Origin of the sequence: Bradyrhizobium sp. JYMT SZCCT0180, assembly GCF_018130165.1 — a bacterium.
In the GTDB taxonomy this organism is placed as follows: Bacteria; Pseudomonadota; Alphaproteobacteria; order Rhizobiales; family Xanthobacteraceae; genus Bradyrhizobium.
In genome coordinates, this window is record NZ_JAFCLZ010000012.1 from 57,672 (window position 1) to 115,342 (window position 57,671).

Consider the following 57,671-nt stretch of genomic DNA (forward strand, 5'->3'; position numbering starts at 1 on the left):
CCGGTCGGGTTCGCCATGCTGGGCGTAGTCACTGACGTAGCGGATCGCCGTGTTGACACCGCGATTGGCCTCGTCAAGCTTGTCACGTCCCGATTTGGAACTGACGGCGTTGATCAGGCGGAGGAATTGCGCGGCGTTGGCAGGGCATTTGCCGGCATCGCTGCCGCACTGGTCGAGAACAGCCTGCTCCTTCGTCATCGCGGCTTCGACGCCGCGCCATTTGCGCCACAGGAGGCCGTCCGGCGCGCGGAACGTAAACAGTCCGAACGGTTCGGTGCCGATCGTCGGCGTTTCCTTGACCTCCTGCACCGCATCGGTCGCGACACCCGAAGGGGTGAGCGCAGCGAGGCGAACCGCGTCGGGTCCACGGCCGCGCTGGCGGTCCAGCTTGGCCAGTACGGCGTTGATGCTGAAGAACGTTGCCGCAGGCCTGGACGCCCGATCGGCGCCCAGCGCGGACTCGGCGGCATTGGCGTCTGCGTTGATAGTATCTTCGGCTGCAAATGCGCCCGGTGCGGCGCAAAGGCTGAGCGAGAGAATGAGCCCCGTGGCGAGCGCAAGCGAGCGCTGCCGCAATTCTACGCGCGGCGTCATGACGTCCCCTTTGTCAGGAGCGTCAGCCAACGTCTCTGCGTCAGGTCAGCCGCCCCAATCTGTTATCGGGACGGAGAGTGCGGCCACCGCCGCTTATTCGGAGTTAAAGCGCGCCGCAGGCGAGGTGAATCCAGGAAAGGCGGTCAACCACCGGTTTTCCACATCGTTCAAACTTGAACGAATCGCGGTGACGATCCGTTAAGCAAGGCGCGAGGCGGGCTCAACGCTCGCGCAAGGCCTCGTCGCGCAAGGTGCGGGCGGGCTTGAGAAGATAGTCGAGGACGGATTTTTCTCCGGTCAGCACCTCGACGGTGGCGACCATGCCTGGAATGATCGGCAGGGAGTTCTTGGTGGTGCCGAGGTGGTTCTTGTCGGTTCGCACCATCACACGGTAAAAAGTTTCCTGACGCTCCGACTTGTCGGCCTTCTCGTCGACGATGGTGTCGGCGCTGATACGCTCGACCTTGCCCTTCAGCGAGCCGTAGACCGACGAATCGTAGGCGGAAAGCTTGACCACGGCGTCCTGGCTCGGACGGATGAACGCAATGTCCTGTGGCCGTATGCGGCCCTCGACCAACAGCGTGTCGTCGAGCGGGATGATGTCCATCAGATTGGCGCCCGGTTGAACCACCGCGCCGATCGTCGTCACGTTCAATTTGTTAACGATGCCGTGGACCGGGGCTCTCAGATCGGTCCGCCGCACGCGGTCCATGGCGGATTTGATATTCTCGTCGAGGACGGCCAGATCGCCCTTCGACTTGGCGAGGTCCTCATCCGCCTGCGATCGGAACGAGGCGAGGGTGTTGGCGATCTTGGATTGGGATTCGGCGAGCTGGCCCCGCATTTCGGTCGCCTGGCGGTCCAGCCTCAGCATTTCGATCTCCGGCACGACCTTCTGTTCGAACAGCTTGCGCGTCAGGGACAGTTCGCGGTCCAGCAGTTTCAGCGTGCCGGTCAGTCTGGTTACCTGCTGGTTAAGGACATCGATGTCCTGCGCAACCTTTTGTCCGCGCATCTTGAAGACGCTGGTTTCCGTCGCCACGGCTGCCGGTACCACCTGATCCAGTTGTTCCGGGAACGTAATCTCGCTCCGCCCGCGCGCCTCGGCCTCGAGGCGGGCGACCCGGGCTGCCATTGCGGCGCGGCGTTCCCTGATCTCGCCAAACTCGGACGCGAATTTGGTGTCATCGATCCGCATCAGCGATTGGCCCTGCTGCACGATCGCGCCTTCCTGAATGAGGATGTCGCCAACGATGCCGCCTTCAAGCGTCTGGACGACCTGGGTCTGCCGCGAGGGCACCACACGGCCGTTACCTCGCTTGACCTCGTCGAGCACGGCAAAATGGGCCCAGACCAGAAAGGTCAGGAGCAGGGCGAGGAACGCCAGCAGCAACATCCGCGACGTTTGCGGCGTGCGCATCGCTGCCGCCGCCCGGATATCATTGGCAAAGGTGAAGTCAGATGCCGGCATTGGGTTTTTGCACCAGGGTTGCGCGTTGCGCGGGAGTTGGCTGCGGCACGAGGTCAGCCGGGGTGACCGCGGGCTTGCCATGCAGCTGCGCCAAAACCTTGTCCCGCGGCCCGTCGGCGATCAGCCGGCCGTTGTCGAACAGCAGCAGCCGGTCCACCATGCCGAGCAGCGACAGACGATGGGTGGAGATGATGATGGTCATCTGCTCTCCCCGAATCGCCTTCAGCCGCTCCAGGAACTCGGCCTCGCTGCGGACGTCAAAATGTGCGGTCGGTTCGTCGAGGAACAGCACGCGCGGATTCCTGATGAGCACGCGTGCCAATCCGATCGCCTGCTTCTGGCCGCCCGACAGGCTGCGTCCGCCCTCGGAAATGGGCATGTCGTATCCCATCGGATGACCGGCGATAAAGCTCTCGACGCCGGAAAGCCGCGCCGCGGCCAGGACTTCTTCATCGGTTGCCTCGGGCTTGCCCAGCGCAATATTGTCACGCAGCTTTCCGAAAAACAGGTCGGTGTCCTGCATCGCAAAGCCGATTCCGGCGCGCAGATCCGACGGATCATATTGCCGCGAGTCGACACCGTCGACGAGCACGCGTCCTTCCTCGGCTTCGTAGAACCCGAGAAGCAGGCGGCCGACCGTTGTCTTGCCGGAACCGACCCGTCCGATGATTCCGACCCGCTCGCCGGCCTCGATCTGGAAGGAAACCTTGTCGAGCGCTTTACCCGGCGCATTCGGATAGGTGAAGCTGACGTTCTCGAAGCTGATGCGACCCTGATCGATCTTTCTGGCGACATAAGCGCGCTGCGGCGACCTTTCCCGCTCCAGCGACATGATGCGGTCGATCGACTTGAGGGCGGACAATGTTTGCGTGCCGCGCGTGATCACCGAAGCGATACCCGCGATCGGAGCCAGAACGCGGCCGGCCAGCATGTTGGCCGCGACCAGCGCGCCGACGCTGAGCTTGCCGTCGAGAATGAGAAAGACACCGATGATGACCAGCAGGAGACTGGTAAGCTGCTGGGCGGCGTTGGCGCTGGTCAGCGTCAGGGACGCCCAGAAATGCACGTCTTCGCCTGATCGGGCGGTCGCGGCCACCGATCGCTCCCACGCCGTCTGCATGCGGGCTTCGGCGCCGGTCGCACGGACGGTTTCCAGACCGGAAAGCGATTCCACCAGTACGCCGTGGCGCGCCGCCGATTCGGCCTGAAGCCGTTTCATCGCGCGGTCAAGCGGGCGCTGCATGGTCAGGCCCAGCCCGATCATGATCGGCAGCATCAACAACGGAACCCATGCCAGGGGGCCGGCGATCGTAAACAGCACGCCGATGAAGAGCACCGCGAACAGCAGATCCGTCGCCGACACGACGCTGCCGGAAGTGAAGAACTCGCGAACCGAGTCGAAATCGCGCAGCTGATTGGCAATGATGCCGACGGAGGTCGGCCGTTGCGCCATTTTCACGGACATCACGTGTTCGAAAATATTGGCGGCCAGCACGACGTCGGCGGTCTTGCCAGTGACGTCGATGATGCGGCTTCGCACTATGCGCAACACAAAGTCAAAGACAATGGCAAGCCCCATGCCGATTGAAAGCGCAATCAGCGAGGGGATCGCGCCGTTGGGAATGACGCGATCGTAAACGCTCATGGTGAACAACGGCGTCGCGAGCGCGAGCATGTTGATCAGGAAGGCGGCGAGCGCGATATGCCCGTAACTGCGCCAATGCACCTTGACGACCGACCAGAACCAATGACTTCGCGGCAGATCTCCGGCGGCAACCGCACGCGCATTTGCTTCGGCGGCAGCCCTGACCAGGAAAGTGTAACCGGTGTAGTCCGCCTTCACCGCCTTGATGTCCATCGTCACCGGCGAGTTGGGCTCGGCCGATGGATCCAGAACCTTGACGCGATGATTGGCCTTGTCGATCGCAAGAAGGATCAGCGCGGTCCCGGTTTTCATGATCAGGACCGCGGGAAGCACCATCGCGGGGATGTCGAGGATGTCACGCTTGGTGGCTTCGGTCTCCAGTCCGGCACGCCTCGCTGCACGGTCGTACAGCGCTACAGAAAGCCGGCCATCAATGATGGGCAAACCACCAAGCAAAGCCTCCCGGCTCACCGCACGGCCATGATAAGCCGCAAGATAGGTGAGAGACGAGGCGAGGGGATCACGCCACGGCGTGCTGGCTTCCTTTGGTTCAGCCAGCCGAAGCGGTTCGACACTCGAGGGCCGATCTTGAGTCTGCTTGGGGGTCCGGGAGAACAAAGCCAAAGCTTAATGCCTCTGATCGAAATACCAATATGACCCGCCAAATCACGCGGGGCTAATATGTCCCGATTATACAGCAAACGACGAACCGAACCATTCGCGATTCGGATTTCCTATCAAACAGTTAATGTGTTCCGGCCGCCTGTGGCGTCGGATACCGTAGTTTCCCGGACAATCCGCCGGTTACTTCCTCGCCGAAGCGAAGGCCGACAGGAGCCAATGCGGCTTGCCCTGGTCCGACGGTGCAAACGACATCGATTGTCCAACCGTAGGGTCGACGTGGGCAATCGTCTGGCTGGGCTCGTATCCCCGTTTCTGAGCGAACCACTCGGGAGCTCCGAGCATCCTTGCTGCAACCGCCCAGCGCGGCCAGCGACCGGAAAAACCTGGCTGCGGCTCGGCGGCGGCATACCCCAAGGGGGCCGCGGCGGCGGGGACGGAAACCTGCAGCGGCTCCGATCCGGTCTGCGGCAGCGTCACACGAGGCGTCGGTAGCTTGTAGGCAGGCAGACCGATCGGCAGCATGTCGAGCGGCGCCGCATCGACCGGCGGTGGGGCCTTGAGATACTCGAGCAGCGTTCCCATCGCGGCCAGCATTTGATAGTCGGCAAAAACAATCACGCCGCGCGCCGAGGTGAGAGACACCGCCGCGTTGAAATACTGGTTTTGCGCGTTCAGCAGATCGATCAGCGAGCGCTGGCCGAGTTCGTATTCCTTTTCGAACGCTGCGATGGTCTTGCGGTCCGCCTGCAGCTGACGCGTCAGCGCTGCGACACGGGTTGCCGTGATGGTTCGCGCAGCCCACGCCTTGTCGATCGATTCAAGGGCATCTCGCTGCAACCTTGCATGACGCATGGTTGCCTCGGTGTGCCGCTCGGCCATCTCGGACCGGCGCCAGACATCCTGACCGCCGCGGAAGATGTCCCAGGACATCACCACCTTGCCGCTATAGTCGTCGTGGGTGACGCCGAGATACGGGTAGGTGTTGTCGTTATGGGTGGCACGTCCTTCCAACGAGAGGTTGGGAACGAAAGCGCCATCCGTAACGCGGAAAGCGTGCTTCGCCGCATCGACGTCGGCTTGCGCCGCCTTGATTGTTGGATTGAACCTCACGGCAATCGCCAGCGCTTCATCCCTTGTCCCTGGCAAACCAGCGAGCGCACCCGGGAAACGCAAATTATAGGGCTCTAGTCCGACGACCTTGCGATACTTCGCCCGGGCTTCCTCCAGGCTCCTGCGAAGCTCGGCCAGCGCCGCGCGCGCGTTCTCGACGCGCTCCCGTGCCTGCTCCAGATCGCCTTCGCCGGCCCGTCCACCCGAGAAGCGGGAGTTCACGTTTGAGAATATCTTCTCGTGGTTGGCGACATTTTGCTGCCCGAGGTCGACGAGCCTCATATAGCGGACGACGTCGACATAGGCTTCCGCCGCGTCCAGCGCGATCAACTCGGTTCGTTCGCGGACCCGGAACGCCGCAGCGTTCACCCTGGCCGATTGGCGCCAGATGTCATGAATAGAGGCAAACCCGTCGAACAGGGTCTGGCGTACGACAACGGATCCCTGGGTGCCGTTCCGCCAGGAACCGCTTCCCTGTGCAGGTATCGGCAACGCTGACCCGCTCACAACGGCGGCGCTCTGGTCGAATTTCTCAGGGCCGTAGCGGGCTTCCACGCGAACCTGAGGTAGCAAAGTGCTTTGAGTCTGCCGCAGCTCCGACTCGGTCGCACGTCGATTGGCTGATGCCTCGCCAACGCCGGGATTCGTCAGCGTCGCCTGCTTCAGCGCATCATTGATGGAAAAAGGCTCGGCGGCGATTGCCGTGCCGGTGACCAACAACAGCCCTGCGGTCGCAAAAAAAGCGGATTTCATTGTCCCCAACCCTGAAATTCTGCCCAACAACTTTGCAGCCCAAATCTAAATTTGCTCAAAATAAGAGTTCCACGCTAACAAGCCGGGCTGGATTCCCCTATGACATTTCGGCCACAGCTGTGGCCAACCTTTACGACATTGTTAATTTTGTTCCATGGCGGTAATCCGGTACGGATTTCCGGACGAACGACTACAATCTTTGGTTGTGTAAGCCGCGTATTTGGCCTGGTTGACGGCACGAAACTCGCGCGTGTCGTTATCCCGCATTCGCCTTCAGCCCGGCTGCCTCGATACCCGCGACGGCGCAGACTTCATCATTGTCAGAGGTGTCGCCGCTGACACCGACCGCGCCAAGCAGTACACCGCCGTCCTGGATCAGCACCCCGCCGGGCACCGGTATAAGGCGGCCTTGTGCCATCGTATTCACCGCGCTGACGAAATAAGCCTGCTCCTGCGCCCGCTGGAACAGCGCGCGTGAGCCCATGCCCAGCGCCAGTGCGCCATAGGCCTTGCCGTGTGCGATTTCGGCCCGCATCAGGCTGGTGCCGTCCTGCGCCGCCGTGACTTTGACGCAACCGCGGGCATCGAGAATGGTGATGACAAGCGGCTTCAGTTTTTTCTCGACGCCTTTGGCAAGGGCGGCATCAAGAATCTTGCGGGCGACATCGAGGGTGAGTTCAGCCATGGGTCGGTTCCTTTGCATGGGAGGAGAGAGGTGAATTGGGCTTTGCACGGTCCAGGCTCATGGCCAGAACACGCGCGACGTGAAGTGCTGATCGCCCGCTGCCATCCTTGATCTGATGCCGGCACGAAGTGCCATCGGCGACGATGAGTGTGGTCTGGTCGGCGCCGCGGACGGCCGGCAGCAGTGAGAGTTCGGCCATTTCCATCGACGCGTGGTAGGTGTCGGCACCATAGCCGAAGGCGCCGGCCATGCCGCAGCAACTGGACTCGATGATCTCGACGTTCAGGTCGGGCACGAGGCGAAGCGCTTTTTCGACCGACTTGAACGCACCAAATGATTTCTGATGGCAGTGGCCGTGAACCAGCGCCTTGGCAGGCATCGAACCAAGCGGCAGCCGCAGACGGCCGGCCTCCGCCTCGCGAACCAGGAATTCCTCGAACAGCAGCGCATGCGCACCGATGCTCCTGGCGTCGTTATCGGAGCGCAAGGAAAGCAGCTCATCGCGCAGCGTCAGAAGACAACTCGGCTCCAGTCCGACGATCGGTACGGCGCGCGCGGCGAACGGCGCGTAGGTTGCGACCAGCCGGTCCAATTCGGCTCGCGCCTGATCGACCAGACCAGCAGAGAGGAACGTGCGCCCGCAGCACAGCGGCCGCGCGTGGTCTGCCGGTTTTGGAATGTGGACGCGGTATCCGCCTTCAACCAGCACGCGTAGCGCGGCGTCGAGGTTTTCCCGGTCATAGGCACGGTTGAAGGTATCGGCGAACAGCACGACTTCGCGGCCATTCTCCGGCCCGAACGCTTCGGCATCGGTTCGGAACACATCGCGCCGGAATGCGGGCAGGGCGCGTTGCGCGCTGATGCCGGCGAACTTTTCAAACAGCTTGCGCAGCAACGGACTGCCGTTGCGCAAGTTGGCGAGCGGGGCGACGCGGGACGCTAGGCCGGCATAGTGGGGCAGATATCCAACCAGTCGGTCGCGCAGCGATAGGCCGTGTGTTGCCGCGCGTGCCGCCAGCACCTCGATCTTCATCTTGGCCATGTCCACGCCCGTCGGGCATTCGTGGCGGCAGGCCTTGCAGGAGACGCAGAGTTTCAGCGTGTCCATCATCTCGTCGGAAGCCAGCGCGTTCGGTCCGAGTTGACCGGAGATGGCCAGTCGCAGCGTGTTGGCGCGGCCGCGGGTGACGTCCTTCTCGTTGCGGGTCGCACGGTAGGACGGACACATCACGCCGCCTTCGAGCTTCCGGCAGGCGCCGTTGTTGTTGCACATCTCGACGGCGCCCTGGAAGCCGCCGCCGGCGCCGGGATAGGCCGACCAATCGAGCGCCGTTTTCAGTTCGCCGATACGATAATCCGGCGGATAGCGAAACAGCGAGCGGTCGTCCATTTTGGGCGGATCGACGATCTTGCCGGGATTGAGGACGTTGTCCGGGTCGAAGCGCTGCTTGACCTCCCGGAAATCAGCAACGATGCGTGAACCGAACATCGCTTCATGGAATTCGGAGCGGACCAGGCCGTCACCGTGCTCGCCGGAATGCGAGCCCTTGTATTCGCGCACCATCTCGAAGGTCTCTTCGGCGATGGCGCGCATCGCCTTGACGTCCTTCTCCAGCTTCAGATTGAGCACGGGGCGCACGTGCAGGCAGCCTTCGGAGGCATGCGCATACATGGTGCCGCGGGTGCCGTGCTTCTCAAAAATGCCGTTGAGGCGTTCGGTATAGTCGGCAAGATGCGGCAGCGGCACCGCGCAGTCCTCGACAAAGGAGACCGGCTTGCCCTCCTGCTTCATCGACATCATGACGTTGAGGCCCGCGGCGCGGAAGTCGGCGATGCCGGTCTGCAGCGCAGGTTCTGTGATTTCAACCACGCCGCCCCATTTGCGTTGCGGTTGATCCCAGCCAAAGCCGAGATCCGCCATCAGCTCGCCGAGCTGCTTCAGGCGGCGCTGGTTTTCAGCCTGATCTTCCTCGGCGAATTCCACGATCAGCACCGCATCGGGGTCCCCGCGTACAGCAGTGCTGATGATGGGCTGGAACATCGCGATCTCGCGTCCCAGCGCGATCATGGTGCGATCAACCAGTTCGACCGCAATCGGGCGGAGTTTTACCAGATGCTGGGCCGCGTCCATCGCCTCATAGAAGCTGCCGAAATGACAGACGCCCAGCACCTTGTTGCGGATAACAGGCCATAGTTTGAGCTCGACCTGCGTGGTGAAGGCGAGCGTGCCTTCCGAGCCGACCAGCAGGTGTGCCATGTTGTTCGCCGCGTTGCGCGGTACCAGCGCATCGAGATTGTAGCCGCCGACGCGGCGCTGCACTTGCGGAAATCGTTCGGCGATCTCGGCTGCCTCGCGCTTGCCGAGATCGAGCATGTCGCGGAACAGCGCGAGCCCGCCAGCTGGTGAATTCACGCGCGCGAGATCGCGCGGCACCTCGCCAAAATGCAGCAGCGTGCCGTCAGCCAGGGCCGCATCCATCGACAACGTGTTATCGCGCATGGTGCCATAGCGCAGCGAGCGGCCGCCGCACGAGTTGTTGCCGGCCATGCCGCCGATAGTGGCGCGCGAGGCCGTCGACACGTCGACCGGAAACCAAAGCCCGTGCTTCTTGAGCTGGCGGTTGAGGTCGTCGAGCACAATGCCGGGTTCGACAACGCAGGTGCGGTTTTCGACATCGAGCGAGAGGACGCGATTCAGGTATTTGGAAAAATCGACGACGATTCCCTCATTGACGGTCTGGCCGCATTGCGAGGTGCCGCCGCCGCGCGGGGTGACGATTCGGCCAGCGTCCCCTGCGATGGCCAGCGTCCGCAACGCCTCATCCATGGTCCGGGGGACCACGACGCCAAGGGGCATCATCTGGTAGAACGAGGCGTCGGTCGCGTAGCGGCCACGGTTGAACGCATCGAAGAAGACGTCGCCGGTAATCTCGCGAGCAAGACGCACGGCGAGGGCGCTGTTTTCAGCCGAATTTTGTGACTTTTCGGCCCCTGTTGCCGCCATTGCCTTGGTCTCGTGAGTGATCCTCAGTGTCTTGCCTGCCGGGGTCCGCCTTGGCAAGGCAAAGCCCTGCTTCTTGTGCATTGACGGGCCCCGCCGGGCGGGGGACAAGCCCGCCGAATAGTGATATTCGAGCGGCTCGTGAAGCCAAGACTTGTGAAGCCAAAGACAAGACCGGGAAGGACGCCCTATGACTGTGCACTCTGGACGGCATTTTCTGCAGATTCCGGGACCGACCAACGTGCCGGACCGGGTGCTGCGCGCCATGGACATGCCAACCATGGATCATCGGGGTCCCGAATTTGCCGAGATCGGCCACGCGGTGCTGGCGGCCATGCAGCGGGTGTTCCGCACCAAGCAGCCCGTGATCATCTACCCGTCGTCGGGCACCGGCGCCTGGGAAGCGGCCCTCGTTAATACGTTGCAGCCCGGCGACAAGGTGCTGATGGCGGAGACGGGGCAGTTTGCCGTGCTGTGGCGCGGCATCGCCGAGAAATTCAAGCTTGACGTGGAGTTCATGCCCGGTGACTGGCGCCACGGCGCCGATCTCGAGCAAATCGAGGCGCGGTTGTCGGCCGACAAGGCGCACAAGATCAAGGCCGTGTGCGTCGTCCACAACGAGACATCGACCGCCTGCGTCACCTATCCGCTCGAAGTCCGCAAGATCCTCGATCGTGTCAAGCATCCGGCGCTGCTGATGGTCGACACCATCTCCGGTCTCGGCTCACTGGAATATGAGCACGACGCCTGGGGCATCGACGTGTCGGTCGCGGGATCGCAGAAGGGTCTAATGCTGCCGCCGGGTCTCGGTTTCAACGCGGTGTCGGAAAAGGCGCTCGCGGTCGCGAAGGCCAATCCGGCGATGCGTTCCTATTGGGACTGGCAGGAAGTCATCGCAATCAACAAGGCGGGTACCTGGCCCTATACGCCGGCAACCAATCTGCTGTTCGGGCTTCGCGAAGCGGTCAAGATGCTCGAAGAAGAGGGGCTGGAAAACGTCTTCGCCCGCCACAAGCGCCACAGCGCCGCAACGCGCGCGGCCATCAAGGCCTGGGGCCTGGAAACGCAGTGCCAGGAACAGGGCGCACACTCGCCGGCGCTGACCGGCGTGGTGATGCCGGAAGGTCATGACGCCGACAATTTCCGCAAAGTGGTGCTGGAAAACTTCGACATGTCGCTCGGCACCGGCCTCAACAAGATCAAGGGCAAGGTGTTCCGGATCGGCCATATCGGCCACTTCAACGATCTGATGCTGATGGGCACGCTGTCGGGCGTTGAAATGGGTCTCGATCTGGCCAAGGTGCCGCATCGTGGCGGCGGCGTGCTGGCGGCGATGGAAGTGCTCAAGGGACGCGATGCGGTTTCCATTCCAAAGGTCGCCGTCGCCTGAACCGGTCTCGCCCCAACAACGAAAAGAACAGAAAGAACTGCGATGAACGCACCGGTAGCTGCAACTGAAGACCTGCTCTATTCCGTCGAGGACGGTATCGCCCGGCTGACGTTCAACCGGCCGCAGGCGCGCAACGCCCTGACCTTTGCGATGTATGAGCAGATGGCGGCGATCTGCGAGAGCGTCAACCAGGACCGCTCGATCAAGGCCATGATCCTGACTGGCACGGGGGAAAAGGCGTTCGCATCGGGTACCGACATTTCGCAGTTCCGTGCCTTCAAGACCGCGGAGGACGCACTCGAATATGAGGAGCGGATCGATCGCGTGCTGGGCACATTGGAGAAGGTCCGGGTGCCGACGATTGCGGCCATTGCTGGTGCCTGCACCGGTGGCGGCGCCGGGATTGCCGCCTGCTGCGATATTCGGATCGGCACCGCAACCACACGCATCGGCTTTCCCATCGCGCGCACGCTGGGCAACTGCCTGTCGATGTCCAACATCAGCCGGGTTGTTGCGTTGGTCGGGCCGGCGCGGACCAAGGACCTGATTTTTACAGCGCGGCTGATCGAGGCGCCGGAGGCGCTGTCGCTCGGTCTGCTCAACGAGGTGGTGCCTGACGTTCCGACGCTGCAGCGCCGCGCCGATGAAACCGCCAAGCTCGTTGCGGGTCATGCGCCGATCACGATGGAAACCGCCAAGGAAGCGGTGCTCCGTATTCGCCGCACGCTGTCGCGCGAGGAGGGCCGAGATCTGATCCTGCGCGCCTACATGAGCGAGGATTTTCGCGAAGGAATGGATGCCTTCCTCAACAAGCGAACGCCGAACTGGAAGGGCAAATAGGTTCGGGTTTGATTGATTAGGATCGGGGCTCCGTATCGCCGCGGGCGTGGTTCGCTTGGCTCATGCGAAAGTCATAGGCAGTGTGGGGTGGTTCGACTTGAACTGGCGCAGTTAAACCCGCACAATGCTGCCGTGTGTGTTAGTGTTTCTATAATTAAAACAAAGATATAGGGAAGAAAAACGTGGGACAGATTCTGAAAGCCACGGCTGCCTTGGCGGCCATGATCGTCAGCGTACCGGCGTTCGCTGCCTGGGAGCCGACCAAACCGGTTGAAATCGTGGTCGCAGCAGGTGCCGGCGGCGCCTCCGACCAGATGGCTCGCATGATGCAGGCGGCAATCCAGAAGAATAGTTTGATGAAGCAGCCGATCGTGGTCTCGCTCAAGGGCGGAGCGTCCGGTGCCGAAGCGCTGATGTACATGAAATCCAGCGACGGCGACCCCAACAAGGTGCTCATCGCCTATTCGCTGATCTACATGCTGCCATTGTCGGCGAAGATTCCCTTCAATTGGCGCGATCTCACGCCGGTGTCGGTGGTCGCGCTCGATCAGTTCGTGCTGTGGGACAATGCCGCCGGACCGAAAACCGTGAAGGAATTCGTTGCCGCCGCCAAGGCTGCGAGTTCGCCGTTCAAGATGGGCGGCACCGGCTCCAAGCGCGAGGATCACGTGCTCACCGTGTTCATGGAGCAGAGGACCGGCGCGAAGTTCTCCTATCTGCCCTACAAATCCGGTGGCGAAGCCGCGACGCAACTGGTCGGCAACCATACCGAGTCCAACGTCAACAACCCCTCCGAAAATCTCGAAGTCTGGCGCGCCGGCCAGGTCCGCGCGCTGTGCGTGTTCGACAAGGAGCGGATCGCCTACAAGACCAAGGTCACCGAGACGCAATCCTGGAACGACATCCCGACCTGCAAGGAAGAAGGGCTCGACGTGCAGTATCTGATGCTGCGTGCGATGTTCCTTCCGGGCAAGGTCACGCCGGATCAACAGGCGTTCTATGTCGACCTGTTCCAGAAGGTGACGCAGACCGCCGAGTACAAGGAATACATGGAAAAGCAGGCGCTGAAGCCGATCTTCCTGACCGGCAAGGACATGGTGAAGTTCCTCGAGGAGGATGACAAGCTCAACACCTCGCTGATGAACGAAGCCGGTTTCGTGGCGAAGTAAACCAGCCGTAACGCGCGTTATTTCCCGGCAGGACCGTATCCAGCGATCCTGCCGAGAACGTTCTTGATCTCTGCTTTGGGCAGCAACCGCGGTGTGCCGATCTGAAGGCAGCCGTGATATTGCCGCGCCAGCGCTTCGACCTCCACCGCAAGCCACATTGCCTTTGACAGCGAAGGTCCGACGGCGATCATGCCGTGATGCTCCAGCAGGCAGGCCAGGCGGTCCTCGAGCGCTCGCACGGCGTGTTCCGACAGCTCCTGTGTGCCGAACGTCGCATAGGGCGCGCAGCGGATGGTGTCGCCGCCGGCGACTGCGATCATGTAATGGATCGGCGGGATTTCCAGACCCATGATCGCGAGGATCGTCGAATAGGGTGGATGCGCGTGCACCACCGCGTTGACCTCGGGCCGTGCCTTCAGAATGTCGAGGTGAAACCGCCACTCGCTCGACGGTCGCTGCGCCGCGTCGAACGAACCGTCCAGACCCATGAACACGATCTGCTCCGGCTGCATCGTTTCATAGGGCACGCTGGTCGGTGTGATCAGCAGGCCGGCGTCATGCCGCAGGCTGATATTCCCGGACGTGCCCTGATTAATGCCCAGCGCATTCATGCTGCGGCAGGCGTCGATGATTGACTGGCGCTTTTTCCGCTCGCTGGTGGCCGACATCCACTTTCTCCTGATCGCTGCGGCGTGGCGCCGTCAAATCACAAGCCCTGTCAGAGGGCCTTTGCCGTAGGCGAACAATGGTTGATTATTGCGTCGCAGTATAGTCGAACATCCAAGCGTGCTGGGAACAAGCCGGAGTGGTCGCTCCGGAAAACATCTGGGAGCAATCATGACAAATGCCGTGCTTGGCATTATCGGCGGATCCGGCATTTACGATCTGCCGGGGTTGGAAAATGTCCGCGACGAGGCAATCGAAAGCCCCTGGGGTGAGGCATCTGCGCCCGTCAGGCATGGTGTCATCGCCGGGCTGCCGATCGTATTTCTGCCCCGTCATGGCAAAGGGCACGTTCTGTCGCCTTCGGACATCAACTACCGCGCCAATATCGACGTCCTGAAACGGGCAGGGGTTACCGACCTGATTTCGCTCTCGGCCTGTGGTTCGTTCCGGGAGGATCTGCCACCCGGCACATTCGTGCTCGTCGATCAGTTCGTGGACCGCACCCACAAGCGCGAAAGTTCATTCTTCGGCAGAGGCTGCGTTGCCCATGTCTCGATGGCGCATCCGGTGTCACCGCGCCTATTGGTGCATTTGGCGGAGGCGGCCAAGGCCGAGGACATCGCGGCCGTGCAAGGCGGCACCTATGTCTGTATGGAGGGCCCTCAGTTCTCCAGCCTTGCCGAGAGCCTGACCTACAAGACGCAGGGCTATTCGGTGATCGGGATGACCAACATGCCGGAAGCCAAGCTCGCCCGTGAGGCCGAGATCTGTTACGCCAGCGTGGCGATGGTTACCGATTTCGATTGCTGGCATCCCCAGCACGACGCCGTGACGGTTCAGGATATCATTCGCGTGCTGAACTCGAATGCCGAAAAAGCCAAGGGCCTGGTTGCGCGCCTTGCCAGGGACTTTCCGCGCGAGCATGAGCCGTGTCCGATCGGTTCGGACCGGGCCCTCGATACCGCCCTGATCACGGCGCCGGAAGCGCGAGATCCCGAATTGCTCAGCAAGCTCGACGCGGTGGCCGGCAGGGTGCTGCGCTCATGAAAGTCGATGGCCAGCATTTTCGCAGCATCTGGCTCGAGCCCGATGGATGGTCGGTTAAGGCGATCGACCAGCGGCGACTGCCTCATGAATTCGTCATCGCGCGGATGACGAGTGCGGCGGACGCCGGCGAAGCCATCCGTTCCATGCTGGTGCGCGGCGCGCCGCTGATCGGCGCAACCGCCGCTTATGGCATGGCGCTGGCTATGCGCGCCGATGCCTCCGATGCCGCGCTTGACCTTGCCTACAAGATGCTGATCGCGACCCGGCCGACGGCGATCAACCTGAAATGGGCGCTCGATGAAATGCACGGGATGCTGCGGCCCTTGCCGCCGTCAGGACGTGTTGCGGCGGCCTACAAGCGTGCCAATGAAATCGCGGAGGAGGACGTCGCGATCAATCAGGGCATAGGACAGCATGGTCTGGCGCTGATCGAAGCGATTGCCGCGACCAAGCCGGGAGAGACGATCAACATTCTGACGCACTGCAACGCTGGATGGCTGGCGACGGTCGATTTCGGTACCGCGACCGCGCCGATCTACCTCGCGCATGATCGTGGCCTGAAAGTCCATGTTTGGGTCGACGAAACCCGGCCCCGCAATCAAGGCGCTTCCCTCACGGCGTGGGAACTTGGGCACCATGGTGTCCCGCATACGGTGATTGCCGACAACACCGGTGGCCACCTGATGCAACACCGGATGGTCGATCTGGCCATCGTCGGAACCGACCGGGTGGCCGCCAATGGCGATGTCTGCAACAAGATCGGAACCTACTTGAAGGCGCTCGCCGCGCACGACAACGGCGTGCCGTTTTATGTTGCGCTGCCGTCGCCGACCATCGACTTTAGTATCGACGACGGAATAAAGCAGATTCCGATCGAACAGCGCGCTTCCGACGAGGTCGCGACCATGACCGGCCGCACCACCGATGGGCGGATCGAAACGGTGCGGGTGGTGCCTGCGGGATCGCCGGTCGCCAATTATGCCTTCGACGTCACGCCGGCACGGCTGGTAACTGGATTGATCACCGAGCGTGGTGTGCTGAGAGCTGAACGTGCTGCACTTGCGAGCACGTTTCCTGACCGGTTCCGATAGCGTTGCCGGTTCGCGTTGAGGAAACGCATCAAGCCAGAGCATTCGCTGAAGTTACATTGACGCGGGCAACGCCAGCACTGTATCCCGTATGCCACGTCAGTTAGCCGGGATAGATCTCATCCATGTCCAATACCGACATCGAAATCGTCGTTGACGATCCGACCGCGCCGGAGGTCAATTCACCCGTCGTGACGAGCGTCCGCATCGTCGACGTCGTGGTGTCATTGCTCCTTCTGGCGCTGGCGCTGACGCTCGGATGGGACAATTGGCGCACCGGCGCCGCCTGGGACTCCACCGGCCCGCAGGCCGGTTATTTTCCGTTCTATCTGTCGGTGATCCTCGGTGGCGCCAGCCTCTATGGTCTCGTCACCGCTTTCCTGTCGCGCAAGGAAGCCGCCGAGACTTTCGTCACGCGGGCCCAGCTTCGCCGCGTCTTGGCCGTGTTCGTGCCGACGCTGCTGTTCTGTCTGGCCATGCAATTTCTCGGACTCTATGTCGCGAGCTTCCTGCTGATCTCGACCTTCATGCGCGTGGTCGGCAAGATCGCCTTGTGGAAATCGCTGCTGACCGCCTTCGTGTTCACCGCTGTGATGTTCGTGACCTTCGACATCGCGTTTGACGTCATCATGCCAAAGGGCCCGCTCGAAGCGGCGCTCGGCCGCTAGTAGATCGCAGGTAGTTCGATGGAAGCCTTCGGTCTACTCATGCACGGCTTTGCCGTCCTGCTGACATGGAAGACGCTCGTCCTGATGATGGTCGGGCTGGTGCTCGGCGTTTTCGTCGGCGTGCTGCCGGGACTTGGCGGGCCGAACGGCGTGGCGATCCTGCTGCCGTTGACCTTCACGATGGATCCGACCTCGGCCATCGTCATGCTGTCCTGCATTTATTGGGGTGCGCTGTTCGGCGGCGCCATCACGTCCATCCTGTTCAACATTCCCGGCGAGGCGTGGTCGGTCGCGACCACCTTCGACGGTTATCCAATGGCGCAGCAGGGCAGGGCTGCGGAAGCGCTCACTGCGGCGTTTACATCCTCCTTCATCGGTTCGCTGGTGGCGGTGCTGTTGATCACGTTTCTGGCGCCGATGATCTCGTCCTTTGCGCTGAAGTTCGGCCCGCCTGAATTCTTTGCGGTCTATCTTCTCACCTTCTGCTCCTTTGTGGGGCTTGGCCGCGAGGCCAAGCACAAGACGGTCATTTCGATGTCGCTCGGTCTGCTGCTCGCCGGCGTTGGAATGGACACGGTGTCCGGCCAGTTGCGGATGACCTTTGGTTCGACCGACCTCTTGCGCGGCATTAATTTTCTGGTCGCGGTGATCGGCCTGTTCGGCATCAGCGAGATCCTGCTGACGATGGAAGAGCGCCTCGCGTTGCGCGGACACGCCGCCGGGATCAGTCTGCGCGTCGTGTTGTCGGTCTGGAGAGACCTGCCGAAATATTGGGTGACGCTGTTTCGTTCGTCGTTCATCGGCTGCTGGCTCGGCATTACGCCGGGTGGCGCGATTGCGGCCTCGTTCATGGGCTACAATCTCGCCAAGCGTTTTTCCAAGGACCCGGACGGTTTCGGCAAGGGCCGCATCGAAGGAGTGTTCGCGCCGGAAACGGCGGCGCATGCCTCGGGCACCGCAGCGCTGCTGCCGATGCTGGCGCTCGGAATTCCCGGCTCCGGCACTGCGGCAATCCTGCTCGGCGGCTTGATGGTGTGGGGCCTCAACCCCGGGCCTTTATTGTTCGTCGAACACAAGGACTTCGTCTGGGGCCTGATTGCATCGATGTATCTCGGCAACGTGGTCGGTCTTGTGCTGGTGCTGACGACAGTGCCGATCTTTGCCTCGATCCTGCGGGTGCCGTTCGCAGCGGTCGCGCCGATGATCGTGGTGTCCTGCGCGATCGGTGCCTATGCCATTCAGAATGCAATGTTCGACATCTGGCTGATGCTTGGCTTCGGCGTCGTCGGCTACGTGTTCAAGAAGATCGGAATTCCGCTCGCACCGTTCACGTTGGCGCTGGTGCTCGGCAACCGCGCCGAGGATGCGTTCCGCCTGTCGATGATCGGATCCGGCGGCGACATGAAAGTGTTCTGGTCGAACGGCCTGGTTGGCTCGATTACAACACTGGCAATCGTTCTCCTGTTCTGGCCCATCCTCGACAAGGCATTTGGGAGCGTCAGCCGGCTGATGAAAACGGCAAAAAGCCCCGCTTAGTCATGCGTTTGGGGCGGATTTGGCATTTGTTCACCGTGGCTGCGCCAACTCCTCAATGGAACTCGATTATGTCCTCTTGTTGCTGAAGGGTAACAGGCTACGGGCGCATCTCGCTGTATGGTGGTTCCAAGTTCAATTTCAGATTTTGGGAATCCCGATGAATCGCATTCTGATTGCAGGCGCCGCGATTGTTTCGCTGCTCACGACAAGCGCTTTCGCTGCCGACCTGGCCCCGCGGCCGTATACCAAGGCTCCCGTGATCGTCGATCCCGGCTACAACTGGACTGGGTTCTATGTCGGTCTCAACGGCGGCTATAGCTGGGGCAGGGCGCGTAACACGTTCGAACCGGGTGCACCGCTTGGGATCACCACGTTTGGGCAGAATGTCGATGGCGGTCTCGGCGGCGCGCAGATCGGTTATAATTGGCAGCTGGATCGCACCTGGGTGGTCGGACTTGAAGCTGACATCCAGGGCACGGGGGAACGCGGAGGATCGCGTGATCAACTCGGAGCGATCAGAGTCGGCAACATAGGTGCGACCTTGTTCGCCGACACCACCACGAGCTTGCCCTGGTTTGCAACCTTCAGGGCCCGTGGCGGCGTCCTCGTTGACCCGAGTCTGTTGCTGTACGCGACAGGCGGTCTGGCGGTTGGTGAGGTCAAGGTGGCGACGACGCCTACCGGGATCTTCCAGCTGTTCGACGGCAACAGCAACGTCACCATCGGCGCACCGTTCACGGTCATTGGGACCACGGTGTCCGGGAGTGAGACGCGTGTGGGTTGGACAGTTGGAGCCGGCCTTGAGAAGAAATTCGCCAGGAACTGGTCGGCGAAGCTCGAATATCTCTATATGGACTTCGGCTCGAAGACCTACTTCGGCGGAACGGCCAATCAGACCACCGTCAGGTTCCATGACCATGTTGCCCGCGCCGGCATCAACTACCAGTTCACCGCGGGTCCGGTCGTCGCCAAGTACTGAGCGACAGAACGACAGGAATAAAAAAAAGCCCCGGTTTTCCGGGGCTTTTTCGTGTCGTGAGTTCCAGCCCTTCTGATGCCGCTCAGACCACCTTGCGTTGCCTGAGATCGGCGATCTCTTCCTTGCCGAAACCGAATTCGGCAAGCACCTCTTCGGTCTGTTCACCGAACTCCGGCGGACGTGCCGCCATGCTGCTTGGCGTCCGCGACAAAGTTATCGGCTGGCCGACCAGTTGGATGTGCCTGTTTTCGTCGTTGGGCACGTGCTGCGCGATGCCGAGATGCTTGACCTGGTCGTCATCGAACATCTGATCAATCGAGTAGATTGGGCCACAGGGCACGCCGGCGGCGTTGAGCTCGCTGACCCAGGTCTCGGTGGATTTCTTCTCGGTGAGCTTCCCAATGGCGGCGTTGAGCGCGTCGCGGTTCTTCGAGCGGGCGGGAGAGGTGGCGTAATCGGGATTGGTGAGGAGTTCAGGCGCGCCGATCGCTTGCGCGCAGCGCTCCCAGATCCGCCCGCCGGTGGTGGCAATATTGATATAGCCGTCGGACGTCTTGAAGACGCCGGTCGGAATGCTCGTCGGATGGTTGTTGCCGGCCTGTTTGGCCACGTCCTTTTCCATCAGCCAGCGTGCGGCCTGGAAATCCAGCATGAAGATCTGGGCCTGCAGCAGCGAGGTCTGCACCCACTGGCCTTCGCCGGAAACATCGCGTTCGAGCAGCGCGGTGAGGATGCCAAGCGCACAGAATAGCCCGGCCGTGAGGTCGGCCACGGGAATGCCGACCCGCATCGGACCCTCGCCGGGGGCGCCGGTAACCGACATCAGCCCGCCCATGCCCTGGGCGATCTGATCGAAGCCCGGCCGCTTGTGATAGGGGCCATCCTGCCCGAACCCGGAGATGCTGCCATAGACGATCCGAGGGTTGATCTTGCGCAGGCTATCGTAATCGATGCCGAGCTTGGCTTTGACATCGGGCCGGAAGTTCTCGACCACGACGTCCGCCTGCTCGGCAAGGCGCTTGAACACCTCGAGGCCCTTCGGATCCTTCAGGTTGAGCGTCATCGCCCGTTTGTTGCGGTGCAAATTCTGGAAGTCCGAGCCCTGGCGCGGGCCACCGGGCTGTTCGCCGGCCGCGTCCTCCAGCAGCGCGTCGATCTTGATGACATTGGCGCCCCAGTCGGCGAGCTGCCGCACGCAGGTCGGCCCCGAACGGACGCGGGTCAGGTCGAGGACGGTGAAACGGGAAAGGGCCTGCGAAGCGCGCGGGGAGGGCATCAAGGAGTCTCCAGCCTAGAATTGGTCGAGGTCAAATTATCGGCGAAATGCATGGGCTTGTCATGCGATCATCGCGGATAGCGTCCGCGCCGGGATGCATAGCATGTCGCTGCTAGTACACGCGGACCTCGAGCCCGACGCAGCGCATTCACGCCAGTCTTCGGCGCGCCATCAGCGCGTTCACGCGCGTCTTCGACGCGCTATGGGGCGGCGTGCTGCACGGTGCAGACACAAAATCGCGAAAACAACCCCATGCAAAGTAAGCCGGGCCCGACTCGCCGCACTCGTGCTGCATTGCGCCCGCGGTACGAGAAGGAGAAATGACCTTTCTGAAGCAAACGATCCGAATCCGGCGGAAGGATTGTTGCAGCCAGTAGAGAGATCGTAAACGCCCTTCGCGTTAGCTGCGTTCGTCGACAATCACCTTTCCATCATTCGGCAATGACTTGGGCTCGACCCAATCCACGCTACCTCCGAGTTTTGTTATGTTTCGGAGTGTTGCGACAACCGCTTCCATGAGGCCGGCATTCGGACTGGCTGTCTCTGCCTTGAGGGTCATTAGGTCGCTTTCGCCCGACCGCGTCACGACGAGGCGCAGCCGCCCGAGTTCGGGGTGGCGTTTGCCGATCTCCGCGATTTGTTCCGGCCGCACGAACATGCCCTTGACCTTGGTGGTCTGGTCGGCCCGCCCCATCCAGCCCTTGATGCGCATGTTGGTGCGCCCGCAGGTGCTAGCGCCGGGTAGCACTGCCGTAAGATCGCCCAGCGCGAGCCGGATCCAGGGGTGGTGCGGATCGAGCGAGGTGACGACGATCTCGCCGACGTCACCGGGGGCGACGGGATCGCCGGTGCCGGGCCGCACGATTTCGAAGATCAGGTCCTCGTTCACGACCATGCCGTCATGGGCCGCGGTCTCGAAGGCGATCAGGCCGAGGTCGGCGGTGCCGAACGCCTGGTAGGCATCGACGCCGCGCGCCTTGACCTCGTCCTGCAGCGATTTCGGAAAGGCCGCGCCGGACACCAGAGCGCGCTTGATCGAAGAGATGTCGCGCCCGGCGCTTGCGGCGGCATCGAGCAGGATCTTGAGGAAGTCCGGTGTGCCGCTGTAGCCGAGCGGCCGATAGGCCTCGATCAGCTCGAACTGCGCTTCGGTGTTGCCCGGGCCGGCCGGGATGACGGCACAGCCCAGCGCCCGCGCCGAGGCGTCAAAAATGAAACCGCCGGGCGTCAGATGGTAGCTGAAGGTGTTGAGCACGACGTCGCCGGGCCGGAAGCCGGCCGCAAACAGCGCCCGCGCGCCGCGCCAGGGGTCGGCATGAACAGCCTCAGGCTCGAAGATCGGCCCCGGGGAGGTGAACAACCGTCCGAACGACCCCGGGAGGCCCGCCACGAGCCCGCCGAAGGGCGGCGCGGCCTTGTGCAGGGCAGGGAGTTCGGACTTGCGCAGCACCGGCAGGCGCGCCAATGCGGTCCGGTCGGTCACGGAAGCCGGATCGATGCCCTTCAGGCGTTCGGCATAGGCAGGCGCCGCCATTGCCCGGCGCAGCACGTCCGGCAGCCGCGAGAACAACTCCGCCTCGCGCTGGATCGGCTCACGCGTTTCAAGGGCGTCGTAATGGTCGGTCATGAGTCAGTCTTTCTTTCGTCATTCCGAGGCGCGGGGAATCCATAACTACGATCGGGAGTATGGATTCCCCGATGCGCAAGTGCGCATCTGAGGCCTGCGCCCAGAGGCGCATCCCGAAATGACGGCTGTTACAGCCACCGCTTCCGTCTCTTGAAGCTCTTCAGGTTCTTGAAGCTCTTGCGCTGGTCGCCGGCGCCGCCGAGGTAAAACTCCTTCACGTCCTCATTGTCGCGCAATTCGTCGGCGGAGCCGTCGAGCACCACCTTACCCTGTTCCATGATGTAGCCATGGCTCGCGACCGAGAGCGCCGCCCGTGCGTTTTGCTCCACCAGCAGGATGGTGACGCCGAGGTCGCGGTTGATCTCCTTGATGATCCCGAACACTTCCTTGACCAGCAGCGGCGACAGCCCCATCGACGGCTCGTCCATCAGGATCATCTTCGGGCGCGCCATCAGCGCGCGGCCGATCGCCAGCATCTGCTGTTCGCCGCCGGAGAGGTATCCGGCGAGCCCCGTGCGCTCCTTGAGGCGCGGGAAATAACGAAAGACCATGTCGATGTCGGCGCCGACCTCGTTGTCGGTGCGGGTAAAGGCGCCGAGCTTGAGGTTTTCCACGGACGTCATGTCTGAAATGATGCGGCGGCCCTCCATCACCTGGAAGATGCCGCGGCGGACGATCTTGTCAGGATCGATGCCGTTGATGCGCTCGCCGTCGAACACGATCTCGCCGCGGGTGACCTCGCCGTCCTCGGTCTTGAGCAGGCCGGAGATCGCTTTGAGCGTCGTCGACTTGCCTGCGCCATTGGCGCCGAGCAGCGCCACGATCGCGCCTTTTGGTACCTCGAGGCTCAATCCGCGCAGCACCAGGATGACGTTGTCGTACACCACCTCGATGTTGCGGACATCGAGCAGCGGCGCGGTGGTTGGCGCCGCCGCCGGTGCGCGCTCAATTTGAGTTGCTTCTGTCATATTGACCTCTCGCTGTCGTCACCCTCGAAGGCGGGTGACCCAGTATTCCAAAGGCGTCTGCGATCGACCGAGACGCTGCGGCGTACTGGATCCCCCGCCTTCGCGGGGGATGACAGTTGAGTGTTGAGGCGCCTGCTGTCGCGCCTAACCTTACCAGCCCAGCCATTCGGCCTTGCGCGGCAGGTCGATGACCTTCACCTTGTCGAGCTTGATCGCGCCGTTCTTGACGAGATCGTTCAGCGGCGCGTCGGTCGCACCGGCAACCTTCATCCGGTAGAGATCGACCTTGAGCGTGCCGCGGTGGTCCTTGTCGGTCCAGGTTGACGGATTGCAGACGCCGTCCATGCCGGCCGGCACCCAATCCTTCTTCTGGTAGAAGCCCTTCTTGACGTTCTCGCCGGTGGCGCCGCCGTTCTTGGCGGCCCATTCGACGGCTTCCTTCATGTAGAGCGCGGTGCAGACGCCGGCGATGTAGTGGACCGGACGGTAGGCGGTTCCGCCCGCGTCGGACATCTTGGAGATGTCCATCACGGTCTTCATGCCGGGAGCGTTGCCGCCCCAGGCCACGGCGGTGCGCAGCGGAAACACCACGCCGTCGGCGGCGGCGCCGGCGGCCTTGGCGGCATTCTCGTCCATGCCCCAGACGTTGCCGAGGAACTGAACGTCGACGCCGGCAGCCTTGCAGGCGTTCAGGACCGAGATGTTCGAGCCTGCGGTGTTGCCGAGATAAGCGTAGTTGGCGCCGGAGCTCTTCAGGGTCAGGCACTGCGCGCTGTAGTCGCCCGGCGTCAGCGCGAACACGATCGGCGGCAGCAGCTCGAAGCCGAGTTCAGCCGCGATGGCTTCACCTGCGGCCTTGGGCGCGTTCGGATAGGGGTGGTTGGCGCCCATATGGACATATTTCGGCTTGCCCGGTTTGCCCTTGGCCTTCCAGTCCTCGGCAGCCCAGGTCAGCATGCCGCGAACGGCGTCCGAATAGCTCGGGCCATAGAAGAAATTGTAGGGGGCGGGCTTGGCCTTGCCGCCGGCGCCGGTCGGGTCCGAGAGCGCTGCGGCGTAGGACGCCGAGATGTCGGGGATCTTGTCCTCGGCGAGGAAGCCGGTGAGGGCTTCGGTGTCGGCGGTGCCCCATCCGAGAATGGCTGCAACCTTGTCGGCGCCCGACCATTTCTTGTACTGGGCGATCGCGCGCGGCACCTGATAGCCGTAGTCGACGGTATCGACCTTGACCTGGGTGCCGTTGATGCCGCCGTTCTTGTTGATCCAGGCATAGGTGTCGGCGACGCCCTGTCCAAACGGCGTTCCGACGTCGGACGTGGCGCCCGAATAATCGGCAAGATGACCCAGCGAGATCGGGGCTTGCGCGCTGGCTGAAGTGGCGCCGAGCAGGAGCGCAAGCGAGGCAGTGCTCAATAAAATCTTCATCGTCATTATATTTCCTCCGGTCTTTTGTTGAGGTCTTTTGTCGTCGGTCCCGTTCCTTCCTCAATGCGAGAACGGGTAGAGTTTCCAGTAAGCCTTGATGCGCCGCCAGCGGTGCGCGAGTCCGTCCGGTTCAAAGACCAGAAAGATAATGATGATGATGCCGATGGCCATCTCGCGCAGGAAAGCGATGTTGTTCTTCAATCCGAGGAACTGGTCGATCGGGCTGTCGCGCAGCGCGACGCTGAGCCATTCCATCGACTCCGGCAGCAGCACCATGAAGGCCGTGCCCATCAGCGTGCCCATGACCGAGCCGATGCCGCCGATGATGATCATCGCAAGAAAAATGATCGAGCGGTCGATGCCGAAACCTTCGTTGGAGACCACCTGGTTGTAATGCGCGTAAAGCGCGCCGCCGACGCCGGCAAAGAAGGCGGCGAGGCCGAACGACAGCGTGCGGTATTTGGTGAGGTTGATGCCCATGATCTCGGCGGACAAATAGTGGTCTCGCACCGCGACCAGCGCGCGGCCGTCGCGCGAACGGATCAAATTGGTCACCAGCAGATAGCAGACGACGACGTAAGCGAGCACGACGTAGAAATATTTCTTATCGCCGCGCAGCGAGTAGCCGAAGATCGAGAACGGCTCGGCGCTCGCAGGCACGCTGCCGCCGGTGAACCATTCAGCGCGTGCGAAGAAATCCAGCAGGATGTATTGCGCGGCCAGCGTTGCGATCGCGAGATAGAGTCCCTTCAGGCGCGCGGCAGGTAGCCCGAAGATCAGGCCGACCCCTGCCGTGACCACGCCCGCAAGCGGAATACAGAAGAACACGGGGATGCCGAACCGGTTCGACAGATAGGCTGACGTGAAAGCGCCGAACCCGAAGAAGGCGGCGTGGCCGATCGAGATCTGTCCGGTGAAGCCGACCACGATGTTGAGGCCGAGGGCTGCGATGCCGAAGATGCCGATCTGGATCAGCAGGCTGAGGGTGTATTCGTTGAGGACATGCGGCGCAAAGCAGATCAGGACGATGCCAACGATCATCGCGTTGCGGCTGGTCCTGGTCGGAAACACGGTGGTGTCGGCCGCATAGGTGGTGCGGAAATCGCCGGCGGGGATCAGGGTCTGGGTTGCCATGATGTATTATACCCGCTCGATGTCTTTGGTGCCGAACAGGCCATACGGCTTGATCATCAGGATGATGATCAGTGCATAGAACGGCGCGATTTCGTACAGATTGCCCCAGTGCAGATACTCGCTGTCGAGGAAGTGCGCGAAGTTCTCCAATAGGCCGATGATGATGCCGCCGAGCACGGCGCCGCCGACGCTGTCGAGGCCGCCGAGGATCGCGGCCGGAAACACCTTGACGCCATAGGCCGAAAGTCCTGCCGAGACGCCGTTGACGACCGCCACCACGACGCCGGCCACGGCCGAGACCGTTGCCGAGATCGCCCAGGCCATCGCGAACACGCTCTTGACCGAGATGCCCAGCGACTGCGCCACCTGCTGGTTGAACGCGGTGGCGCGCATCGCAAGGCCGTATTTGGACAGGCGGAAGAACCACGCCATGCCCACCATCATCGCCAGCGAAACCGCAAGGCTCATCAAATAGACGGTCTGCACCTGCAGTCCGAGGATGTTGACGTTCTGGGTGGTGAAAACGCGGGGGAACGGCTGCAGATTGACGCCGAACATCCATTTCATCAGCGCGGAGAACACGGTGGAGAGCGCAATCGTCACCATGATCACCGAGATGATGGGTTCACCGACCATCGGGCGCAGGATCACCACCTGGATGGCGATGCCGAACAGGAACATGAACACCAGCGTGATCGGCATGCCCAGATAGAACGGCACCTGGTACTTCGTCAGCAGCCACCAGCACACCCAGGCGCCGATCAGCAGCAGTTCGCCTTGCGCGAAATTCACCACCTGGGTGGCCTTGTAGATCAGCACGAACGACATCGCGACCACGCCATAGAGCGTGCCGACCACGAGGCCGTTGACGAGGAGCTGGATCAGTAGCTGGGTGTTCATGCGAATTGACTCGTCAGAGGCGCGCGCTTCTTCCCCTCTCCCCTTGTGGGAGAGGCATAGGTGGCCTTCGGCCGCCGTCCTAAAATAGAACGCCGATGCTTCGCATCGGCTACGGCGAAGCGAAGACGGGTGAGGGGTGGTCTCCGCATACACATGTGCGGAGAGAGACCCCTCACCGAAGTGAGTTCGTTGCGACCAGCGGTGATGTCCTCTCCCACAAGGGGAGAGGGCGCATCAATGGGCACCTCGATGTATTTGCGCTGGGTGTTCATTCCGCGGCCTCCGCGAGCGGCGCGTTGGCGCCGAGATCGACCACCCGCAGCGTGGTGCGGATGCGCTGGGTGGTGCCGTCCTGGAAGCGGATCACGGTGTCGACGGGAATGTCGCGCTTGCCGCCATAGATCGCGTCGATGATCCCGGCATACTTCTCGTTGATGACGCTGCGGCGAACTTTTCGGGTGCGGGTGAGTTCGCCGTCGTCGGCGTCGAGTTCCTTGTAGAGCAGCAGGAAGCGCGAGATGCGCTGCGCCGGCGGCAGCGTGGCGTTGACGGATTCGACTTCCTTGCGCACCAGTTCATACACTTCGGGGCGCGAGGAGAGGTCGGTGTAGGTTGTGAACGAGATGCGGTTCTTCTCCGCCCATTTCGAGATGATCGAGTAGCGGATGCAGATCATCGCGGCCAGCGCGTCGCGGCCGGCGCCGAGCACGACGGTCTCGGCGATGTAGGGCGAGAACTTCAGCTTGTTCTCCAGATATTGCGGCGAGAAGCGTTCGCCGCGCGAAGTCTCGGCGAGATCCTTGATGCGGTCGATGACCACGAGCTGCCGGTTGTCGTTGAAATAGCCGGCATCGCCGGAATGCATCCAGCCATCCTTCATGTCGGCGGCGGAGGCTTCCGGATTCTTGTAATAGCCGAGGTACATGTTGGGGTGACGCACCACGATTTCGCCGACGCCGTTGACGTCGGGGTTATCGACGCGAATCTCGATGTCGGATGCCATTGGCACGCCCGTCGTATCCGGATCGACCTTGCCGGCCGGATGCAGCGTGTAGGCTCCAAGTAATTCGGTCTGGCCGTAGAGCGTGCGCAGCGGCACGCCCATGGCCTGGAAGAATTTGAACGTATCCGGCCCCAGCGCCGCGCCGCCCGTGGCGGCCGAGCGCAGCCGCGTGAAACCGAGGCGGTCGCGCAAGGCGCGGAACAGCAGCTGGTCGGCGAGCAGGGACTGCTTGCCTTCGGCCAGCGCCGCCAGGCCCGCCTTCATGCCGAGGTCATAGAGCTTTTGCTTGAGCGGCGAGGAGTCCATCACGCCGGCGCGGACATCGGCGGCGATCGATTCCCAGACCCGCGGCGCGAACAGCACGAAGGTCGGCGCGATCTCGCGGAAATCGTGCATCATGGTCTCAGGCTCTTCGACGAAGTTGACCTTCATCCGGCAGAGCAGTCCTTTGCCGAGGGCGTAGACCTGTTCCATGATCCAGGGCAGCGGCAGCACCGAGACGTATTCGTCGTCCGGTCCCTTCGGATCGAAGCTGAGATACGTCGCGCAATGCCGTAACACCCGCCCGGCCGCCAGCATTGCGAGCTTGGGATTGGCCGTGGTGCCCGACGTGGTGCAGAGGATGGCGACATCCTCGCCCTTTGTTGCGTCGACCAGGCGGTCATAGAGGCCGCTGTCGCGCGCGGCGCGGTCGCGCCCCATCGCCACCAACTTGTCGGCTTCCATCAGGCGCGGGTCGTCGTACTTCCGCATCCCGCGCGGATCGGAATAAATGATGTGCTTGAGGTTGGGCACGCGCTCAGCAAGCGCGAGCAGCTTGTCGACCTGTTCTTCGTCCTCGGCGAACACCAGCTTGGCTTCGCCATAGCTCAAGAGGTAGGCGGCTTCCTCATCCAGCACGTCGCGATAGAGGCCAAGGCTCATGCCGCCGATGGCGTGCGTTGCGATCTCGGCCGCCATCCAGTCCGGCCGGTTGTCGCCGATGATACCGATGACGTCGCCGCGCCCGAGCCCAAGTTCGGTCATGCCCAGCGCGAAATCATGCACCCGGGTCTGGTAGTCATTCCAGGTGAAGACGCGCCACAACCCGAGATCCTTTTCGCGCAGCGCGATCTCGCCTCCGTGCTCCTTGGCGTTGAGGCGGAGCAGCTTCGGATAGGTGTCGGCCTTTGCGGCGCGTCCGGCGTAATCCATCATGCCGCGCTCTCCGCCGGGCTGTCGTCCGGATCGACCAGGGCTTCGTCCTCTTCACCGAGATAAGCGCGTTTGACATGGGGATCGGCCAGCACCGCGGCCGGGTCGCCTTCGGCGATCTTGCGGCCGAAATCCAGCACCATGACGCGGTGGGAGATATCCATCACCACGCCCATGTCATGTTCGATCATCATCACGGTCATGCCGAACTCTTCGTTGAGATCGACGATGTAGCGCGCCATGTCTTCCTTCTCTTCGAAGTTCATGCCGGCCATGGGTTCATCGAGCAGGATCAGCTGCGGCTCCAGCGCCATGGCGCGCGCCAGCTCGACGCGCTTGCGCAAGCCGTAGGGCAGGGTGCCGGCGGTGGCCTTGCGCACCGACTGCAGGTCGAGGAAGTCGATGATCTCCTCAACCTTGCGGCGGTGCTCGAGTTCCTCGCGCCGCGCGCCGGTCAGCCAGTACAGCGATCCCGTGATGAAGTTGTTCTTCAGCAAATGGTGCCGCCCGACCATGATGTTGTCGAGCACGCTCATATGGTGGAACAGCGCCAGGTTCTGGAAGGTACGGCCGATGCCGAGCCGGGGCCGCGCGTTGGGATTTAGACCCGTGATGTCCTGGCCGCGATAGAAAAGCTGGCCTTCGGTCGGCTTGTAGCGGCCCGAAATGCAATTGACGATCGAGGTTTTGCCGGCGCCGTTCGGGCCGATGATCGAAAACAATTCGCCATCGTTCACGCCGAAGCTGACTTCGGTCAGCGCACGGACGCCACCAAAGCGCAACGACACCCCGCGCACTTCCAACGTGTAAGCCACTCATTCCCTCCAGATACGGCGCTTAGGCAGCGCTCTTTATCTCGTCGTTCAATCGCTCTCGCGATCCTACATCGGCGGCTATTACGAGACCATCCGACTAATGCCGAGCGCCGCGAGGCGTTCGACCCGCCCGTTGGCAGGAATACATGCGCGGTAACGCCGCACCCGCAATTCCCGACCGCTCCCGCGCGTCGTCCGATCGCCCGGTTGGGCCATCAGCCGGCTGATGCGAGGTGGCTCTCAATAGTGGAAAGCGTTGCGTTGAAATGTCATGTGCCTGACAATTGGTCAGCAATTTTCGATCGTGTCGTCATGCGGCAGGTTTCCGCTCCTATGGAGCCTGGTAGGGACTTGGGGTTGTTGTTGCGGCGCAATATGATGAAGGCAAAGGTCGCAGGCGATGAGTCGATGAGATCATGATTGCCCCGGATTCCCTGAAACGCATTGCGTCCTGGTCACGCGAGCTGAACGAACGCGAGATCGACATCGCGCGCGCCGGCATCGTCGAAAAATCCTACCGCGCCAATGAATTCATCTTCATGCGCGGCGACCCATTCGAATACTGGACCGGCGTGGTCACGGGTCTGGCCCGGATGGGGATCGTATCCCGCGGCGGCAAGGCCGCCAGCTTTGCCGGCCTGACGGCAGGCGCCTGGTTTGGCGAAGGCTCCGTGCTCAAGAACGAGCCACGTCGCTACGACGTGGTCGCGTTGCGCGACACGCGTCTGGCGATGATGAACCGCACGACCTTTATCTGGCTGTTCGAGAACAGCGTCGGATTCAATCGCTTCCTGGTTCGGCAACTCAACGAGCGTCTGGGCCAGTTCATCGGGCTGCTCGAATACGGCCGCACGCTGGACGCGACCGCGCGGCTGGCGCGTTCGATCGCCTCCTTGTTCAATCCGATTCTGTATCCCGACCTCACGCCGCATCTGGAGATCACGCAGGAGGAAATCGGGGCGCTGTCAGGCATCTCCCGGCAAAATGCCAACCAGTGCCTGAAGCGGCTCGAGAAGGAAGGTCTGCTCCGGCTGGAATATGGTGGTGTGACCATCATCGATCTCGATCGGTTACGCCGCTATGGCGAGTGACGCTGGAAATCCGCGCGCCGCGGGTCGTGTTTTTGACTGGAATAGCTTTACCGGCGGGCTGGCCCGCGCTGGGCACCTAAAGGTCTGATTCCAAACGGTTTTGGGATTAGACTCCGCTGGGGCCGGATGCTATGGCCGGCGCCGCGTGGTTGAAGCCCCTTGCGCGTCCGGTTCGGCTGGGCGAATGGGGCTGCGAGGGGCTTTGCCGGCCCCGCGGACGTACCCGGAAGGGTTGGGGTGTCCGCGGCCGGGGAACTTACTGGCGTTCGTGCTGCCTTGAGGCGGCGCCGGGGTGTTGGAGAGAATATGGCGGCTCAAGATTCGAAGCAGCGCGTCGCGCTGATTACGGGCGTCACCGGGCAGGACGGCGCCTATCTGGCCGAGTATCTACTTGGTCTCGGTTACACCGTGCACGGCATCAAGCGGCGGTCGTCCTCGTTCAATACGGCGCGGGTCGACCATCTCTATCAGGACCCGCATGCCGGCAACGTGCCGTTCCTGATGCATTACGGCGACATGACCGACTCCACCAACCTGATCCGGCTGATGCAGGAGGTCCGGCCGACCGAGATCTACAATCTCGCCGCCCAAAGCCACGTCGCCGTCAGCTTCGAGAGCCCGGAGTATACCGCCAATGCCGACGGCATCGGGGTGCTGCGGCTGCTGGAGGCGATCCGGATTCTCGGCATGGAAAAAGAGACGCGGTTCTACCAGGCCTCGACCTCGGAACTCTATGGCCTGGTTCAGGAAGTGCCGCAGAAGGAAACCACGCCGTTTTATCCGCGCTCGCCCTACGCCGTGGCCAAGCTCTATGGCTACTGGATCACGGTGAACTACCGCGAGGCCTATGGCATGTTCGCCTCCAACGGCATCCTGTTCAATCATGAAAGCCCGATCCGCGGCGAGACCTTTGTGACCCGCAAGATCACGCGCAGCGTGGCCCGGATCGAGACCGGTCTCGAGGAAACGGTGTATCTCGGCAATCTCGAGGCCAAGCGCGACTGGGGTCATGCGCGCGATTACGTCGAAGGCATGCACAAGATCTTGCAGATCGATGAACCCGACGATTTCGTGCTTGCGACCGGAGAGACCCGCTCGGTGCGCGAATTCGTCGAACTGGCGTTCGCGGAAGTGGGCCGCACCATTGAATGGCGCGGCGCGGGGGTCGATGAGCAAGGCATCGACAAGAAGTCCGGCAAGGTCGTCGTGCGCATCGATCCCATGTATTTCCGGCCGACCGAAGTCGATCTCCTGATCGGCGATGCCAGTAAGGCGCGGGAGAAGCTCGGCTGGAAGCCGAAAACGCCGTTCGCCCAGTTGGTCAAGGAAATGGTCGCAGGCGATCTTGCGGCCGCACGACGAGAGGTTGCCAATGGCCAGGGTTCCGTTTGAGCTAAAGGGCAAGACGGTTTTCGTCGCCGGGCATCGCGGAATGGTCGGTGCGGCGCTGGTGCGCCGGCTCGCACAGGAGGACGTCGAACTGCTGACGATCGCGCGCGCCGAAGTCGATCTGCGCGACCAGGCCGCGGTCAACAAATGGTTCGCCGCCAAGCGTCCGCAAGCGGTGTTTCTGGCGGCGGCAAAGGTTGGCGGCATCGTCGCCAACAACACGCTGCGGGCCGAATTCCTCTACGACAATCTGGTGATCGCGACCAACGTCATTCACGCGGCCCATGTCAACGCCACCGAGAAGCTGATGTTTCTCGGCTCCTCCTGCATCTATCCAAAGCTGGCGCCGCAGCCGCTGCACGAAGATTCCATGCTGACGGGACTGCTGGAGCCAACCAACGAGCCCTACGCAATTGCCAAGATCGCGGGCATCAAGATGGTTGAAGCCTATCGCAGCCAGTATGGCTCCGACTTCATCAACGTGATGCCGACCAACCTTTACGGCCGCGGCGACAATTATCATCCCGAATATAGCCATGTCGTGGCTGCACTGATCCGCAGATTCCACGAAGCGAAGGTTTCGGGGGCGAAAAACATCGTGGTCTGGGGCACCGGCACGCCGCGGCGGGAATTCCTCTATGTCGACGATCTTGCCGACGCCTGCGTCCATTTGATGAAAACCTATTCCAGCGGCGAGCTCGTCAACATCGGCCTCGGCGACGACATCACCATCGCCGAATTCGCCCGGCTCGTTGCCGCGACCGTCGGCTATGCCGGCGAGATCAGCTATGACACCTCGCGGCCCGACGGCACGCCGCGCAAATTGCTCGATAGCGGCCGGCTCGCCAAGCTCGGCTGGCGCGCCAGCACCTCGCTCGAGGACGGCCTCAAGCTCGCTTATCAGGCTTACCTGAACGAATCCAAGCAAGCGGCCGAGTGATCGCTGCCGAGGGGTTGTTTAGGACGCCTTCGCAGCCCTCGCACGCGGCGGGTTTTTTCCCAGCGCCGCCGCCATCGCCGATATCAGCGGCCTCATGAAGTAGGCGTCCTCGGCCGGCGATATCTCGGCGCGCAGCCCGTGGGATTTCAGTTCGTCGGAAACCACGGGGCCCACCGAAGCAATCGGCGTCTGCGCCAACCCTTCTCGCAACCGTGCCTCGCATCCACGTGCTCGCGCGACTTCGACGAGGCGGCGAACCTGGCCCAGATTGGTCAGCGCGATCGCATCGATGCGACCCTGTGCCATCTCGTCGATGGCGGTGACGATGTTGGCGTCGGCGGCCTGCGCGTCATAGACATAGGGCAGTACGATATCGACCTCGGCGCCCTGCGCCCTGATCGCACCGACCAGGACGCTGTGATCCTTGTCCGGGTAGAGCTGCAGCCCAAGACGGTGGCCGCGCAGGTCGATGCGCGACAGCATCTCGGCGATGCCTTCGGAGGTCGGCTTTTCCGTCGTCACCTGCGGCTCCAGCCCGATTTCGCGCAGCGCCCGGCCCGGTTTGGGGCCGCGCGCGAATTTGCGGGTCTTGCCAAGTGCGGCCACGAATTCCGGTTCGAGGCCGATGCGGCGCACGACCTTCATCAGGCGGCGGAGACCTTCGCCGGTCATCAGCACCAGATCGTCGCAAGGCGCGGCAACGAACCGCCTGATCCAGGCTTCGATCGGCGCCGGATCGGGCGCGTCGTGAATGGTGAACATCGGACATTGCAGCACGTCCGCGCCTTGCTCGGAGAGCAGGCGGGAAAACTGCGCTTCCTCGCGCGTTTCCAGGATCAGGATACGGTAGCCGTTCAGTCTGTCAGCCATGGCCTCGCTCCAACGCCGATCGTTGTGCTTTGTTCATCATGACCCCGGTTTCCGGATTGGCGCAAGCCGATTGGTGGTGATAGAGCAGGGCGCTAACAAGCGTTCCCCGCCACTGCCTGAATTGTAATCAAGTCCGCGCCATGCCCGACCATCAGTTCGTCCTGACCCTGTCCTGCCCCGACCGCCCCGGCATCGTCTCCGCGGTGTCGACCTTTCTCGCCCATAACGGGCAGAACATTCTGGACGCCCAGCAGTTCGACGATATCGAAACCAAAAAATTCTTCATGCGGGTGGTGTTCACCGCCGCGGACCTCGCGGTCGAACTGGCGGCGTTGCAGACCGGCTTTACCGCGATCGCCGACCGCTTTGGCATGGACTGGCAGATGCGCGATCGCGCAAACCGCCGCCGGGTGATGTTGCTGGCTTCCAAATCGGATCATTGCCTGGTCGATATCCTCTATCGGTGGCGCACCGGCGAACTGGAGATGATCCCGACGGCGATCGTCTCCAATCATCCGCGTGAGACCTATGACAATCTCGATTTCGGCAAGATCCCGTTCCACTATCTGCCGGTCACCAAGGAGACCAAGCGCGAACAGGAACAGGCGGTCCTGAAGCTGGTGCAGGACAGCGGCACCGACCTCGTGGTGCTGGCGCGCTACATGCAGATTCTCTCGGATGAGATGTCAGAGGCGCTTTCGGGCCGCTGCATCAATATCCATCACTCGTTCCTGCCGGGCTTCAAGGGCGCTCGGCCCTATCACCAGGCGCATGAGCGCGGCGTCAAACTGATCGGCGCGACCGCACATTATGTGACGCGCGACCTCGATGAAGGCCCGATCATCGACCAGGATGTCGAACGCATCAGCCATCGCGATACGCCGGAAGATCTCTCGCGCAAGGGCCGCGATATCGAGCGTCGCGTGCTGGCCCGCGCGATACGCCATCACCTCGAAGATCGTGTGATCCTCAACGGCCGGAAGACGGTGGTATTTGGCGACTGATGGGACGTCGACCTAATCGAAGACCGGAAAGAAATTTCTCGGCTTCCATCCGAAGTCGCGTACCGCAGGCGTTGAATCGAAGGCCATATCCTTCATCATCCGGATGCCCATTGCGGCGTTGGCGCCTGGGAACAAGGGCTTGGCGACGACAAATCCAGCCCGCCACAACAGAGGTGGTATCGAGAGTGTCCGTCGCGGCAACTTCATCCCGTCAAAAATTCGGCCGATCATCTCGCGGTAGGTGAGGGTCTCGCCGCCGGGCAACGAATATATCTTGTTTGCAGCGGCTTGGCTCAATGCCGCGGAGACCGCGCCGATGGCCAAGTCCTCCGCGTGCACGGGCTGGCGTAAACCCTGCGCGCCCCCGACGAGGGGCATAAAGCCAAATCTCCGGATGAGCCGCGACAACGGCGTAATATTGTGATCCCGTCCTTCGGCATAGATGAGTGTCGGCCGCAATATCGTCCATTCGATGCCGGCCTGCGAGCAGATGCGTTCGATGTTGCGCTCCGCTTCAGCCAGCCGGGTCAAGGTTGCTCGTTCGGAAGCAATCTCGCTGTCAATCTTGGTAATGACGCTTGTCGAGGTGAAGACAACAATTCGCTTCAGGGAAGGATTCAACAGATAGGGAAGAGCGCTGGACAACATCGCAGCACTTGCCGTGCAGAACAGGGTCGCAAATTCCGGGAATTTGAAAGCTTCGGGCTTTTCGAGGTCACCTAAAAACCAATCGATTCCCGTCCCATCCCGCGGGGCCCTTGACAAGGCAAGGGGGCGTTGACCGCTGCGGATCAGGCGTTCAACGATGTAGCCGCCGACAAGGCCGGTGGCTCCTATAACCAGACTCTTCGTCGCAGTCTTGTTGTGTTCAGCTCGTTCATCCAATCCTAGCAAATCGATACCGCTCCCAGAATTCAAGCACCCGCGACCGGTCGATGGTCGAGAGTTATCTCCGTTGTTCCACTCTTCAGCCGGTATAGACCGGTCACTTTTCGCGGCATAGGGCGGAAGGAGCGATCCAGGCTTGAAATAGCGTCAGCGATAGGGGTGTTGTCGATGATGCAACTTAAGGATGTTGAAAGAGCCTTCGTGCAGAGGTGCGGTGTGGTATAATGAGACCGCTGACCACTGCGCGTCGATAGGTGTCCAAAGGCGCCCTGCGTCGCAGTTCCCTTCACCATTGATGTCGATGCGGTCGCGTCTGGCCTGACCCGCATTACTGGTAACCAGGAGCCTCAAAGCAATGCAAGCTGTTGAAAAACATAGCTGCTTCGGCTATCCGAAGAAAACGGTTCGGCGGGGTGGGCAAGTTGATTTTGCGATGCCGGTGTCGCACGGGATCGAATAGCCCCGAATTGAATTTGAGAGCTCTTCGTGGCGAACCGCAAATTGGGTGATCAGTGATCAAATTTGGCTTGCTGGGGTGCGGACGTATCGCAAAGCGTCACGCCGATCTTCTTGGCGGCGGCCATATCGCTGGGGCCAAATTGGTTGCAGTCTGCGACGTCGTGCGCGAGCGGGCCGACACGATTGCCTCGCGGTTTGGCGTGCCGGCCTTCTACAGCATCGATGAATTTCTGAACCACAAGGATATGCAGGCGGTTTCGGTGTTGACGCCCAGCGGGATGCATCCCGCTCACGCCATTGCCGCTGCCAAGGCCGGCAAGCATGTCATCGTCGAAAAGCCGATGGCGCTCCGGCTCGACGACGCCGATGCCATGATGAACGCCTGCGATGCTGCTGCCGTCAAGCTTTTCGTCGTGAAGCAGAACCGGTTCAATGTCCCCGTGATAAAGGCACGCGAAGCGCTCGAGGCCGGTCGCTTCGGACGGTTGATCCTGGGAACCGTCAGGGTGCGCTGGTGTCGTGATCAGGCCTATTACGATCAGGATAAATGGCGTGGAACCTGGGCATATGATGGAGGCGTGCTGGCCAACCAGGCAAGTCACCACGTTGATATGCTCGAGTGGTTCTTCGGCGACGTGGTCAGCGTACACGCCAGGGCGGCAACCGCGCTGGTGAACATCGAAGCCGAAGACACTGCCGTGGCGACGCTAAAATTCAAGAACGGTGCGCTCGGAATCATCGAGGCGACAACGGCAGTCAGGCCAACGGATCTCGAAGGCTCGCTGTCGATACTCGGTGAAGGGGGAGCCGTTGAGATTGCAGGATTTGCCGTCAACAAGATCCGGCACTGGCAGTTCTCAAAGGAGCTTGATTCAGACCGAGAGGTTATCGAAAGGTTCTCGGTTAATCCGCCAAACGTCTATGGTTTTGGCCACCAGGCTTATTACGAACATGTCGTCAAATGCCTCAACGATCAGAGTCCCGCGCTTGTCGATGGCCTTCAGGGTCGAAAGAGCCTTGAATTGATATCTGCGTTGTATGAGTCCATTGAGACCGGCAAAGAAGTCTCTCTAAAGTTTGCCCCGCAATTATGCCGCCTCGGCGAACTGCCATGAACGAGCCCGAAATCCGACAGGTGGGCGTGCGTGACGTGGTATTCGGTGCTCGCGTCAGCATCGTCGAGCCCTGCAATCTTTACGGTTGCGAAATTGGCGACGATTGCTTTATCGGCCCCTTCACCGAAATCCAGAAATCAGTACGGATTGGATCGCGAACGCGCGTTCAGTCCCATGCGTTTGTTTGCGAGCTTGTCACGATCGGCGACGATTGCTTCATCGGTCATGGGGTGATGTTCATCAACGACACGTTTTCGACGGGTGGCCCGGCGCGAGGCCGCAAGGAGTTGTGGCGCCGCACGAAAATCGGAAATCGCGTATCGATCGGATCGGGGGCGTCCATTCTTCCGGTTGAAATCTGCGACGATGTCGTGATCGGGGCCGGCGCGGTCGTTACCAAGGACATTACGTTGCCCGGATCCTACGCCGGAAATCCGGCACGTCTAATTCGGCGCCATTGACGGCGACTGTTTCGAAATGAGGCTCCATCCCATGGCCGTGCCCTACGCCGACCTCCATCTGCAATATGAGAGTATCAAGTCGGAAATCGATGCCGCGATCGCGGGCGTCATTCGTGACAGCTCCTTCATACGTGGTCCGTACGTCGATAATTTCGAAACTGCGTTTGCGGCCGCCGTCGGCGCCCCCCATTGCGTGTCTTGCGCCAACGGCACGGACGCTCTTTACGTCGCGATGCGGGCTTTGGGAGTTTCGCCCGGCGACGAGGTGATTACGACCGCGTGGTCCTGGATCAGCACATCGGCCATGATTACGCATGCCGGTGCGAACGTCGTTTTTTGTGACACGGACGCCAGCACCTACACGATCGATCCGGCCGCGATCGAAAATGCCATTACGCCGCGGACGGTTGGAATCATTCCGGTCCATCTTTACGGTCAGCCGGCCGACATGGACGCGATCATGCAGATCGCGCGTCGACACAAACTGTGGGTGATCGAAGACTGCGCTCAGGCTCATCTGGCCGAATACCGAGGCCAACAAGTCGGCACGTTCGGGGACGCTGCGACCTATTCGTTCTATCCCGGGAAAAATCTCGGAGCGATGGGAGACGCTGGCGCAATTGTTACCGGTCGCCCGGATCTTGCCGAACGAATGGCAGTGCTGGCGCGACACGGTGGCCTTGTCAAACATCAGCATCGTGTCGAGGGGATCAACAGTCGCCTCGACGGCTTGCAGGCCGCTATCCTTTCGGCAAAGTTGCCGCATCTCACTCGGTGGACGCAGGCTCGGCAGGCGGCGGCAAAGGTTTATGATGCCGGCCTCAATCAGATCGAAGACGTTGTTGTTCCCCAGGTGGCTCCGGACCGCACCCATGTGTATCATCTTTATACCATCCAGCATCCGGAGCGCGACAAGCTCGCCGCCCACCTGAGCGCAAACAACGTGCAGACCGCCGTCAACTACCCGGTGGCGCTTCCGTTTCTGGAGGCCTATGGACGATTGGAGCATCGTCCAGAGCAGTTTCCGAATGCGCATCGGGCTCAAAGCCGGATCTTGTCATTGCCGATGTTTGCGGAAATCACGGCGCCGCAACAGAAGACCGTGGTCGATCTCATTCGCGCCTTTGGTTAGTCGTGCTGCGCAGTGCAGGCGATATCGATTATGAAATGGTTGCGAATTTCTCATGAAGAGCGGTTCCCGACTGCTGGCAAATTCGACCTGGAACGCCCTGGCATTCCTCGTCAGCGTCGGGTTGAACTTGCTGATCTTGCCGTTTGTCGTCCGTAAATTGGGCGTTGCATCCTTCGGGATGGCGGGGCTTGTAATCGCCACCATTGCACCTGCGCTCATTTTCAGTGGCTCTCTCGCCATGATGTCGACGCGCGAATTTGCCCGAACGCTCGCAGCCGCAGCGCGCCATGAGACCCGACAGTTTTTTGCAACAGCGCTGTTTCTCAGCCTGGCGGTAGGAATTCCACTTGCAGGCCTTTTTTGGCTCGTTGGGCCGGCCTTTGCTCAGCGCGTTTTTCATCTGGGCGGTGACCTGGCGGCCGATCTTTTCGCCGCGTTCGCTTTCGGTGCGCTGGGATGGCTGTTCCAGTGCATCGCCGGCGTATGTCTGGCGCTGTTCACGGCCCATCAAGATTACGCACGGCTGGCCCTGGTGAACGTCGCAGGCAGCGTGGCGTCGACACTTTCGATGCTTCTGTTGATCCCGCAGTGGCCGCAGCCGTCGACTTTCATGGCCTGTCAAATGATCGGTTTTGCAGTCAATCTGTTGCTGTCGATACTGCTGGCGCGGCTGCTATGTGCCGATGTGGTGGCGTTTCCGGCGCTGCATTCCAGATCGCTGGCAACTCTCCTGCACATCGGCAAATGGCAGGCGCTGGCGCAGAGCGGTGGATTGGTCGCCGGACAGGCGGAGCGCTATTTGCTCGGCATGTTTCTTCAGCCGCAGAACGTCGGATACTATTCGATTGCGCAGCGCCTGGAGGAGGCCATTTACATTGGCGTCCTCAAGATCGGCGAGATTCTGTTTCCTTTTTTCAGTGCAATGCAGGGCGAAAGCGACGAGCGCGTCGGCGACCTGTTTTTTCGCGCGTCATGGATTCTGAACGTACTGGCCGTAACCGTGCTCGGAGCTCTCATTCCTGTCGCTGGTAATGTGCTGTACTTATGGACCGGCCCGGAAGTTGCTGCCGAAGGCCAGCGTGTGCTGATCGTGCTGGCGTTGGCAGGCATCCTTGGCAGCGGTACCAACGTTTTCACGTTCTATCTCCTGGCGAAGGGCAGGACACGCGCAAACGCCGCGATCGCGCTGATCACCGCGCTACTCACCCTCGGAACCAGTGCGATGGCGCTTCCCTATTTTGGATGGCCGGCGGCGGGGTGGAGTTCGTGTGCCGGTGCGCTGGCCCAGATGGTTGTCATGACGCTACTGCTGCGGCGGAGTTTCGCCTTGTCAGACGTCGGGTTGCGGGTCTGGCATTTTGTCCTGATGCCCATTGTAGTAGGGGTCGTCGGTGCAATTCTGTTGCGAGTCTGGATTACGAACTATGGGATAGATCAAGGTGCCGCTTTGTGGGAGGTTGCCGGCTATTACGTTCTTTCGGCCGCGGCGATCCTGATGGCTGTCATTGCCGTTTCCAGCATCGGCCCCTACGGAGCAGTTTGCCGGCGGGATCTGTATCGCATCGTAACGCGGTTTCTTCCTGCGCGGAGCATCTGATTCATGTGCGGTATTGCTGGCATCGTCGATCTGCGCGGCGAAGCTGTCGCTCCATCTGCTATCGAGAAAATTACCGGCCTGATCTCTCACCGCGGTCCCGATGGTGCTGGATTTTGGTTCAGCGATGACAAGCGGATCGCGTTCGGACATCGGCGTTTGGCGATTATCGACCCCGGCGCCCGTGGCGATCAGCCGATGCATTCGGGGGATGGCCGTTTTGTCATCGTCTATAATGGCGAGGTCTACAACTTCCTGGAATTGCGGGCAGAGTTGCAAGCCGCGGGCGTCCCGTTCCGCACCGAGTCCGATACGGAAGTTATCCTCGCCGCCTGGCAGGCGTGGGGATCGGACATGCTCCTGCGCTTCAACGGAATGTGGGCCCTGGCGATCGCGGACAAGGTCTCTGGCGACGTTTTCCTGGCCCGCGACCGGTTCGGCATCAAACCATTGCTTTATTCGGTTTCGGATGGCCGCCTGGTGTTTGCGTCGGAAATGCGTGCCATTGTTCGATCCGGATTGGTGCCTACCGACATTGATGCAGATGCTGCGCGCCGGATCATGGTCGATGCCTTTGGCATAGAAGGAAGCGAACGGACCCTGCACCGGGAAATCAAGCGGTTACAGGGAGGACACCATCTTTGGATAAGGGGCGGCCGCACCAGCGTTACGCGTTGGTGGCGTACGCTGGATCATCTGCCTCAGTTACCCTCCAATGATGCCGAGCGGGTCGAACGTTTCGGCCAGATTTTTCGAGATGCCGTGGCTTTGCGGATGCGCAGTGACGTGCCGATTGGCACCTGCCTGTCCGGTGGATTCGATTCCTCTGCCATCATTTGTACGATGTCCGAGGCCGAGAAGAAGGGGATGGGGCCGCGTGGCAATCATGCCTGGCGGCACGCATTTGTCGCGTCGTTTCCGGGATCTCCCAACGACGAACGGCCACAGGCCGAGGAGGCCGCGGCCTGGGCCGGTGTTGAGCCCACGATACTGCAAATCGGTGATGACGACGCCTTGCGGGATTTCGATCGCGTGCTCGAAGACATGGACGAGGTCTATATTGGCCTGCCCACGGCCGTCTGGTTGATCTATCGGGAATTGCGTCGCCAGAAAGTGCTTGTTTCGCTCGATGGCCATGGTGCTGATGAATTGATGGGGGGGTATCTGCAGGCGGGCGGTGCGGGGGCGTTTTGGATGCGTAACGTTCTTTCTGGCATCACGGAGCGCTGGCGGTTTTGGGCAAACGCGGTGGATTTCGCGCGCGCGGCACTCCTCAAGCGACGAGGCCATTTTTTTCTGCGGGGCGGGCTTTCCTCGCTTCCACGGGGCTTCGCTGTGGTTGGCGATGAGGACCGTTTGCCAACCGAGTGGGGTTCCTTCAATCGCAGGCTCTATCGGATGCTCCATGGAACCGTTCTGCCGACAATCCTGCGCAACTTCGATCGCCTGTCGATGGCGCACGGGATAGAAGTGCGGATGCCTTTTCTGGATTGGCGGCTGGTGACCTATGCGGTTGCTCTTCCGGAAGAGGCCAAGTACGCCGACGGATACTCGAAGTTGATTGCGCGTCGAGCCATGGCCGGCTGCATGCCGGAATCCATCCGGACCGCAAAGCGCAAAATCGGCTTCAATTCGCCGATGCCGGAATGGTTGAACGGACCGCTTTCTTCCTGGACCGCATCCTTGCTGGCAAAGAAGGTTGAGGCCTTCACGGAACTGGTCGATGAGCCGGCGTTCGAGAAGGCAGTCTTGAAACTGAATCGTGACAGGTCGTGGGATTGGGAGTCGGCGGGACGGATTTGGCCCTATCTCCATATGAAGTGGGTCCTGGCTCGCCTGCCGTGATGGCGTCTTGAAAGAGACGATTATTGCAAACCCCTTCGCTCCCGCCCGGTTCTTCTCGGGTGGTGAAATTCCATCGACTCCCCGGCGTTCGATGCAGCGCCGACGGTGGCGGAGGTGATCATGCTCGTGGCAAGCTATGTGTTGACAGCCTTGTCGATCTGCTGCGCCGCAGTTTATCTGTGCGGCAGGCTGCGGCTCTTTCTGACCGCGACCACGATGTTGCTGGCCTCATTGCTTCTTATTTATGGACCGGCATATCTCAGCTTCGTGCTGTCATCGGGCGAAAAGGCGATGCTGATTGCTCGATTGTCCGGCTCGGAGGGGCGCATGTCGGTCATGTACAGCATGATTCAGTCAGCCTCATCCGATTTCGGCGCAATCATTGTTGCGATGAATATCTCGATTGCGTTGATGTTCATTGGCGTCGTCGCCAGCGTCGAGATTGTTGACCGCTTGATTCCGGGGCGGGCTGCGTCATTAAAAATCGCATTAGCCGACTGGAATTCACAAGCCCTGAGAGACAGCGTCGGCGGGACCCGCGTGTTGCTGGTGATCGTGGTCTGTTTGACTTTGTTCCTGGCATGGATCTCTTTTAGCGAGGATCACCTTGGAACCATTGGATCGTTTTTGTCCATTACCGGAGACGAGGCAGCAAGGGCTGCATTCCGCCTGAACAACGGGGGGAGCCCAAACTATCTTTATCGGATGGCGTTAGGTGCAGTGGCACCGATGCTGGTCGTATGGGGACTGCTGTCGGGTTGGGTCAACCGCTCGTGGGGTCTGCTATCGGTGGCGGGCTTGCTTCTTGTTGCGGTCTTGATCGGAAAATCCGAGATCTTGAGCAGGGCGCCTCCTGCATTTTTCCTTGTTCAGCTGATCGTGGCCGGCCTGCTTGTGTTTCGCAACAAGCTGACCTGGCGGAGCGCCCTTGTCGTCCTGTCTGCAGTCATTCTGATCCTGTACGTCGTCGTCAGGCTCACGATATCCGTCTACGACAGTTTCGGACCTTGGGGATTTCTTTATTACCGGATATTTGAAGTGCCAAGCGAGTCGGCTCTCGAAACGTTTGGCGCTTTTCCGGCCAAGTACCCTCACACCTGGGGTGCGAATATCAGGCCGCTGGCAGCGATGATGGGACTCGATTACGTCCCAGCGTTCACGATCATTTCGCAGCTTTGGCACAATACCAAAGACGCCACCAGCAACGCGCTCTTCATTGCCGACGCCTGGGTCGATTTTTCATATGGCGGTGTGATCGTCTTCAGTGCGTTGGCGGGCGCTGCCTGTCGGCTGATTGACTTGATCTACCTGGTAAATGGCAAAACCACGATCGGCATCGCGATGATGGCCGCGGCCTTTGGTGGCGTTCTGACGCTGCTCGTGAGCGCACTTAACACCGCATTTCTATCGGGAGGATTGTTGCTTGCGCCGCTCGTCGCGGGGGCCATTGTCGGAATAATCAAAGTTATGAACAGGAACTCGGGGCTGCATGCAAAGCCGGCCGGAGTTGGCACTTAAGTCTACTTGGCCAACACCATCAGCGACCAGCCTCCCAGAATACGGGCGGCCAGATCCGGCGAGACTTTTGATAACAGCGCGCGCGGAAGCTTCATCAGGTTGGTGCGTAACCTGCTGCTGTCGAGTTCAACCGCTCGCGCGGTGAAATCGGTGTCGATTATTTCGTAGCCGCAGTACCGGATCGTCTCGATCGCAGTTTCCTTGGTGAAATAGTGCAGGTGCCCCACGCGTCGCCGCGCGTCCAGCAGCGTATCTCTCCGCGCTACCGCGAAGACCGATAGATCGAGCGGGATATGAAAAATCTTGTAGTCAGCGTAGCTGCGGAGCGATTTGATGAACCCGATATAGTCGTCGACATGCTCGAATACATCAATGCACAGCAGGGCGTCGAAGTGGACGTTCTCGTCCAGCATGTTGGTGTTGACATAATGCAAGCCAGGACGTTCGCGCTTTCGCGCCAGCTCGAAGGCTTGCCCGGACATCTCATAGCCGACGAACGTGCTTTCAGGCAGAAGAGTCTTGAGCTGCACCAGTATCTCGCCCGCGCCGCAGCCGATTTCTGCGATCCGGGAGGGATTGAGATCGTTTCTGCGCAGGGTGCTGCATATCTTGGCGGCCTTCCAGGCTGAATCCTCGGCATGCCAAGTAGGATTGTTCGCGAGATACTCCGCGTTGGAATAGATCGACTCTGTTTCGATCTGGTGGCCCACGGTATTCTTGCTGCTCATGCGCTATTCCGGTCTCGTATACCCGCCGCCTGAAGCGAAAACTGGCCTATTTCGCAGCAGCACCTGGGGGTGTCAACTGTGGGCGAACCAATGGTCGGTTGGCATGTCTGAGCTACAGGCGCGTTGAGTGTTGTTATTCGTGTGCAGTTTGCTATCTCATGGCATCCTTTGGCGGACCCTTGATGCGGTTATTTCAGAATAGCGCTCTTTACCCATCTTACCTGCAGCATTTTGATGGTCTTGCGGTCGGGGCCGTTAGCTTCGATGATCGACTGCGCGTGTTCCTGGACGACAGGTTCGGTGCGTTGCATTTCCTCCAGCCGGTCCTTGACCGGTCGCCCGATGCATTTTTTACCAATGCCAACGACACGACGCTGCAGACGTACTGGGCGCGCGAGCACGGAATGGCGTCGGCGAGCGCGCCGGAGGACATTCTTCTGGCGCAGATCGAACATCATCGCGCGGACGTGTTCTACAATCTGGATCCGATCCGCTACAGCAGCAGCTTTGTTCGCAAGCTGCCCGGATGCGTGAGGAAAGCCGTATGCTGGCGTGCTGCGCCATCGGGTGGCGTCGATCTGTCGGGCTACGATGCTGTCGTCAGTAATTTCCCCTCTATCCTTGATGACTGGCGACGGAAAGGCTGCAGTGTTGCGCCGTTCTTTCCGGCGATTGATCCGCTGATGGATCAGTATGGTCGCGGCGATCGGCCTATCGACGTGTTGTTCGTTGGCGGTTACTCGCGACACCATTCGCGTCGTGCGGGCATTTTGGAGCGGGTCGCTGCACTCGCCGCGCGGCGAAACGTGGTGTTCTGCCTTGACGCATCGCGTCTGACGCGGCTCGCCGAAACCCCTCTCGGGCTTTTGCCGCCCCTGAAGAAGCATCGCCGACCTCGTGCCATATCGAAAATTTCGAGACCGCCGGTCTTCGGACGGCAGCTCTATGATCTCATCGGGCGATCCAAGATCGTGCTCAACGGGGCGATCGACATGGCGGGAGAGGATCGCGGCAATATGAGATGCTTCGAGGCCATGGGGTGCGGTGCCTTGCTGGTGTCAGATGACGGCCGTTACCCAGAAGCGATGGAACCTGGCGTCACAATCGTGACCTATGGCTCGCCCGAGGAAGCGCTTACCCTCATCGAGGAGCGGCTGGCGGACGGGGATGAATCGTCGAGGATTGCCTCGCTCGGTCGCGAAAGGGTCACTGCCGCCTACAGTAAGCCGTTGCAATGGAAGAGCTTTGTTGATCTCGTCGGGCAGTTATGATCGTGCTAATTACTCCCGCCCAATAACGCAGTTGAACTACATGAACCTTCACCGTCTGGCCCAGCAGATCCTGGGACGTGCAACCTGCAGGGTCGGTGCCAGGTCGCGCCTCAGCCAAGCGGCGCGCATCAAGAATGCCGCCGGCGACTCCGATCGTATCCTGATTGGCTGCGATACGTTTGTGCGCGGCGAGCTGATGACGTTCGGGCACGGGGGAAGAATCGTGCTGGGCGACTGGTGCTATGTGGGAGACGGAACCCGCATTTGGTCCGCGGCATCGATCGAAATCGGACATCGCGTCTTGATTTCCCATTCCGTCAATATATTCGATAACCTCACGCATCCGCTGCAAGCCTCGCAACGACACCAGCAGGCCAGGGAAATATTCGAACGTGGTCATCCGCGTAAGCTGGAGTTGGGCGAGCAGCCTGTCACGATTCACGACGACGCCTGGATAGGCGCGGGAGCCTTTGTTCTGCGCGGCGTCACCGTCGGGCAGGGTGCGATCGTCGCGGCCGGGGCCGTCGTCACCAGGGATGTGCCGGCGTTCTCGATCGCCGCGGGAAATCCCGCGGTTGTTGTCAGGGAGCTATCGCCCGATGAGCGCTGATCCCAAGCTGTCGTCCTGGGAAGAGGCGGTCGTCTGGTTTCGAAATCAACCCGAGCAGCAGCAAGTTGCGCGCGACGCATACTACGATGACCCATTGGTGGATGCCGCGGCGCGTTACCATGCATCGGAGGAGTGGCGCGCCGTCTCCAGAATATTGCATGGTCGTCGTGGCCGAGCGCTCGATATCGGAGCTGGCCGTGGTATCGCCAGTTATGCACTGGCCCGTGATGGTTTCGCAGTTACGGCGCTTGAGCCTGACCCAAGCAAGATTGTTGGCGCAGCAGCGATACGCATGCTCGCGCACGATGCCGGAATTGCCGTTGACATTGTCGAGGAAGTTTCCGAGCGGCTGCCGTTTGCTGATGCGAGCTTCGATGTCGTGTTTGCGCGAGCGGTGCTGCATCACACGACAAATCTGGAAGCTGCATGCCGTGAAATCTATCGCGTACTGAAGCCAGGTGGCATCGCGGTTGCCGCCCGCGAACACGTCATCAGTCGTGATTCCGACCTTCAGAAGTTTTTGGACCAGCATCCGCTGCATCGGCTCTATGGCGGTGAGAACGCCTTTCGTCTTGATCGGTACGTTGGTGCGTTGCGTGCTGCCGGCTTTGAGCCGCTCGAGATACTTCCGCCCCTTACAAGCCCGATCAACCTGTTTCCTTACACCATTGAGAGCTTGCGATCGGCTGTCGTCTCACGGCTTTCGGCCAAGCTTCCCGTCCCGGGCTGGCGAACGCTCCTGAGTCATGACCGCATGTTCAGGTTCATGCTGTTGATCGCCGAACAATTCGACAACCGGCCCGGTCGACTTTATTCGTTTGTGGGATACAAGCCGGAGCGGTGAAGCCAATGTCGGCCGTCTCTCATTAAGAACTATTGCGACGTCTTGTTGGAAACGACGTCCTCGTAGATGGCCACGGCCTGTTCTGCGGATCTCTCCCAATTAAAGAGCTGAGTGACACGTGCGCGCCCGGCATCGCCCAGCGCCTTGCGAAGCGGTAGGTCGGCGCACAGCCGGTCCAGCGCCGAAGCGAGTGCTGTGGGATCGCCGGGCTTCATCAAGATTCCTGTGTCGGCGGAAACTTCGAATGGAATTCCGCCGATCAAGGTCGAAACCACCGGCAGGCCGCTGGCCATGGCTTCCAGAATGACAAGTGGCAGCGTATCGGCGCGCGAGGGAAAGACGAACAGGTGGACGCTCTGATAGAGGGCGCGCAATTCTTCGCGGGTGATGAAATCGGTGAACAGAATCGTTTCACTGCCTGCAGGCATGCCGTTGTCAGCAAGGAGCTGTGCATGCTCCTTCTGCGAACGGATAGCACCGGCGACAACAGCCACAGCCTTTTCGCGCATCAGGGGCAGGGCTCTGAGCAGTACGTCCAGGCCCTTGTTTGCCGTGTGGTTACCCACATACAGCATGAGCGGACGATCGGTCGGAAGAGCGAAGCGTGCGACCAGTCGTTGCCGCTCTGCTTCTGAAACAGGAATCGTGAAGTAGGGGTCCACGCCATTGGATACGACGCGAAGATTGCGAGGATCCACCCCCATGCCGGATAGAACAGGTTCCTCCTGAGGCGAGAGCATCAGGACTCTCGCCGCGTTCTGCGCCACGTGAACGACCGGTCGACGCACCAGCAATTCCAGCAATGGCTTCTGCCAGGCAGGGGCACCGAAGCCTTGTGAGAATTCGTTGAATTCGATGAAGCCGTGCGTTGAAATCACGTAGGGGATTTTCAGGTCTTTACAGGCCTGCGCCGCAGCCTTGAGCGCACCCGGTGGATGCGGATTGTGAAAATGAACGACATCGAACCGTCCCTCGCGAAGCCATGGCTTGATATTCGCCCGCCATGCGAGAGTGACGACTTGCCGCGGCAGGAGGCGCCTCAGGGGCAGAAGGGGATTTGCTGCCTTTTGACGAATGATGCGCAGACCGTTCTCGACGGTTTCGCCGTTGTCCTCCGCCATCAGCAAGAGCGCGCTGTCGATCTGCTTTGCGATTCTCTCGGTTAATTGGATCGCGGCCGATACCCCTCCGCTTGCCTTGAACGTTGGTGGCGTGATGACGACCGCGCCAACGCGCAGCTTGGTGGCCGTCACGTTAGTCCATCCTCCATCCGATTTGTCCATGCGCGATGCATGCTTTCGGCAATTGAAATAGAGGGCGTCCAGCCGGTAATCTGTTGCAGTTTCTGGGTTGACGCCTTCAGCATCGGACGATCAACAGCGCGCACACGAAGCGGGTCCTGCTGAATATCGACTGTCACGCCGGCCGCGGTCCCGATCGTCGCGACGACGTCACCCACGGAATGCGTGTTGCCAGTGCCGAGATTCGAAATCAGCGGGCCGCCCTCGAAAGCATCGTGCTTGGCGAGCGCGCGGAATCCATAAGCAACGTCGCTGACGTCGATGTAGTCCCGGTGCGGAAACAGGTTTCCCAGCGCGAGTTGGCGGTTACCGGAAGCCAGCTGGCTGATGATCGCGGGCACCAGATGCGGGTTGGTCTCGCCGGGCCCGACGACGTTGAAAAGCCTGACGATGACGCCGCGGACCTTGTTCTGATTGTGGTAGTGCCTGACGAAGTGCTCGCCATGCAGTTTGGTGTAGCCGTAAACGTCGACCGGGCCCAGCTCCTCGTCGCGTTCCAGGTGCGCGTCGGGCAATGGTCGGTAGACCGCAGCCGACGAGGCGAATACGAATTTCGTCCCGGCCGGGGCTCCGTTCAGCAGATTGATCGTTCCCGCCACGTTGATCGCGGCCGCATTTCCGGGTTCGGCCTCGCACGCTGGGATGAAGTGAACGGCAGCCAAATGATAAATGATCGACGGCCGTATCCTGTTGAGCAATTCGGAAACCGTATCCGCGTCGCGGATGTCCTTCCGGTGCAGCACAAAAGCTTGCCGGTCCATCTGCGCCAGGCGATGTTCACCGCTCGCCATATTGTCCAATACGTGGACTTCGCAATCTCTCTCGGCGACAAGCTGGCGCACCAACTCCCGGCCCACGTATCCGTTCCCGCCCGTTACCAAAACCGGATCTTTAGTCATAACGAGCGTGCCTTGGAGTGAAAAGTTCGAATGGCTGATTGAAGCGCACTCCCGGGATAAGGAATAAACCTCTACCAGAGTCAACAGCTAAAAGTCGTGCCTTCGGGGGCGTTGCCGGGCCAGGATTTGTCCCGACAGCTGCGAGTGATCTCATCGCTCATCGGCCACAGCAGCGTCCCTGTTCAGAAGCCGACGCATCAGTTGCCGGTATGAATTCAACGCGGTTGGTCGTGCATAGCTGCGGGCAATCTCGGTCGCCCGCCGACCCTTCTCTTGGGTATTGCCCGCGGCCGAAGCTGCAAACTCGACGGTGCGAGCAATTGCAGCCGGATCTTCGGGTTGTACCACCCAGCCCAGGTCATGTTCCTGCACCAGAAGAGCAGCCTCCGCATCCGGCTCTGAGCAGATTATCACCGGTCGTCCCACTGCGAGCAGATTGTAGATCCGGCTTGGTACAGACACGCCGGTATTGTTTTTACGATACGGGATTATCCAGATATCGGCGGCCGACAGGAATTCTTCCAGCTCCGCTTCGGGCACGCGCTCAATCAAACTGACGTTGCGCAGGGGCGTCGCCGCCTGCCTTTTCTTCAATGTGGTCCAGCCGACGCCCTCGCCCGAAAACAGGAAGTGAATGTCCGTATTGTGTTCCAGTATTCGAGCAGCTTCGAATACGGAGTTGGGGTCGTGCGTGAATCCCGCGTTTCCAGACATGGCCACCAGAAATTTGCTTCCGCAGCGGACGCGAAAGGAATTCTCGGTGACGACCCGATGTTGAATAGGAAGCGTTGGCCAATTTGGGATAAAGACGATCTTGCTTGGCTGCATGCGTGGATAGGCCATCAACAGCACATTCATGTCGCGCCCGATGGTGACGACAGCGTCGAGCCATTTGAACAAGACAGAGTTCGCCCAACGCATGATTTTTGTTACTATGGAGCGGGGATGCAGAATGCCGGCCATGACAAGCGTGTCCGGATAGAAGTCATGAATAATAAGTGCCGCGGGGATTTTGCGGAGCCTCGCTGCTACGGTTACGGCGTACGGAACTGTGAAAGGCGTCGTAACGCAAAGGATGGCGTCCTCGCGGCGGGCGTGCTTGAGGATCGCAAAGAACACCTGTAATGCGAACAGGACTGCGGCAAGTGATCGCGAAACCAGCGCTGATTTTCCTGGCCACCAGCTCTTTATCTCAATAATTGTCGGGAAGGATGACTTCGGGGGCGCCTTCGAGTTGGAGCCGGGTGAGCCCGACAGAACGGTGACGTCGCAGTCGCGAGCCAACTCCTCGGCAATCTCGGTCATGTAGGCCGAGGTCGTACTCGGAAACGGGGCGTAGTGCTGGGAAATGAGCAGGATTTTCCCGGCGCTCTGCACCTGGGGAATCGGCAGTATCGATCCGTCTGGCGCCCGACGCTGGTGCCGATTTCGCGTCAGCCCGTCGTAGAGTTCGACGACGGAGTTCCCGATGATTTTGGCTGACAGCTTTTCGACGACGAGCTTTCTCGCGGCTTGTCCGTAACGGTCGCGAAGCTGGGACGAGTTCGCCAGGCCAAGGATCGCCGCAGCAAGTGCCACTGGATCCTCGATAGGCACCAGGACGCCGGTCTGATCATGGATGACAACTTCGCGGCAGCCCGGAGCGTCGGTGGCAATCATCGCTCTGCCGCATGCTGCTGCTTCAAGCAGACTCATGGGCAGGCCTTCGCGATGTGACGGCAACACGGCAAAATGGCAGCGGCGCCAAAGCGAGACGATATTCTCGATGTGTCCAAGCCAGGTGATTCCCGGCCGTTGGCTCCATTCCCGCGCTTCTTCAATTTGAACGGAGGCGGGGTTGGCTGGATCGGGATTGCCGGCAATGATCAGGTTTATATCGTGACCTTGTTCTCGCAAAATGCCGTGGGCGGCTACCAGCGCCCGGATTCCTTTGTCGGTTAGCAAGCGCCCGGCGAAGCCGATCGTAATCGGGCCGGTCGGCTCTGGCAGTGGCTGCAACACATCAGTATCGACACCGGATCCGGGGATCAGGATCGTTCGACCGTGCTCTATTCCAAGGCCTTCGAGGGCGGACAGATCGTCGGGATTCTGGACGAGAACAACGCTTTTTTCGCTATTGAAGAGCCAGGGAAGGAGGGTAGCCATGCTTCGTTTCAGAAGCCGTGTTCGCCAGGTCACCGAAGTAAAGATGTAGCCCAGGCCGGTGATTGCGTTAACAAGCGGGATTTTTCTTCCCAAAGCTGCAATCGATCCATACACGCAGCATTGCAAGCCGGAGTGATGCACGATCTGCGGCGCGATCTTGCTTTCAAGCCGTCGAAGCGCAGCGATCGTTGGAATTGCAGCAAATGGAGATAATCCGCCTCGGCGGAATGGTATCCTATGAAGCGTGAAGCCCTCTGCTTCTATGGCGCTCGCGCCTTTATCGACGCGCGTAGCCACGTGCACTTCATATCCCGCGGCGCGCGCAGCTCGTGCCATCGGCAGCCGGTTGAGCAAAAACGCGAAGTCTTCGTTTACCACGTATAGCAAGCGCGGGCGCGCGGTAGTCGTTGCGGAAGCCATGCAACTCACATCGTTTGATCTGCTGTTGAGCGGTCCCGCACCCGTTTGGGCTGATACCACACTGAAATGGACATCGATGCCGTGGGCGTCGAAATGCCGAGTCACCCTACGCCGTTCGGGCTTCGAACTGAAGGGATCACGTCATCATTGTTGCCAAGGTTCGCAGCTGGCATTTTGCGGTCGCCCAGGAACGGGTGGCCGATCCGGCCTGACGATGCGGACGGCCGCTCTGTTATCGTCTCGTTAGCGAACTGGGTCCTGCGACGATGAGGCAGGCTTTGCTTCCTCGCCGCGTTCTGCGGCGGGCAGCAGCCGTTTCCGTTCGCGTTCCCTCATGAACTCGTCGTACTTCGCGGTGCCCGGCCGCGGTGGCGCGTCCGCCGGCACGCCGCCGGCCCAGGCCGGTATGGAGTCGCTGACCCCGGCCGAGATTTTTTCGTTGATGGTTCCGCAGCCGCTCAGCGAGCAGCCCGCGAACGCGACGGCAACGAGGACAAGGATTGGGCGGGTACGGATCGACATGGGGGCAGGTTACTCATTAGACCTTTAAGGATGATGGATTTGAGGCCGCCTTGCGGCAGGGCACGACCTGCCGCTTATTTGTTGACAGCAACATTTTATTTGTACAAATGTACAAATGGAACGAAGGCCGGAGACGGTTGGGCCGGCCGGTGGGTCTCGCGGACGGTGTTATAATACAGCCCGCGACCTGCCGCAGGAACGCCCCGGGGAACGTGTCCGTCCAAGGAAACGCGCCCTTCGTCCGATTGACAACAAGCCGCGGTGAGACGCCATGTCGTGGCGCTACCCGGCCGAAAATTTGGGTTATGGTGAGGCAAGGGCCGGGCACTCGGCTCAAGGCACAAGACCGATCAGGGGGAGAAAATTCATGTCTATTCGTCGTCAATTGCTGCTGGCCGCAGGCGCCGTCGCCGGTGTGATGGCCGTTATACCCGCGAAGGCGCAGGACGCCGTCAAGATCGGCCTGATCCTGCCGATGACCGGCGGGCAGGCCTCGACCGGCAAGCAGATCGACAACGCCGTCAAGCTCTACATGCAGCAGAAGGGCGACACCGTCGCCGGCAGGAAGATCGAGGTCATTCTGAAGGATGACGGCGCGGTCCCCGACAACACCAAGCGCCTCGCCCAGGAGTTGATCGTCAACGACAAGGTCAGTTTCATCGCCGGCTTCGGCGTGACGCCGGCAGCCCTTGCCGCGGCGCCGCTGGCGACCCAGGCCAAGGTCCCGGAAATCGTGATGGCGGCGGGCACCTCGATCATCACCGAGCGTTCGCCCTATATCGTGCGCACCAGCTTTACGCTGGCGCAATCGTCGACGATCATCGGTGATTGGGCCGCCAAGAACGGCATCAAGAAGGTCGCGACGCTGACTTCCGACTACGCGCCCGGCAACGATGCGCTGAACTTCTTCAAGCAGAACTTCACCGCCGGCGGCGGCGAGATCGTGGAAGAGGTCAAGGTGCCCCTGCAGAATCCGGACTTCGCGCCGTTCCTGCAGCGCATGAAGGATGCCAAGCCGGATGCCGTGTTCGTGTTCGTGCCGGCAGGGCAGGGCGGCAACTTCATGAAGCAATATGCCGAGCGCGGTCTCGACAAGGCCGGCATCAAGGTGATCGGCCCCGGCGACGTGATGGATGACGACCTGCTCAACGGCATGGGCGACGCGGCGCTCGGCACCGTCACCGCGCATCTGTACTCCGCCGCGCATCCGTCGGCGATGAACAAGGATTTCGTCGCGGCCTACAAGAAGGCCTATAACCAGCGCCCGGGCTTCATGGCGGTGGGCGGCTATGACGGCATCCATCTGATCTACGAAGCGCTGAAGAAGACCGGCGGCAAGACCGACGGTGATGGGCTGATCGAGGCGATGAAGGGCATGAAGTGGGAGAGCCCGCGCGGCCCGATCTCGATCGATCCGGAAACCCGCGACATCGTGCAGAACATCTACATCCGCAAGGTCGAGAAGGTCGACGGTGAACTCTACAACGTCGAATTCGCGACCTTCGAGGCGGTCAAGGATTCCGGCAAGACGAAGAAGTGACGCCGGCTTCGGCGTCATCCTCCGATGCGCAATTGCGCATCGTGGGGCGCGCGTCCGCTCTCGCTCTGCGTCATGCCCGGCCTTGTGCCGGGCATCCACGTCTTTCTTCGGCGAGCGAAAGGAAGACGTGGATGGCCGGGACAAGCCCGGCCATGACGGTGTAATTACTTTCGTGTCGCTAATCTCGGCTAAGCCCATCTCATGACCACGCTCTTCACCATCCTGTTCGACGGCGTCGCCTACGGCATGCTGCTGTTCGTGCTGGCCTGCGGGCTGGCCGTGACGTTGGGGCTGATGAACTTCGTCAATCTCGCCCATGGCGCGTTCGCGATGACCGGCGGCTACGTTTGCGCCGTTCTGGTCAACAATTCCGGCTGGCCGTTCTTTGCGGCGCTGCCGCTCGCCTTTGTCGTCAGCGCCGTGATCGGCGTGGCGCTGGAGCGTACGCTCTACCGCCATCTCTACAACCGAAGCCATCTCGATCAGGTGCTGTTCACGATCGGTCTCACCTTCATGTCGGTGGCGTCGGTCGATTACATCATGGGATCGTCGCGCATCTTCATCAAGCTGCCGGCGGCGCTCGAGGGCCAGTTCGATTTCTTCGGCGTCGGCATCGGCCGCTACAGGCTGATGATCATCGTGATCTGCGGCCTGCTCACGGTGGGGCTGCAATTGATCCTGGCGAAAACCCGGTTTGGCAGCCGTTTGCGCGCGGCGGTCGATGATCCCCGTGCCGCCAGCGGCCTCGGCATCAACGTGCCGCAGGTGTTTGCCTTTACCTTCGCCTTCGGTTGCGGGCTTGCCGGTCTGGGCGGCGCGCTGAGCGCCGAAATTCTCGGCCTCGATCCGTATTTTCCGCTCAAGTTCATGATCTACTTCCTGATCGTGGTCACCGTCGGCGGTTCCTCCAGCATCACCGGGCCGTTTCTGGCTTCGCTGCTGCTCGGCATCGGCGACGTCGCCGGCAAATATTACGTGCCCAAGATGGGGCCATTCGTCATCTACACCATCATGATCGTGATCCTGATCTGGCGCCCGAACGGTCTGTTCGGCCGCACCGCGGCGCGGTGAACCGATATGAGCGCGCTTCCCGAAGTCTCGTCTCATGCTATGGCTCGCTCCCGCTGGCGCGGAGGCGAGATCGCGTTCTGGGTTCTGGTGCTGGCCTGCGCATTCCTGTTTCCGTCGCGCTATCTGATCATGACGGACATCCTGCGGCTGGCCCTGTTCGCGCTGTCGCTCGATCTGATCCTTGGCTATGCCGGTATCGTGTCGCTCGGCCATGCCGCCTTCTTCGGCGTCGGCGCCTATTGTGCCGGGCTGCTGGCGCTCCACGGCATCATCACCGAACCGGTGATTGCGCTGGTCGCGGCCGGGCTCGTCGCCATGGTGGTCGGCTTTCTCACCAGTTTCCTTGTCATCCGAGGCGTCGACCTGACCCGGTTGATGGTGACGCTCGGGATTGCATTGCTGCTGGAAGCGCTGGGTGAGCGTTTCTCCAACATCACCGGTGGCACCGACGGCCTGCAGGGCATCGAGATGGCGCCGATCCTTGGGTTGTTCGCCTTCGACATGTTCGGCAAGACCGGCTTCTTCTATTCGCTGATCGTGCTGTTCCTGCTGTTCCTGCTCGCGCGCCGGGTGGTGAACTCGCCATTCGGCCTGTCGCTGCGCGCGATCAAGAACAATCCGCTGCGGGCGTCCGCCATCGGCGTGCCGGTCAACCGCCGCCTCATCGCGATCTATACGCTGGCCGCGTTCTACGCCGGCATTGCCGGCGCGCTGTTCACCCAGACCACGGCGCTGGCCTCGCTCGACGTGTTCGCGTTCGAAAAATCGGCCGATCTGATGCTGGTGCTGGTGCTCGGCGGCACCGGATATCTTTATGGCGGCCTGATCGGCGCGGTTGTGTTCAAGATGCTGCAGGAATTCTTCTCCACCATCACGCCGCAATACTGGCTGTTCTGGATCGGTCTCGTGCTGGTCGTGATCGTGCTGGTCGGCCGCGACCGCATGCATCGCTGGGCGCTGTGGCTGCCCAATCTCGTGATCCGGAAAATCGCCGGACGCAAAGCCGTCGTGGCTGTTCCCGAAAGTGACGCGCCATGACGATCGCGCTGGAAACCAAGGGACTGGAAAAATCATTCGGCGGCCTGCGCGTCACGCGTGACCTGTCGCTGCGGGTCGAGCAGGGCGCCCGCCATGCCCTGATCGGGCCGAACGGCGCCGGCAAGACCACGGTCATCAACCTGCTCACCGGCGTGCTGCAGCCGAACGCCGGTCGTATCCTGCTCGAGGGCAACGACATCACCGATCTGCCTGTTCACAAGCGGGTGCTGCGCGGGCTGTCGCGCACCTTCCAGATCAACCAGCTCTATGCCGATCTGACGCCGCTGGAGACCATCGGGCTTGCGGTGTCCGAACGGCTCGGGCGCGGCGGCGACTGGTGGCGGCGGATGGGGACGCGGGGCGACGTTAACCAGGAGGTCGCCGAGACGCTGTCGCGCTTTCACCTGCTCGACGTCATGAACGAGCTCACCGCAACATTGCCCTACGGCAAGCAGCGCCTGCTCGAGATCGCGGTCGCGATCGCGACCAGGCCGCGCGTGCTGCTGCTCGACGAGCCGGCCGCCGGCGTGCCCGAGAGCGAGCGCCACGATATCCTGGCAGCCGTCGCCGCGCTGCCGCGCGACGTTACGGTGCTTCTGATCGAGCACGACATGGATCTGGTGTTTTCGTTCGCGGACCGGATTTCGGTGCTGGTCAACGGCGCCATGCTGGTCGAGGGCCCGCCGGACGAGGTGGCGCGCGATCCGCAGGTCAAGGCGGTCTATCTCGGCGAGGCTGCCGATGTCTGATTTACTCGCCATCAACGGCCTGCGCGCCGGTTATGGGCAAGCGGTGGTGCTGCCGGGGATGTCGCTGACGCTGGGCGAAGGGCAGGTGCTGGCGCTGCTCGGCCGCAACGGCACCGGCAAGACCACGCTGATCAATTCGATCGTCGGCATTACCCGGCGTTTTGGCGGCACGGTCACACTCGGCGGGCTGGATATCACGTCGATGCGGCCGGATCAGCGGGCGCGCGCCGGAATCGGCTGGGTGCCGCAGGAACGCAACATCTTCCGTTCGCTGACGGTGGAGGAGAACATGACCGCGGTGGCCCAGCCCGGCCCATGGACCGTCGACAGGGTTTACGAAATGTTTCCGCGGCTGAAGGAACGCCGCAGTAATTTCGGCAACCAGCTCTCCGGCGGCGAACAGCAGATGCTGGCGATCGGCCGGGCGCTGACGCTCAATCCGAAGGTGCTGCTGCTGGACGAGCCGACCGAGGGGCTGGCACCCATCATCGTCGAGGAGCTGCTGCGGGCGCTCGGCACCATCACCCGCGCCGGGGGGATCTGCTCGATTATTGTCGAGCAGAATGCCCAAAAGATTCTGGGGTTGGCCGACCGGGTTGTGATATTGGAACGCGGCGCG

General features: G+C 61.2%; 48 protein-coding genes (2 of these 48 cut by a window edge). 26 read left to right on the forward strand and 22 right to left on the reverse strand.

The genetic code is table 11. The features are described from left to right. From JQ641_RS18620 to JQ641_RS18645, 6 genes are all read right to left on the reverse strand, one after another. A protein-coding gene (locus JQ641_RS18620; protein WP_211997443.1) for a transglutaminase-like cysteine peptidase crosses the window boundary here: on the reverse strand, window positions 1-594 show its 5' portion. The gene continues 432 nt to the left of window position 1, outside the view; 594 of the gene's 1,026 nt are visible here — the first part of the coding sequence; its start codon is at window positions 592-594; the stop codon falls past the left edge of the window. Window positions 595-814: 220 nt separating this feature from the next. Continuing rightward, window positions 815-2,065: an HlyD family type I secretion periplasmic adaptor subunit gene (locus tag JQ641_RS18625; RefSeq protein ID WP_211997444.1), complete on the reverse strand. Its 1,251-nt coding sequence runs from the start codon at window positions 2,063-2,065 to the stop codon at window positions 815-817. After that, window positions 2,052-4,268, reverse strand: coding sequence for a type I secretion system permease/ATPase (locus JQ641_RS18630; protein WP_211997590.1), 2,217 nt, complete (start codon window positions 4,266-4,268; stop codon window positions 2,052-2,054). The genes JQ641_RS18625 and JQ641_RS18630 overlap by 14 nt, the downstream gene beginning before the upstream one ends. A gap of 246 nt (window positions 4,269-4,514) precedes the next feature. Beyond that, window positions 4,515-6,197 (reverse strand): TolC family outer membrane protein, encoded by a 1,683-nt coding sequence (locus JQ641_RS18635; protein WP_211997445.1) that lies wholly within the window; start codon window positions 6,195-6,197, stop codon window positions 4,515-4,517. A 256-nt stretch (window positions 6,198-6,453) separates the two neighbouring features. Beyond that, window positions 6,454-6,882 carry a GlcG/HbpS family heme-binding protein gene (locus JQ641_RS18640; RefSeq protein WP_211997446.1) on the reverse strand — a complete coding sequence of 143 codons (429 nt, stop codon included), beginning with the start codon at window positions 6,880-6,882 and terminating at the stop codon, window positions 6,454-6,456. After that, on the reverse strand, window positions 6,875-9,886 hold the full coding sequence (locus tag JQ641_RS18645) for an FAD-binding and (Fe-S)-binding domain-containing protein (protein WP_211997447.1): 3,012 nt from the start codon (window positions 9,884-9,886) through the stop codon (window positions 6,875-6,877). Before JQ641_RS18645 ends, JQ641_RS18640 begins: the two co-directional genes overlap by 8 nt. 187 nt (window positions 9,887-10,073) lie before the next feature. Here JQ641_RS18645 and JQ641_RS18650 point away from each other — a divergent pair, with 187 nt between their 5' ends. The 3 genes from JQ641_RS18650 (at window position 10,074) to JQ641_RS18660 (ending at window position 13,282) form a co-directional block, all read left to right on the forward strand. Then, window positions 10,074-11,273, forward strand: coding sequence for a pyridoxal-phosphate-dependent aminotransferase family protein (locus tag JQ641_RS18650; RefSeq protein ID WP_211997448.1), 1,200 nt, complete (start codon window positions 10,074-10,076; stop codon window positions 11,271-11,273). Window positions 11,274-11,315: 42 nt separating this feature from the next. After that, window positions 11,316-12,113, forward strand: a complete 798-nt coding sequence (locus JQ641_RS18655) for an enoyl-CoA hydratase/isomerase family protein (protein WP_211997449.1) — start codon at window positions 11,316-11,318, stop codon at window positions 12,111-12,113. 221 nt (window positions 12,114-12,334) lie between these two features. Continuing rightward, a complete protein-coding gene (locus JQ641_RS18660) occupies window positions 12,335-13,282 on the forward strand; it encodes a Bug family tripartite tricarboxylate transporter substrate binding protein (RefSeq protein WP_211997591.1) in 948 nt (315 codons plus the stop codon). Between the two features lie 17 nt (window positions 13,283-13,299). Here the strand turns inward: JQ641_RS18660 and JQ641_RS18665 are convergent, their stop codons facing one another. Then, complete coding sequence (locus tag JQ641_RS18665) at window positions 13,300-13,950, reverse strand: class II aldolase/adducin family protein (RefSeq protein ID WP_211997450.1); 651 nt, start codon at window positions 13,948-13,950, stop codon at window positions 13,300-13,302. Window positions 13,951-14,119: 169 nt separating this feature from the next. On the opposite strand from JQ641_RS18665, the gene JQ641_RS18670 reads away from it, so the two are divergent. The 5 genes from JQ641_RS18670 to JQ641_RS18690 all read left to right on the forward strand — a co-directional run bounded on the left by JQ641_RS18670 (window position 14,120) and on the right by JQ641_RS18690 (window position 19,266). Next, complete coding sequence (locus JQ641_RS18670; RefSeq protein WP_211997451.1) at window positions 14,120-14,995, forward strand: S-methyl-5'-thioadenosine phosphorylase; 876 nt, start codon at window positions 14,120-14,122, stop codon at window positions 14,993-14,995. Beyond that, the gene (gene mtnA, locus JQ641_RS18675; protein ID WP_211997452.1) at window positions 14,992-16,086 is read left to right on the forward strand and encodes an S-methyl-5-thioribose-1-phosphate isomerase; all 1,095 of its coding nucleotides are present in this window, start codon (window positions 14,992-14,994) and stop codon (window positions 16,084-16,086) included. The genes JQ641_RS18670 and mtnA overlap by 4 nt, the downstream gene beginning before the upstream one ends. Before the next feature lie 122 nt (window positions 16,087-16,208). Then, window positions 16,209-16,751, forward strand: a complete 543-nt coding sequence (locus tag JQ641_RS18680; protein WP_211997453.1) for a tripartite tricarboxylate transporter TctB family protein — start codon at window positions 16,209-16,211, stop codon at window positions 16,749-16,751. Window positions 16,752-16,769: 18 nt separating this feature from the next. After that, window positions 16,770-18,287: a tripartite tricarboxylate transporter permease gene (locus tag JQ641_RS18685; protein ID WP_211997454.1), complete on the forward strand. Its 1,518-nt coding sequence runs from the start codon at window positions 16,770-16,772 to the stop codon at window positions 18,285-18,287. A gap of 157 nt (window positions 18,288-18,444) precedes the next feature. Next, a complete protein-coding gene (locus JQ641_RS18690) occupies window positions 18,445-19,266 on the forward strand; it encodes an outer membrane protein (protein WP_211997455.1) in 822 nt (273 codons plus the stop codon). Window positions 19,267-19,348: 82 nt separating this feature from the next. Here JQ641_RS18690 and JQ641_RS18695 read toward each other — a convergent pair whose 3' ends face one another. From JQ641_RS18695 to JQ641_RS18730, 8 genes are all read right to left on the reverse strand, one after another. Then, window positions 19,349-20,542 (reverse strand): CaiB/BaiF CoA transferase family protein, encoded by a 1,194-nt coding sequence (locus JQ641_RS18695; protein ID WP_211997456.1) that lies wholly within the window; start codon window positions 20,540-20,542, stop codon window positions 19,349-19,351. Between the two features lie 400 nt (window positions 20,543-20,942). Further along, window positions 20,943-22,169: a phenylacetate--CoA ligase family protein gene (locus tag JQ641_RS18700; RefSeq protein WP_211997457.1), complete on the reverse strand. Its 1,227-nt coding sequence runs from the start codon at window positions 22,167-22,169 to the stop codon at window positions 20,943-20,945. Between the two features lie 128 nt (window positions 22,170-22,297). After that, a complete protein-coding gene (locus JQ641_RS18705) occupies window positions 22,298-23,137 on the reverse strand; it encodes an ABC transporter ATP-binding protein (protein ID WP_211997458.1) in 840 nt (279 codons plus the stop codon). 150 nt (window positions 23,138-23,287) lie between these two features. Further along, window positions 23,288-24,568, reverse strand: a complete 1,281-nt coding sequence (locus JQ641_RS18710; RefSeq protein ID WP_192737879.1) for an ABC transporter substrate-binding protein — start codon at window positions 24,566-24,568, stop codon at window positions 23,288-23,290. 54 nt (window positions 24,569-24,622) lie between these two features. Then, complete coding sequence (locus JQ641_RS18715; RefSeq protein ID WP_211997459.1) at window positions 24,623-25,696, reverse strand: branched-chain amino acid ABC transporter permease; 1,074 nt, start codon at window positions 25,694-25,696, stop codon at window positions 24,623-24,625. Window positions 25,697-25,702: 6 nt separating this feature from the next. After that, a complete protein-coding gene (locus JQ641_RS18720; RefSeq protein ID WP_211997460.1) occupies window positions 25,703-26,596 on the reverse strand; it encodes a branched-chain amino acid ABC transporter permease in 894 nt (297 codons plus the stop codon). Between the two features lie 268 nt (window positions 26,597-26,864). After that, window positions 26,865-28,796, reverse strand: coding sequence for a long-chain fatty acid--CoA ligase (locus JQ641_RS18725; protein ID WP_211997461.1), 1,932 nt, complete (start codon window positions 28,794-28,796; stop codon window positions 26,865-26,867). After that, window positions 28,793-29,608, reverse strand: coding sequence for an ABC transporter ATP-binding protein (locus JQ641_RS18730; protein WP_211997462.1), 816 nt, complete (start codon window positions 29,606-29,608; stop codon window positions 28,793-28,795). Before JQ641_RS18730 ends, JQ641_RS18725 begins: the two co-directional genes overlap by 4 nt. Window positions 29,609-30,024: 416 nt before the next feature. On the opposite strand from JQ641_RS18730, the gene JQ641_RS18735 reads away from it, so the two are divergent. The 3 genes from JQ641_RS18735 (at window position 30,025) to fcl (ending at window position 33,028) form a co-directional block, all read left to right on the forward strand. After that, the gene (locus JQ641_RS18735; RefSeq protein ID WP_192737874.1) at window positions 30,025-30,699 is read left to right on the forward strand and encodes a Crp/Fnr family transcriptional regulator; all 675 of its coding nucleotides are present in this window, start codon (window positions 30,025-30,027) and stop codon (window positions 30,697-30,699) included. A gap of 306 nt (window positions 30,700-31,005) precedes the next feature. Then, entirely contained in the window at window positions 31,006-32,091 is a 1,086-nt protein-coding gene (gene gmd, locus JQ641_RS18740) for a GDP-mannose 4,6-dehydratase (protein WP_211997463.1), read from the forward strand. Beyond that, the gene (gene fcl, locus JQ641_RS18745) at window positions 32,072-33,028 is read left to right on the forward strand and encodes a GDP-L-fucose synthase (RefSeq protein WP_211997464.1); all 957 of its coding nucleotides are present in this window, start codon (window positions 32,072-32,074) and stop codon (window positions 33,026-33,028) included. The genes gmd and fcl overlap by 20 nt, the downstream gene beginning before the upstream one ends. 18 nt (window positions 33,029-33,046) lie before the next feature. On the opposite strand, the gene JQ641_RS18750 is transcribed toward fcl, so the two are convergent. Then, complete coding sequence (locus JQ641_RS18750; RefSeq protein WP_211997465.1) at window positions 33,047-33,898, reverse strand: uroporphyrinogen-III synthase; 852 nt, start codon at window positions 33,896-33,898, stop codon at window positions 33,047-33,049. A 140-nt stretch (window positions 33,899-34,038) separates the two neighbouring features. Here JQ641_RS18750 and purU point away from each other — a divergent pair, with 140 nt between their 5' ends. Continuing rightward, a complete protein-coding gene (purU, locus tag JQ641_RS18755; protein WP_211997466.1) occupies window positions 34,039-34,902 on the forward strand; it encodes a formyltetrahydrofolate deformylase in 864 nt (287 codons plus the stop codon). A 12-nt stretch (window positions 34,903-34,914) separates the two neighbouring features. Here purU and JQ641_RS18760 read toward each other — a convergent pair whose 3' ends face one another. Beyond that, window positions 34,915-35,787: an SDR family oxidoreductase gene (locus JQ641_RS18760; protein ID WP_211997467.1), complete on the reverse strand. Its 873-nt coding sequence runs from the start codon at window positions 35,785-35,787 to the stop codon at window positions 34,915-34,917. A gap of 515 nt (window positions 35,788-36,302) precedes the next feature. On the opposite strand from JQ641_RS18760, the gene JQ641_RS18765 reads away from it, so the two are divergent. The 6 genes from JQ641_RS18765 (at window position 36,303) to JQ641_RS18790 (ending at window position 43,914) form a co-directional block, all read left to right on the forward strand. Then, window positions 36,303-37,364 carry a Gfo/Idh/MocA family protein gene (locus tag JQ641_RS18765; protein ID WP_211997468.1) on the forward strand — a complete coding sequence of 354 codons (1,062 nt, stop codon included), beginning with the start codon at window positions 36,303-36,305 and terminating at the stop codon, window positions 37,362-37,364. After that, a complete protein-coding gene (locus JQ641_RS18770; RefSeq protein WP_211997469.1) occupies window positions 37,361-37,825 on the forward strand; it encodes an acyltransferase in 465 nt (154 codons plus the stop codon). The genes JQ641_RS18765 and JQ641_RS18770 overlap by 4 nt, the downstream gene beginning before the upstream one ends. A 31-nt stretch (window positions 37,826-37,856) precedes the next feature. After that, window positions 37,857-38,957, forward strand: coding sequence for a DegT/DnrJ/EryC1/StrS family aminotransferase (locus JQ641_RS18775; protein WP_211997470.1), 1,101 nt, complete (start codon window positions 37,857-37,859; stop codon window positions 38,955-38,957). A 52-nt stretch (window positions 38,958-39,009) separates the two neighbouring features. After that, window positions 39,010-40,554 carry a lipopolysaccharide biosynthesis protein gene (locus JQ641_RS18780; RefSeq protein ID WP_211997471.1) on the forward strand — a complete coding sequence of 515 codons (1,545 nt, stop codon included), beginning with the start codon at window positions 39,010-39,012 and terminating at the stop codon, window positions 40,552-40,554. A gap of 3 nt (window positions 40,555-40,557) precedes the next feature. Continuing rightward, window positions 40,558-42,396: an asparagine synthase (glutamine-hydrolyzing) gene (asnB, locus tag JQ641_RS18785; RefSeq protein ID WP_211997472.1), complete on the forward strand. Its 1,839-nt coding sequence runs from the start codon at window positions 40,558-40,560 to the stop codon at window positions 42,394-42,396. 120 nt (window positions 42,397-42,516) lie between these two features. Then, window positions 42,517-43,914: a hypothetical protein gene (locus JQ641_RS18790; RefSeq protein WP_211997473.1), complete on the forward strand. Its 1,398-nt coding sequence runs from the start codon at window positions 42,517-42,519 to the stop codon at window positions 43,912-43,914. Between the two features lie 2 nt (window positions 43,915-43,916). Here the strand turns inward: JQ641_RS18790 and JQ641_RS18795 are convergent, their stop codons facing one another. Then, complete coding sequence (locus JQ641_RS18795; RefSeq protein WP_211997474.1) at window positions 43,917-44,642, reverse strand: class I SAM-dependent methyltransferase; 726 nt, start codon at window positions 44,640-44,642, stop codon at window positions 43,917-43,919. Window positions 44,643-44,824: 182 nt separating this feature from the next. Here JQ641_RS18795 and JQ641_RS18800 point away from each other — a divergent pair, with 182 nt between their 5' ends. From JQ641_RS18800 to JQ641_RS18810, 3 genes are read left to right on the forward strand one after another with little or no spacing between them, the layout of a single operon-like run. Then, window positions 44,825-45,913, forward strand: coding sequence for a glycosyltransferase family protein (locus JQ641_RS18800; RefSeq protein WP_211997475.1), 1,089 nt, complete (start codon window positions 44,825-44,827; stop codon window positions 45,911-45,913). A gap of 40 nt (window positions 45,914-45,953) precedes the next feature. Further along, window positions 45,954-46,523, forward strand: coding sequence for an acyltransferase (locus tag JQ641_RS18805; protein ID WP_192737918.1), 570 nt, complete (start codon window positions 45,954-45,956; stop codon window positions 46,521-46,523). After that, window positions 46,513-47,367 carry a class I SAM-dependent methyltransferase gene (locus JQ641_RS18810; RefSeq protein WP_211997476.1) on the forward strand — a complete coding sequence of 285 codons (855 nt, stop codon included), beginning with the start codon at window positions 46,513-46,515 and terminating at the stop codon, window positions 47,365-47,367. The genes JQ641_RS18805 and JQ641_RS18810 overlap by 11 nt, the downstream gene beginning before the upstream one ends. Window positions 47,368-47,396: 29 nt before the next feature. Here JQ641_RS18810 and JQ641_RS18815 read toward each other — a convergent pair whose 3' ends face one another. The 4 genes from JQ641_RS18815 to JQ641_RS18835 form a co-directional block, all read right to left on the reverse strand. Beyond that, window positions 47,397-48,620, reverse strand: a complete 1,224-nt coding sequence (locus JQ641_RS18815) for a glycosyltransferase family 4 protein (RefSeq protein WP_211997477.1) — start codon at window positions 48,618-48,620, stop codon at window positions 47,397-47,399. Beyond that, window positions 48,617-49,567 carry an NAD-dependent epimerase/dehydratase family protein gene (locus tag JQ641_RS18820; RefSeq protein ID WP_211997478.1) on the reverse strand — a complete coding sequence of 317 codons (951 nt, stop codon included), beginning with the start codon at window positions 49,565-49,567 and terminating at the stop codon, window positions 48,617-48,619. The genes JQ641_RS18815 and JQ641_RS18820 overlap by 4 nt, the downstream gene beginning before the upstream one ends. A gap of 150 nt (window positions 49,568-49,717) precedes the next feature. Then, window positions 49,718-52,132, reverse strand: a complete 2,415-nt coding sequence (locus JQ641_RS38725; protein ID WP_349628586.1) for a glycosyltransferase — start codon at window positions 52,130-52,132, stop codon at window positions 49,718-49,720. 243 nt (window positions 52,133-52,375) lie between these two features. Continuing rightward, window positions 52,376-52,654: a hypothetical protein gene (locus tag JQ641_RS18835; protein WP_211997479.1), complete on the reverse strand. Its 279-nt coding sequence runs from the start codon at window positions 52,652-52,654 to the stop codon at window positions 52,376-52,378. A 367-nt stretch (window positions 52,655-53,021) separates the two neighbouring features. Between JQ641_RS18835 and JQ641_RS18840 the strand changes: the two genes are divergently transcribed. The 5 genes from JQ641_RS18840 to JQ641_RS18860 form a co-directional block, all read left to right on the forward strand. Next, window positions 53,022-54,194: an ABC transporter substrate-binding protein gene (locus JQ641_RS18840; protein WP_211997480.1), complete on the forward strand. Its 1,173-nt coding sequence runs from the start codon at window positions 53,022-53,024 to the stop codon at window positions 54,192-54,194. Window positions 54,195-54,395: 201 nt separating this feature from the next. Next, on the forward strand, window positions 54,396-55,265 hold the full coding sequence (locus JQ641_RS18845; protein ID WP_192737855.1) for a branched-chain amino acid ABC transporter permease: 870 nt from the start codon (window positions 54,396-54,398) through the stop codon (window positions 55,263-55,265). Window positions 55,266-55,271: 6 nt separating this feature from the next. Next, a complete protein-coding gene (locus JQ641_RS18850) occupies window positions 55,272-56,303 on the forward strand; it encodes a branched-chain amino acid ABC transporter permease (protein ID WP_211997481.1) in 1,032 nt (343 codons plus the stop codon). Continuing rightward, complete coding sequence (locus JQ641_RS18855; protein WP_211997482.1) at window positions 56,300-57,052, forward strand: ABC transporter ATP-binding protein; 753 nt, start codon at window positions 56,300-56,302, stop codon at window positions 57,050-57,052. Before JQ641_RS18850 ends, JQ641_RS18855 begins: the two co-directional genes overlap by 4 nt. Next, a protein-coding gene (locus JQ641_RS18860) for an ABC transporter ATP-binding protein (protein WP_211997483.1) crosses the window boundary here: on the forward strand, window positions 57,045-57,671 show its 5' portion. 90 nt of this gene lie beyond the right edge of the window; the window shows 627 of its 717 coding nt (coding positions 1-627); its start codon is at window positions 57,045-57,047; its stop codon lies beyond the right edge, outside the window. The genes JQ641_RS18855 and JQ641_RS18860 overlap by 8 nt, the downstream gene beginning before the upstream one ends.

Excerpts from the sequence above, each read along its gene's own strand:
- JQ641_RS18625 (WP_211997444.1), bottom strand. The coding sequence starts at position 2,065 with ATGCCGGCATCTGACTTCACCTTTGCCAATGATATCCGGGCGGCGGCA.
- JQ641_RS18635 (WP_211997445.1), bottom strand. The coding sequence starts at position 6,197 with ATGAAATCCGCTTTTTTTGCGACCGCAGGGCTGTTGTTGGTCACCGGC.
- JQ641_RS18640 (WP_211997446.1), bottom strand. The coding sequence starts at position 6,882 with ATGGCTGAACTCACCCTCGATGTCGCCCGCAAGATTCTTGATGCCGCC.
- JQ641_RS18645 (WP_211997447.1), bottom strand. The coding sequence starts at position 9,886 with ATGGCGGCAACAGGGGCCGAAAAGTCACAAAATTCGGCTGAAAACAGC.
- JQ641_RS18650 (WP_211997448.1), top strand. The coding sequence starts at position 10,074 with ATGACTGTGCACTCTGGACGGCATTTTCTGCAGATTCCGGGACCGACC.
- JQ641_RS18655 (WP_211997449.1), top strand. The coding sequence starts at position 11,316 with ATGAACGCACCGGTAGCTGCAACTGAAGACCTGCTCTATTCCGTCGAG.
- JQ641_RS18660 (WP_211997591.1), top strand. The coding sequence starts at position 12,335 with ATGATCGTCAGCGTACCGGCGTTCGCTGCCTGGGAGCCGACCAAACCG.
- JQ641_RS18665 (WP_211997450.1), bottom strand. The coding sequence starts at position 13,950 with ATGTCGGCCACCAGCGAGCGGAAAAAGCGCCAGTCAATCATCGACGCC.
- JQ641_RS18670 (WP_211997451.1), top strand. The coding sequence starts at position 14,120 with ATGACAAATGCCGTGCTTGGCATTATCGGCGGATCCGGCATTTACGAT.
- mtnA (WP_211997452.1), top strand. The coding sequence starts at position 14,992 with ATGAAAGTCGATGGCCAGCATTTTCGCAGCATCTGGCTCGAGCCCGAT.
- JQ641_RS18680 (WP_211997453.1), top strand. The coding sequence starts at position 16,209 with ATGTCCAATACCGACATCGAAATCGTCGTTGACGATCCGACCGCGCCG.
- JQ641_RS18685 (WP_211997454.1), top strand. The coding sequence starts at position 16,770 with ATGGAAGCCTTCGGTCTACTCATGCACGGCTTTGCCGTCCTGCTGACA.
- JQ641_RS18690 (WP_211997455.1), top strand. The coding sequence starts at position 18,445 with ATGAATCGCATTCTGATTGCAGGCGCCGCGATTGTTTCGCTGCTCACG.
- JQ641_RS18695 (WP_211997456.1), bottom strand. The coding sequence starts at position 20,542 with ATGCCCTCCCCGCGCGCTTCGCAGGCCCTTTCCCGTTTCACCGTCCTC.
- JQ641_RS18700 (WP_211997457.1), bottom strand. The coding sequence starts at position 22,169 with ATGACCGACCATTACGACGCCCTTGAAACGCGTGAGCCGATCCAGCGC.
- JQ641_RS18705 (WP_211997458.1), bottom strand. The coding sequence starts at position 23,137 with ATGACAGAAGCAACTCAAATTGAGCGCGCACCGGCGGCGGCGCCAACC.
- JQ641_RS18710 (WP_192737879.1), bottom strand. The coding sequence starts at position 24,568 with ATGACGATGAAGATTTTATTGAGCACTGCCTCGCTTGCGCTCCTGCTC.
- JQ641_RS18715 (WP_211997459.1), bottom strand. The coding sequence starts at position 25,696 with ATGGCAACCCAGACCCTGATCCCCGCCGGCGATTTCCGCACCACCTAT.
- JQ641_RS18720 (WP_211997460.1), bottom strand. The coding sequence starts at position 26,596 with ATGAACACCCAGCTACTGATCCAGCTCCTCGTCAACGGCCTCGTGGTC.
- JQ641_RS18725 (WP_211997461.1), bottom strand. The coding sequence starts at position 28,796 with ATGATGGATTACGCCGGACGCGCCGCAAAGGCCGACACCTATCCGAAG.
- JQ641_RS18735 (WP_192737874.1), top strand. The coding sequence starts at position 30,025 with ATGATTGCCCCGGATTCCCTGAAACGCATTGCGTCCTGGTCACGCGAG.
- gmd (WP_211997463.1), top strand. The coding sequence starts at position 31,006 with ATGGCGGCTCAAGATTCGAAGCAGCGCGTCGCGCTGATTACGGGCGTC.
- fcl (WP_211997464.1), top strand. The coding sequence starts at position 32,072 with ATGGCCAGGGTTCCGTTTGAGCTAAAGGGCAAGACGGTTTTCGTCGCC.
- JQ641_RS18750 (WP_211997465.1), bottom strand. The coding sequence starts at position 33,898 with ATGGCTGACAGACTGAACGGCTACCGTATCCTGATCCTGGAAACGCGC.
- purU (WP_211997466.1), top strand. The coding sequence starts at position 34,039 with ATGCCCGACCATCAGTTCGTCCTGACCCTGTCCTGCCCCGACCGCCCC.
- JQ641_RS18770 (WP_211997469.1), top strand. The coding sequence starts at position 37,361 with ATGAACGAGCCCGAAATCCGACAGGTGGGCGTGCGTGACGTGGTATTC.
- JQ641_RS18775 (WP_211997470.1), top strand. The coding sequence starts at position 37,857 with ATGGCCGTGCCCTACGCCGACCTCCATCTGCAATATGAGAGTATCAAG.
- JQ641_RS18780 (WP_211997471.1), top strand. The coding sequence starts at position 39,010 with ATGAAGAGCGGTTCCCGACTGCTGGCAAATTCGACCTGGAACGCCCTG.
- asnB (WP_211997472.1), top strand. The coding sequence starts at position 40,558 with ATGTGCGGTATTGCTGGCATCGTCGATCTGCGCGGCGAAGCTGTCGCT.
- JQ641_RS18790 (WP_211997473.1), top strand. The coding sequence starts at position 42,517 with ATGCTCGTGGCAAGCTATGTGTTGACAGCCTTGTCGATCTGCTGCGCC.
- JQ641_RS18795 (WP_211997474.1), bottom strand. The coding sequence starts at position 44,642 with ATGAGCAGCAAGAATACCGTGGGCCACCAGATCGAAACAGAGTCGATC.
- JQ641_RS18800 (WP_211997475.1), top strand. The coding sequence starts at position 44,825 with ATGCGGTTATTTCAGAATAGCGCTCTTTACCCATCTTACCTGCAGCAT.
- JQ641_RS18805 (WP_192737918.1), top strand. The coding sequence starts at position 45,954 with ATGAACCTTCACCGTCTGGCCCAGCAGATCCTGGGACGTGCAACCTGC.
- JQ641_RS18810 (WP_211997476.1), top strand. The coding sequence starts at position 46,513 with ATGAGCGCTGATCCCAAGCTGTCGTCCTGGGAAGAGGCGGTCGTCTGG.
- JQ641_RS18820 (WP_211997478.1), bottom strand. The coding sequence starts at position 49,567 with ATGACTAAAGATCCGGTTTTGGTAACGGGCGGGAACGGATACGTGGGC.
- JQ641_RS38725 (WP_349628586.1), bottom strand. The coding sequence starts at position 52,132 with ATGGCTTCCGCAACGACTACCGCGCGCCCGCGCTTGCTATACGTGGTA.
- JQ641_RS18835 (WP_211997479.1), bottom strand. The coding sequence starts at position 52,654 with ATGTCGATCCGTACCCGCCCAATCCTTGTCCTCGTTGCCGTCGCGTTC.
- JQ641_RS18840 (WP_211997480.1), top strand. The coding sequence starts at position 53,022 with ATGTCTATTCGTCGTCAATTGCTGCTGGCCGCAGGCGCCGTCGCCGGT.
- JQ641_RS18845 (WP_192737855.1), top strand. The coding sequence starts at position 54,396 with ATGACCACGCTCTTCACCATCCTGTTCGACGGCGTCGCCTACGGCATG.
- JQ641_RS18850 (WP_211997481.1), top strand. The coding sequence starts at position 55,272 with ATGAGCGCGCTTCCCGAAGTCTCGTCTCATGCTATGGCTCGCTCCCGC.
- JQ641_RS18855 (WP_211997482.1), top strand. The coding sequence starts at position 56,300 with ATGACGATCGCGCTGGAAACCAAGGGACTGGAAAAATCATTCGGCGGC.